Raw genomic sequence first — 57,671 nt, forward strand, 5'->3', positions numbered from 1 at the left:
TTCGCGAATTGCGTTGGCTTGCTATTTCTTGCCCGTGACGGCGCTGTAGCCGATCGAGAGCACGGCCGCCGCGGCGATGCTGATGATCCAGCGGATCCAGTCGATTCCACCCGTGTCGCCCTTGTCCGAGATCGCTCCCCAGACCCAGTACCCGATAAGCGCTCCGGCGATACCCAGCACGACGGTCACGATCATGCCGTACTGCTGCTTACCTGGCAGTACGAGACGAGCCAGGATTCCGATGACTGCGCCGAAAATGATGGTTCCGATAATTTGCCCCATGACAGCCCCTCTCACACGTCGTGCATGCACGCGGACGGAAGATCACCGCTCAGAGAAACAATAACCACAGTCACACACAACTGTCGCTTGTTGACCGAATTGTTGTCCGAGATGCAACCTCGACGCGTTACATCCACGACATTCGCGAGTTATTTTTTCGCAATCAAGCGGACCTACCGTTCCCATCCATGCCAACTTCCGTAAAACTGCCGAACAGCGAGCTCGCGCGACTCGCCAACAAGCCGCCCTGGTACCGATCACTGTTCGTGCAATTGATCGCCGCTATCGTCATCGGTGTTCTCATCGGCTGGTTGTGGCCGGAATTCGGCGCGAACCTCAAGCCCCTCGCCGACGGGTTCATCAAGCTGATCAAAATGCTGATCGCGCCGATCATCTTCTGCACCGTTGTGATCGGGATCGCCCACGTCGGGGATCTGAAGGCCGTGGGGCGTATCGGCGTCAAAGCACTCATCTACTTCGAGGTCGTGACCACCTTCGCCCTGTTGTTCGGGCTGCTCATCGGAAATCTGATGAAGCCGGGTGCGGGATTCGACATCGATCCGGAGACGCTGGCGAACGGTGCGGACGCCGTGGCAGCCAAGACCGGAAGTGGCGAACTTCCCCACACCGTCGAATTCCTGCTCAATATCATTCCGGTGTCGATAGTTTCGGCCTTCGCCGAGAACGCACTCCTCCAAGTCCTCTTCTTCGCCGTACTGTTCGGGCTCGCATTGGCCAAGGCGGGTGAGAGTGGACCACCGATCGTGTTCGAACTCGTCGATCGTCTGAGCCATCTGTTCTTCACGATCATCGGCTGGATCATGAGACTGGCGCCGTTGGGCGCTTTGGGCGCGATGGCGTACATCGTCGGTCAGTACGGGATCGCTTCGCTCGGAAGTTACGGAAAGCTGATCGCCGCATGCTATCTCGCCGCCGTCCTGTTCATCCTCATCCTGGCCGCGATAGTCAGGTACTTCGCGGGCGTGAACCTGTGGAAATTCGTCAAGTACATCAAGGACGAACTCTTCCTCGCTTTGGGAACGGCGTCGACCGAAGTAGTTCTGCCCCGAATCATGGTCAAGCTCACCAACGCCGGATGCTCGCGCACTACAACAGGATTGGTGGTGCCTACCGGCTACTCGTTCAATCTCGACGGCGCAACGCTGTACCTGTCGATCTGCATGCTGTTTCTGGCGCAGGCACTCGGCGTGGACCTGACACTCGGTGAACAGATCACTGCCGTCCTGGTTCTGATGCTCACCTCGAAGGGAATGGCCGGCGTGCCGGGATCGTCATTCCTGGCGCTGTCGGCCACCGTGGCCGCAATCGGTCACGGCGCAATTCCCGTCGCCGCAGTCGCTCTCCTACTGGGCGCCGATCGAATCATGGATTCGATGCGGGTGTCGGTGAACCTGCTCGGGAACTGTGTCGCAACCTTCGTGGTCGCCAATTGGGAGGGGCAGCTCGACAAGGAGCGCATGCGCCGAGTGCTCGACGGAGAAGACGTTCCACCGCTCGAGGAAGTCGATCCGATCACCGGGAAAACTGTTCCGGCACCGGAGGCCGAAGCACTCAAGACAGTTTCAACGCCGTGATGCGGTCTTCACTGGAACGCAACAGCATCTTGTCCCCCGCCCACAGCTCCCGCGGCATCGCCCAAGGCGTGAACTCGTCGTCCCCGTCCTGATCCACCCGAACCTCCCAACTACGTTGGCCCGTACGGACATCCGTTCCGTAGACGTTTCCCTCGTCGATAACGACATCGCCGTGCCAGACAACCTCCCCGGCGCGCTCGGCGTTCGATCGCCACAGGACCTCACCGGTGAAGAGGTCCACGAACTGGACCTCGGGTCCGGAACCGGAACGGGTCACGGCAACCACGTTGCCGATCACCGCCAACGACTGTGCGGTGTCGAAGAGTTCACTGTTGGACCACAATTTCTCGCCGGAAGTCCGGTCGAAACCGCTGTGTCCCAGAATGATCGGAGTCGATCTTCCCGCGGGATCATCTCGGCTGTATCGCCCGCCGTAGTACGAGGACTCCGAGGGCAGTTCGTCCGTCCTGGCGAACTCGCGCCCGTACTGATCGAGTGCGTACTCACTTGTCGGCCGGCCGTTCCCTTCGCAACCGCCGTCCGACACCAATGTCACACCGTCCGACGACGTATGCGCGGTCGAACAGGTGGAGTAACCGTGTACCCACCGCTGTTCGCCGGTCTTCAGGTCGAATCCCAGAGACTCGTCGAGAGCGATCACACCCAGATCGCCGTGCACCGACATCACCGGATCGACGTATCCGGCTTCCCACGATCCACCGACGTCGAACGCTTTGGACCAGTTCGCTTCCGGATCGTCGACGGTTCCGCTGTGCACGCGAACGTCGTTGCTCTCGATATCACCCTCGAGCGCGAGGACCGTATCACCCGAGACAACCGCGATGATCGGTGCCCACGGCGTCTTGACGTCTCGACGCTCTCCTGTCTCGATGTCGAAAAGTGAGTACGAACCACCGGATACGTACGGCCCGGAGAAACACAGCACCGAACTGCCGAGCAGAGTCTCGGAGCAACCACCGACGTCGACCGCCGACGTGCGCCAACGGACAGTGCCGTTGTCGGCATCGAGTGCGACCAATTCCGCGTCGTCCAGCGAGTATGCCTGGCGGTCCGGCATACCGATCATCGTGACCACGAGTGATCCGGCGTCGATGAATCCGCCCATGTCCATGTTGAATTCGGTTCCAACAAGCGGGCTCCGGAAGATCGCGAACTCGCGCCCGAGAATCTCGGAGGCCTCGACGCTCCATAGCTGCGACGAGATCGCTGTCGGGCCAGAACTCGTCGACGTGACCACCGTGGCGATGGCGGCAGTGGCGGTGACTACGGCTGCGGCGGCCGCGATCCGAAGTCGCGATTTCGGGGAGAATCTGGTGCTCATCGAATCTCCAAGCCTTCGGTCGTCGCGAGAAACTCCAACTGCTCGAACGTCATCGGATCGCTCGGGATCGCAGCCGACGACGAAACCGAGACTTGGGTCCCATTCGGGCGGGTGACGACCACCGACCTGCTCGTTTCCTGCGTCGATTCTGCTTTCGAGCCGTCATTTGTCATGGGCACGGTCGCGTAGTTCCGTTCGTCTCGCTCGATCACGGATCCATCCGGTCGCGTCACGACCTCCAAGGGGTGCCCGTCGTAGGAAGGGTCGTATTTGTTGGGCTCCGTAGGGAGTGGTTGTCCGCCGGTAATTGTCATGTTGAGCGTCGACTCGCTGTCTCCCGTCCGGGTGAGAAGTCTCTGACATGCAGTGGACTTGTCATTCTCCGCCACCGTCAGAGTGCCCGGTCCGGTATCAAGAATCGGAAAACCCGGAGATACAGCGCGCCATCTGATCTCGAGTACCGCGTTGAGACGTTCGATCGTCGCGCGATCGAGTTCAGCCACGTCGCTAGAGTCTCGAGGGATCCCGTGGCACCCGGGCGAAAGGGGTGCCGTACCCGGGGGAACTGGAGTAGTGATTCGCAGCTGTGGCATTTCGACAAGGGTTACAAGGTCGTCGAGAGTCAGTGGCACCACGCCGGAACTCTCGGCGTTCCGACCTCCGTCGTTGTTAGTGTCGTTGACATACGCCTGAATACGGGTCCCGTCGACTCCGTACAACATCGCCGACCGACCAAGGGTGCGTACACCATTGGTTTCGCTCCACGTATCCTGCAGATCCACTACCGACTGGTCAGCCAGCACCCGACGTTCGACGAGCGACCCCGCAACACACGATGGGATCGGATCAGAACTCGAGTGCAGCATCAGGCTGAGCGCGCCGATCTTCCCGTCCCGAATCAGCGTCCCGGACGCAGTGGTGGACGCCAACTCCTCGAGCGAGAAACCCTCGGGCAGCCCATCTGTGTTCGAAGGTGCAGAGATCGGCCCGAACTGCAGCGAATTACCCGGGCTGGCGAACTTCAGCTCGACATCTTTCGGGAGCGCCTGCTTGACCGCTTCCGACATCGCGGCGGCCTTGGCACTCGAGAACCACGGAAAGCGTGGATCGTCGTACGTATCAGATCCGTCGAGAATATAGGAGAAGAACGAATCCTCCTCCGGCGCTTCGACGCTTTCACAACCCGGAATCGTTGTCGGGTACACCGCGCTCGGCGTGACGTACGAGAATTCAGGCACGTCTTCCGCCGGAATCTCGTCCGGTGTGGATGTCATGGTGATCGAAGATGACGCAGCTACCGAGATGTCATCGGACGGCGAACTGCTCCACCGATCCACCAGCCCGGCAACCACTGTCCCACCGGCGATCAGGGAGACGACCGTCAGCGCGAAGGTCCACTTCTCGGCCCGCTTCAAATCGGTTTGCTCCTTCGACACGTACCCTCGCAGTCACCGTCACGGCTCGCCCCCGATGCGCGTCGCCTCTGGAATTCCTGTCGCGATCACAGCAATTTCTGTTACCAACCGGATGGTTTCCTATCGCGCGAGCTCCGTATGAACACAGAAGAACGGGGTGCCAGTTGCTGTGCAACTGGCCCCCCGTTCTGACTGCCTGAGTGCTTACACCCTCACAGGCACCTGATTCGGGTCTGGATCGGAATCCGGATCCTGCTCGATCGGAATCCGTCGAATCGCTTCACCCTCGATGTCGACGTTCGGCAGGATCTTGTCGAGCCACGCCGGCAACTTCCATGCCGAATCACCGAGAATCGACATGACCGCAGGGATCACGATCATGCGGATGATGAAGGCGTCGAAGAAGACTGCAGCCGCGAGGCCGAAGCCCATCATCTTGCTTGTCGTCTCCGAGGACAGCATGAATGCGCCGAACACGGAGATCATGATGATGGCCGCCGACGCGACCACGCGAGCACCATGGGTGTAGCCGGAGATGATGGCGTCCTTGGCCGACAATCCGTGCACGTATTCCTCGCGCATTCGCGTCACGAGGAACACTTGATAGTCCATCGCCAACCCGAAGACCACACCGATCATGAAGATCGGCAGGAACGAGATGATGGGTTGTGTGTGCTCGATCAGCCCGAAGTCGCCCTCCTGGAAGATGGCCACCGTGGCGCCGAAGGTCGCACAGACGGAAAACAGGAATCCGAGAGTTGCGGTCAGCGGCACCAGGATCGAGCGGAAGACGACCATCATGATGATGAACGCCAGCCCCACAACCACGATGAGATACGGGATGAGCGCGGAACTGAGCTTCGACGACATGTCGGCAACGATCGCGGTTTGCCCCGCTACACCGAGTTCTGCGCCTTCCGATTTCACCGTCGATCCGTAATCCCGGATCTGATTCATCAGCTCGTGGGTTTCGGGGCCGCTCGGTGACATCTGCGGGGTGACCGCGATCAGCGCAGAGTTGGCGCCCGCCATCGGGTTTGCTGCGTCCGGTCCGTTTCCGACCCACATCAACTGATCCGGAGTTGCGACGTTGTCGAGGCCCTTGATGTGCGCGACAGTGCCTTCGGCAATCGCGGTGATGTCGGTGCCGTCAGGCGCGTCGAGCACGACGAACAATTCGCCATTGACGCCTTCACCGAACCCACGTTGCAGCAGGGCAAGTGCCGGCCGCTCTTCGTCCTGAGTGAACGAGAGTCCGAGTTCGAGCTTCGTCATCGGAATAGCCGCGATCACCAGAAGCACCAGCGCAGCACCCGCGATCGGCCACGGGTACTTGGTGACTATCTTGGCCCAGCGATGTCCGTTGGATTCCATCGTCTCGGGCTCGTCACCGTGGCGCAGCCCGGGGATACGAGGCGAGAACGCGAATCGGCCGAAGATACCCAGAACCGCTGGGATCAATGTGATTGCGCCGAGCACAGCGATGATGACGGCAACCGCTGCCGAGATTCCCATCTGCGTGATCATCGGAACCCCGACCACCGCCAGGGCCGCCAGCGCAACCACCACTGTCAGGCCTGCGAATACGACAGACGAACCGGCAGTACCTACTGCGCGTCCGGCGGCGGCTTCCCTGGTTCCGCCCAGGTTGAGCTCACTGCGGTAGCGCGACACGATGAACAACGCGTAGTCGATCGAGACTGCGATGCCGATCATCGTGACGATTCCCGTGACGCCTTCGTTGATGTCGAAGAAGCCCGAGCCGAGGGTGACAGTCAGAGTGGCCAGCGCAATTCCCAGAATTGCAGTGAACAACGGGATGAACGCCGCGATGAGTGCACCGAACGCCACGATCATCACGATGAACGCCACCGCGAAGCCGAGCATCTCCGACAGACCGCCCGCGGCCTGCACCTGCATCATCGAGCCGGTTCCTTCGACTTGCAAGCCGCCGGTGCGGAACTTTGCCATCAAGTCGAGGAACGCGGTCTTGTTGGCCTGCGTCTGATCCTCGATGCGAATCGACTGATTGAGCTGGATCAGCCCGACCTTGCCGTTGTCGCCGAGAACGGCCGACGCCACCGCTGGATTGGCCTCCGCGAGAGTGACCGGATTGACGATCTTCTCGGGATCGACGATGTCCGGCAACGTCTTCGCCTGCGCGATCAACTGATCGATCTGATCGCTGTGCGCGGCAAGCCCGTCGTCTGCCGCGATGAGAATACTGGTCGACGCCTGAGTTTGCTGCTCCGCTGCAGCTGCAAAGTTCTCGTTCATCAACTCGGTCGCACGCTGTGAATCGGTGCCCGGAAGGTTGAATTCTTTGGAGAACGTCGGATTTGTGGCGCTGATAGCGCCCCCCACCACCGCGATCACGATAATCCACGCGGCCACCACAAGATACTTGTGGCGGAAAGCGAACTTCCCCAACCTGTAAAGATACGTAGCCAACGTAGGCCTCTCTCGCCGTGGACTGGTCTGTCCGAAGAACACGGAGTCTTTCGGTGCCAAGGTCATACGGTACGGACCGACCGGCTCGTTGGCACCTGGTATATCTGCGAAAACGGCATATCCGGCGCGCTCTCCGTCTCCTTTTCAGACCGCTCGGTACCGTGGACACGACACGGGCAGGCGCCTCACCAGAGCAGACGTCGCGTAGTACGAAAGGCAATCCCATGAATCACGGCCAGGCCGTCGATCGCGATCTCCTCCTTGCAGGCCAACAGCGACTCGACGCGCGAGGGCCACGATTGACGGGATCACCTTCACACCACGCGGTGGTGGAGGAAGTCGCGAACGAACTGACCGAACTGGGTCTCGAAGTCCGGCGTGATTCACACACTTTCGAACGCTGGGATCTACCGGCAACGTCTGACGGACTTCGCATCGAATTGCCGACGGGACCGATCAAGGTTTCGTCCGCATTCCCCTACTCGGGATTGACCGGGCCTCAGGGAGTCTCCGCTCCCCTGGTCCACGTCAGCGCGCGACGCCCCAAGTGGTCCTTGGCCAAGGGCGCGATCGCAGTGATCGAGGTCCCGCACATCGATCTTCCCCGCAAACTACTGGTCAGCGAGTGGGGTCCGATCGCCACCGACGAGACTCTTCGAAATCCGGTTCTCTCCGCGACTCTTCTTGGCCCGAAACTCGACAAGGCCCGCAAAGCCGGAGTGCTCGGCGTGATCGCGGTGTGGCGTGACATCGCTCCGGACAACGCGCTGGGACAATATCTTCCGTTCACGCAGCCGTACAACGACATCCCCGCCGTCTGGGTGGCCGGCGACGAGGGCAGGAAGGTTGTCGCTGCAGCTCGTTCGGGCCAGCGGGCCACTCTGGTTCTGGATGCAACTCTGCATCCGGACACCCGGACCGACACGGTGTGGGCGGTATCCCCGGGGACATCACCGGAAGAGACGATTCTGCTCATCACTCACAGCGACGGAACCAACGGCGTCGAGGAGAACGGGCATCTGGGAATGTTGGCCTTGGCGCGGCACGCCGTCGCGCAGCCGCATCGACGGTCGTACGTTTTTGTGCTGACGACCGGCCACCTTCGCATTCCAGCGGTGTCCAAGCACGGACAGGCAACGTCCACCTGGCTCGAAGCACACCCCGAGATGTGGAAGGGCGAAGACGGTCAGGCGCGCGCAGTAGCGGGGATCGCAATCGAACACCTCGGCGCACTGGGTGATACCGAGAACACCTCGATCGGCAGCTATTCGTTGGAGACCACTCCGGAACCGGAACTGCTCTACGCGACGAGTCGGGAAGTACACGACATCGTTGCACCGCTGTGGCGCGACATCGGGGCAGGCGATCGCCGAATCGTGGCGCCAGGACCGGTCATTCATTTCGGCGAGGGTGAACCACTGTTCGAGCGGAAGATCCCGGCAGTCGCCTTGGTGACGGCGCCGCAGTACCTGCTCGCTCTGCGTGACGCCGACACAGTCACGCACGTCGATCTCGACGCGATGGTCAAACAGGTCGAAAGTTTCCGCGATCTGCTCGACGCCTTCGACGCAACCGACACCGCGGCTTTCGGTCCGGTGGTCTCGCGCTCGGTGTTCGCGAAGTTCTCGGCGCTACTTCAGTTGATGCAGATTTTGTCGAAAGCCAAGAAATAGTGCTGTGCGCCTTTATTAACCGCGGGCGGTTAATAAAGGCGCACAGCACTTGGGGTTACTTGTCGTGAATGATCACGCCACGGATGTTCTTGCCGTCACGTAGATCCTGGTAGCCCTTGTTGACGTCTTCGAGGCTGTAGGTGTTGGTGATCAGTTCGTCGAGCTTGAGCTGACCGGCATCGTAGAGACGCAGCAGTCGCACGATGTCGTACTGCGGATTCATGGACCCGAACAACGTGCCCTTGATCGTCTTCTGATTCAGCGTCAGGTCGGTACCCGACACGTGAACGGTCAGCTTGGCGGGGTCGGCGAGTCCCGTGATCACCACGGTGCCACCCTTGCCGATCACTGCCGTCGCTGCACTGACCACGTCCTCGTCGACGGTGCCGACAAGGATGAGCGCAGCGTCGGCACCCTGTCCCCACGTCAGCTCGTTGACCTTGGCAGCAGCGCTCTCGGCGTCTGCAAAGGCATGGGTTGCACCGAACTTCAGTGCGGTCTCACGCTTGAGAGCAACCGGATCGACCACAACGACGTACTTGCAGCCGGCCGAAACGGCGCCCTGGACGGCGTTGATGCCGAGACCACCGATGCCGTAGATCACAGCGGTGTCACCGGCGCGAAGGTTACCGGCATTTACTGCCGTTCCCCAACCCGAAGGCACGCCGCAGCCGACGACCACCGCTGTCTCCAAGGGAAGCCAGTCGTCGATCTTGACTACCGAGTGCTGAGAAATGGTGGCGCGCTCGGAGAACGTTCCCAACATGCACATTCCGCCGAAATCCATTCCGTTGCCGTGGAAACGGAAGGAACCGTCGGGCATCGAGCCTTCGAGGATGGTGGCACCCATGTCGCAGAGGTTCTGGCGACCGGTCGAGCAGTAGCGACAGGTGCCGCAGTTGGGGATGAAGCTACACACGACATGGTCGCCCGGCTTGACCTTCGTGACGCCTGGGCCGACCTCTTCGATGATGCCCGAGCCTTCGTGTCCGCCGACGATCGGGTAACGCGGCGGGAGATCACCGTCGGTCAGGTGCAGATCCGAATGGCACAGTCCGGCAGCGGTGTACTTGATCAGTACCTCACCCACACCCGGGCCGTCGAGGTCGAGTTCCATGATCTCGAAAGGCTTTCCGGGCTCGAGCAGTACAGCAGCTTTGGTCTTCACTGGTGATCTCCTTGATTGTCGGACGAGAGAATGAGCGATGGGGTCGGTCAGAGAGCGATGTTGACGGCCTTGGTCTGGGTGTAGAGATCGATAGCCGAAGCGCCGAGCTCGCGGCCCCAGCCGGACTGCTTGTATCCACCGAAGGGCATTGCAGTGTCGAAGCCGTTGTACTGGTTGATCCACACCGAACCGGCCTTCAAGCGCTTCGCCGTGCGGTGAGCCTTGGAAATGTCCCGGGTCCAGATGCCGGCGGCCAAGCCGTAGATGGAATCGTTTGCGGCAGTGATCGGTCCGTCGTCCGCGTTGAACGGCAGCGCCGCCACGACGGGTCCGAAGATCTCCTCCTGAACGATGGAGAATTCGGGCTTGACGTCAACGAAGACGGTCGGCTCGACGAAGTAGCCCTGATCGCCCCAGCGGTTGCCGCCCGTCAGTGCACGTGCGCCGTCGGCGATTCCCTCACGCAGGTAGCCGGTCACCTTGTCGAACTGCTCCTGCGAGACCAGCGGTCCGAGCTGGGTGGTGGGATCGAGGCCGGGTCCGATCTTGACCTGGCTCGCTGCGTGCGCGACGGCCTCGGTGAACTTCTCGAAGATGGTGTCCTCGACGTACAGACGAGTACCCGCAACGCAGCACTGTCCGTGGTTGAACAGCCACGCGTTGAGCGAACCCTCCACCGCGGAATCGAAATCGGCGTCGGCGAACACGATATTGGGGCTCTTGCCACCGAGCTCGAGCGTAACCTTCTTCAGATTGCCCTTGGCGGCGTCGACGATCTTCTTACCCACCTCGGTGGAACCGGTGAACGCAACCTTGTCCACGTCGTCGTGGCCGGACAGAGCAGCACCTGCATCGCCGAAGCCGGGAACGATGTTGACGACGCCGGGCGGGAAGCCTGCTTCTTCGAAGACCTCCGCGAGAAGCAGTGCGGTGAGCGGGGTCTGCTCAGCGGGCTTGAGGATCACCGTGTTGCCGGCGGCGAGCGCGGGGGCGAGCTTCCACGACGACATCAGCAGCGGGAAGTTCCACGGCACGATCAGTCCACAGACGCCGATTGCCTCACGCAGGGTGTAGGCGTGGAACTCGCCGCCCGGAGAGAAGGGCATCGACACGTTGACAGTGCTGCCTTCGATCTTGGTGGCCCAACCCGCGTAGTAGCGGAAAACGTCTGCGGCCCAAGCCACGTCGACGGCGGTGGCGATGGCAACGGACTTGCCGTTGTCGAGAGCTTCGAGCTGACCGAATTCCTCGGCACGAGCACTGAGAATGTCGCCGACGCGCCAGATCATCCGCTCGCGCTCGTTTGCCTTCATACGTGACCAGGGGCCGTCCTCGAAAGCCGTTCGAGCGGCACGTACCGCGCGGTCGATGTCTTCGGCCTGACCGTGTGCCACGTCTGCGAGCTTCTGTCCGTCAGCCGGGTTGTACGTCGCGAAGGTCTGACCCGAAGCGGCGTCGACGAATTCGCCGCCGATGTAGAGCTTCTTCGGTCCGTTCAGGAAACCCTGTACCGCGGAACTGATGGTGTGTTCGGCTACTGCCGTCATCGGAAACTCCCCTGAAGTAGTGAGGTGCGAATGTGATGCACGCCATACTTCCGCGCTTCCGGGGGTGCTAACTGTCCGAACTTTGTACAACTGAAGTCGGACAGCAAACTACACAGTGATGTCGAGCGCCCGCATCCGTGTATAGAGAGTGCTTCGGCTGATTCCGAGTTGCGCCGACGCGTGAACCTTGTTGCCGCCGCAGTCTTTCAACGCTCCGATGATCGCCTGGCGCTCGGCTTTCTCCCGCCCTGCCAACCGCGACACCTTGGTCGTGGTGCGATAGTCCTCGGGCAGATCAGCGACGTCGATGCGATTGCTCGAGCGTTCATCCGAGGCGCGATTCAACACGACGCGCAATTCGGCCAGGTTGCCCGGCCAGTTGGCCGCCGCGAGTGCTTCGGCAGCGCTGGCGGTCAATCTCAGTTCTGGTGAGATCCCCTCCAACATGACTTGTGCCAACTCGGCGATCTCAGCCTGTCGCTCGCGCAGTGGGGTGATGACAACCCGGGAGGCGCATCGTGAGAGCAGCGCGGCGATGGTCGGCGGAAGATCAACTGCCGCTCCGCTGGTCAGTACGATTTTCGGCCCCTCGGCGCTGGCGTCGATCAGGTCTGCGACCAGCGGCAACACCGAGTCAGGAAGGAGTTGTACCTGTTCGATCACGACCACGCCCGAACGCTTACGGGATGCTCGCACGAGATCGGTGACCCACTGCTCACGGCCGTCGAACGCGATTCGCGTGGCATCGAGCCAACTCGCATCGACACTGCCGACTACGTCCGATGCTGCCGAGGTTCGGCCGGATCCCGCTTCACCCGAGATCGCCACGGCGGCAGAGGTTGCCCGCGCCCGCATCAGGTCGCGCCGCAGTCGTTCGCCGGGAGACGGTGCCCGCTCGTGCGTTCTGCGGATCGGTGCCCGTTCCCGTTGGAGTGGTTCGACCAGGAAGAGCGCACCACCGTCAGCCCCGGAAATCCGGTCGGCTTGAACTCGCGCCAGCGCGCCGGACGCCAATTCGACTGTCACCAATCGTGATTGGTCCGGATTCAGGTCGGCAATCAAGGAACGGAGCGATACATGGTCTGCGGTGTCGAGCAGATCCAAAGCGGTTCGGTTGCTCAGCAGGATGTCGTCGCCGATGGCCGCGACGGCAATGTGGCGCTGATGTGAAACTCGCTGGAATGCGTCGACTAGCCGCTGCTCCGATGCTTTCGAGCCTTCGAGCAGCCGTTTCTCGATGTCCGCTGCAGCACGCGCAAGGAAGGGCGCGAACAGTGGGTTGGCCTGCGAGACAACGCCGGTCATGTCGAGAATGCCTTCGACACGACGTGTGACGGGATGCAGGATCGGCTGTCCGTAGCAGCTCAAACCCTTGAGGCTGTCGAGGAAATGCTCGTCACCGTGGATCACCACGCTTCGTCCGACCTCGAGGGGCGTACCGAGCGCGTTGGTGCCGGCGTGCTCTTCACCGAAGCGTGAACCGTTGACGACACCCAACCGCTCGATCGTTCGCTCGACGCGACTGTCGGAGTACACCGAAGCGACCACGCGGCATTCGCGATCAGCAAGCAGCACGCAGAAACCGGTGCCCGCGATCTGTTGCGAAACTTCGTCGAGCACGGGTGCGGCGGCCCGGAGCAGACGAGACTCACCGTCCTGCTCCTCGGTGTCCACGGCGATGGCCGACGACGGGTCGAGGCCACTGAGTCGAGAACGCTTCCAGGAGAGCGCGATCTCGGGGCGTACCGGCTCACGCTCCCCTGGGTTCGCGGACATACTCTCAGGCCTGACCGATCAATTCGATCGCCTGTTCTCGCATCGCGATCTTGCGGACCTTGCCCGTGACTGTCATCGGGAACTCGTCGACGACATGGACGTACCGCGGAATCTTGTAGTGCGCGAGCTTGCCGGTGCAGAACGCGCGGACCGAATCGGCGTCGAGATCGTCTGCACCTTCGCGCATCTGGACCCACACCATCAATTCCTCGCCGTACTTTGCGTCGGGTACGCCGATGACCTGCGCATCGAGAATGTCGGGGTGGGTGTAGAGAAACTCCTCGATCTCACGCGGATAGACGTTCTCGCCACCGCGGATGACCATGTCCTTGATGCGTCCCGTGATGGCGACGTATCCGGCCTCGTCCATGACTCCGATGTCTCCGGTGTGCATCCACCGGGCAGCGTCGATCGCCTCGGCGGTCTTCTCCGGGTTCTCCCAGTATCCGAGCATGACCGAGTAACCACGCGTGCACAGTTCACCCGGCTCGCCACGGGGCACCGTCAATCCGGTTGCCGGATCGACGATCTTGATCTCGAGATGCGGCCCTACCCGGCCGACCGTTTCGGTGCGCTGCTCGATCGAATCGTCCGAGCGGGTCTGCAACGACACCGGCGAGGTCTCCGTCATGCCGTAGCAGATGGACACCTCCGACATGCCCATGCGATCGATGACCTGCTTCATCACCTCGACCGGGCAGGGCGAGCCCGCCATGATGCCGGTGCGAAGGGACGACAGATCGAAGCTGTCGAAGTCAGGCAACGCCAACTCCGCGATGAACATCGTCGGAACGCCGTAGAGGGACGTGCACTTTTCAGCCTGAACGGCTTCGAGCGAAGCACGCGGATCGAAAGCCGGACCCGGAATGACCATGGCAGCACCGTGACTGGTGCACGCAAGGTTGCCCATCACCATGCCGAAACAGTGGTAGAACGGCACCGGGATGCACACCCGATCGACCTCGCTGTAGTGGCACAACTCGCCGACGAAATAGCCGTTGTTGAGGATGTTGTGGTGACTGAGCGTCGCGCCCTTCGGGAAACCGGTAGTACCCGAGGTGTATTGGATGTTGATCGCGTCGTCGGCCGACAACGCGGCCTGGGCTGCGGCGAGCGGAGCCGGATCGCTTGCCTGCGCCGCCAAGCCGTCTGCAAGCACCGCGTCCCACTCGGGTGAACCGAGCAGGAGCACCGACGTCAGATCCGGGCACTGCGGCCGCACCGTCTCGATCATCGACGCGTAGTCCGAGGTCTTGAAGCTGGCCGCAGACACCAGCGTCGAGATCCCGGCCTGCTCGAGCACGTACTGCAACTCGTGCGAGCGGTACGCCGGATTGATGTTGACCAGGATCGCGCCGACCTTTGCCGTCGCGTATTGCGTGAACGTCCATTCCGGACAGTTGGGAGCCCAGATTCCTACCCGATCGCCCTTCCCCACACCACGGGAAAGTAGTCCGGCAGCGAGCCCGTTCACCTGCTCGGCGAACTCCCGGTACGTCCATCGTCGACCGCTGGCGTGGTCGATCAACGCATCGCGGTCGCCGTGTGCGGCAACCGTGCGATCGAGGTTGTCTCCGATGGTGTCGCCCAGCATCGGACCGTCCCATACTCCGGACGTATAGCTGGGCAGCGGCGTACTCATGTGTTCTGTCCTCTCCGGTTACCTGTTCAGGCACCTATGAGAGGGGCCGCCGCAGCGGACCCTCTCATCTACGAATTTACTCGATTCGGTGTGATGCACGACATACTTCCCGGTGCGGGGTGGCCGTAACTGTTCAGAGTCCGGACACCCCACCCGCCTGCTGTGCGCCTTTATTAACCGCCGGCGGTTAATAAAGGCGCACAGTGGTTACAGCGCGTGGTCCTTGGTCTCGACGAGCGCCCAGGTGCAGACCAGACTCACCACACCGAGGATTGCCAACATGATTCCGATGGCCATACTCCCGTAGGCCGAGGCCAGCGGTGCGGCGATCAGCGGCGGCACTGCGCCGCCGAGCACTCCGGCGAGGTTGTAGCCGAGGCCGGCACCGGTGTAGCGGTAGCGGGTCTGGAACATTTCCGGAAGCAGCGCACCGCAGGGGCCGTACGCGATTCCGAAGATCATCAGCGTGCCGAACATTCCGAGGATGAACGCGATCGGTGTTCCGGTGTCCAGGAGCGGGAACAGAATGAGCGCCCACACCACAGCCAGACCACAAGAGATCATGATGACCTTGCGACGCCCGATGCGGTCCGAGTACAGGGCGGAGACGATGATCGCGGCACCGAAGACGAAGGCGGAAGCGATACCGACCGACAGGACGAACGGGCGGGAGAAGCCGAGGGTCTTGGTTCCGTAGCTCGTGAGGAACGCCGTGCCCATGTAGAAGAACGCGAACAGGCAAGCGAGGGCGCCGGCCGAGAGGAGGATTTCCTTGGTCTGGAACCGCCAGGCATCCAGGAACGGGAGGGTGCGAGGTGCTTCGTTCTTCTGCTCTGCAACGCGCTCTGCCTGCTCCGCCTTGAAGACCGGGGTCTCCTCGATAGCGAGTCGCATGTAGAGGCCGATGCCGACCAACACGATGGAGAACAAGAACGGGATACGCCAGCCGTAGTCGAGGAAGGCCTGATTGGTGTCGCCGAGAACAGCGCCGGTGATGAGGAATGTACTGCTCGAGAGCACGAAGGCGATTGCGGGGCCGAGCTGCGGGAACATCGCATACAGACCACGTTTGCCCGGTGGGGCGTATTCCGCGGTGAGCAGAGTTGCGCCGGCCCATTCACCACCGACCGCGAAGCCTTGGCCGAATCGCAAGAGCACCAGGATGATCGGAGCCGCGACACCGATGGTTGCCGCACCGGGCAGCAAGCCGATCAGGAGCGTCGAGATACCCATGAGCAGGAGCGTCGAGATCAGCGTCTTCTTGCGACCGATGCGATCACCGAAGTGTCCGAACAACATTGCGCCGACGGGCCGGGCAATGAATGCGACTGCGAAAGTCGCAAACGATGCGACAGTTCCCGCAGTGGCACCGAGCGCGGGGAAGAACACCGTCGGAAAGACAAGTGCCGCAGCGGTTCCGTAGATGAAGAAGTCGTAGAACTCGATAGTCGTGCCGATACAACTCGCGATTGCGACGCGCCGCACACTGGTGGTGTTCTGCGGGGGCTGCGTCGCACCTGCGGCACTCGCACCCCCGGCGCCGGCGGCACTGGTGCCGCCTGTGGGAGAGACTGTGGTCACTCGATTCCTCCGTGGTCCCGTGGTGTCGCCCTGTGGGCATCACCGTCGATAGGAGGAAAGGTAGTGATGTGGCTCACCCCCGCACTACCCCCGAAAGGGGGTACGAGTGATCTCGGTCACGACTTGTATGCAATGGTAACGAGTTTCACGCCCCTCGACATGCCGCAGGCCGTCCGATTCGTTCTCACGAATCGGACGGCCCTCGAGAAACGGCGTCACGGTGCAACGCTACGGATCAAGCCTTACCGGCAGCCCCGAACAGTTCCTGACGGATCTCGCCCCACACCGTGGCGTAGGAGTCGATGATCGGTTCGGAAATCCACTTGGACTCCCCCGCTTTCACTTTCGCGAGAGCATCCGAGAAGAGATCCTGGTAACGAGACAACCGCGGAACGAATGCCGACAGATCGTCGAACAGGTTTGCAGCCCGGCGATCCAACTCTGCAAGGGAATCCGCATCTGCGTCGTCGATGAGCGCGGCGAACTCCTCGTCCAAGGGAAGGAACGCCTCGTACACCTCACCGATGGAGTCCTCGTCGATCGAGACGCGCTCGGCGTCCAACTGATCTTCGAGTTCTGCCAAACCTTTCTCGGTCAGGCTGATGGCGTTTTCCGCTTCGACCGCTTTGCCCTGCGCGACAAGTGCGTCGTACGCAGCTTGACCGGAAGCCGAGCTGACGCCCAGGTGCTCGGCCAGGACGACCGCTCCGACCCGCTCCTTGAGACGTACTGCCTGGAGCAGTGCCAACTCGTCCACATTGCCAGCGAAGGCCATCGATTTCTCCTACTCACGTGCCGCCTCTGCGGCTCCAGCATCACAGCGGACACCCGTGGGTTTCCGCAGCCCGACAAAGGGCTCGACAGAATCAGATCACACCCCGATCGATCGTTGTGAAGTCACCGCGGCAAGTCGACCGTCACGCGACGGAATCGGCCTGATCGGGGATCACGCTGCCGTCCGCACGAGTCACGGCGCCTTTCTCCCCGACCGCGTCGGTGTAAGCATCGGTCGAGCAGCGATAGGGAGCATCCGCCTGTGCTTTCGGTTCGATGAACATGGGGTTGACCAGCCATTTCCCGTCACTGTTGTCGTAGGCATTGCACATCAGTTCGGGATTGTTGCGGTTGATCACCAGGCGCGCACCGGTCGCATCTCCGAGGAACGTCACGTCGGTGACAGAATCACCGGCAGCAAATACCTGACGTCGATCGGCGGCCAACTGCTCGAACGCCGTAGGCCCTTGAACCCCGTAGACAACCTCGTTGACCTGGCACCGCTTGCCGTCGATGTACGGAATGACCGAGTCGTCGCCGTCCGCAACGCCACCACACCCACGCAGGCGCCCGGTGAGAACCCCGCCCTCGACGATGGGCCGAACTCCCATCACATGATCGGCGTCCAATCCCAGTTGTTCCGCCCAGACTCGAACGACCGGTTCGGCCGACGCGGAGATGATTCGCACGTCGAATCCATGAGCGCCGAGGGATTTCACCAAATCTTCGATTTGCGCGTAGTACCGCACCGAGCCGTCGACTTCCGTCGTACCGACGGTCTGATCGGATCCTTCTGCAGCAGCGAGATTCTCGGCACGCGCTGCGCGGGCGTACTCGGTGATCTCGTCCTCGGTGTGCCCTGCCATCAACTGCACGGCCCACGCGTATGCGGCTTTTGTCCGGCGGTGATCGTAACCGTCGAATGCGGCCTGGCCGTCGCGAGTCTTCTCTTCGAGTACCGCAACGATCTCGTCCGCGCAGTCCAAGTCGGTGCTGGTTGCCAACGGTTGCCCCGGCGCGGTCTCGGAGCCGCACGCGGCGGAAAGTGCGGCAGCGCCGGCTGGCGTCATGAAGCGGCTGGTGGTTGCCCAGTCCCCTCCGGCAGGCTGTAACACCTTGTTGTTCTTGATCATCCAGAATGCGGTGGCGCTTCCGATGTCGTTCTTGACAACTGTGTTGTCCCAGTCGAAGAGCGCCAACGGAGCTCCGTCATCGACATCACCTGCAGCTCCACACGTTCCGAACTCCGTCATCATGGCATCCAACGTCACACGGTTGTCGCCGTACCACGCAAGACTGGGATCCAACGCAGCACAGGATGAACCACTCTGCGCCACATCTTCTTTCGGGGCACTCTCGGCCGAACTACATGCAGTTGCACTCAACAGGACACTACCTACCGCCAACGCACACAGGGCGCGGGCATGCAGCGAACGGAACATCGATTCCCTCGTTTTCGTCGTGATTCGGGTACGACGGCATACCCGAGTGTCGATCGACCCGGGTATGCCGTGCAGTTGTCAATTAATCGAGCGTCAGCACTTCTCCCGACGCAACGGCGTCGGCGCGAGAGGTGTCCTTGAGGTCGACGCCGGAGCGGCCCAACTGGCGCGCTCCCGTCACCAATCCCAGGACGACACGAGCAGCCTGCTCGTATCCGAGGCCCTCGGGTGGGTGGACATTGGAAATGCAGTTTCGATCCGCGTCGGTACGACCGACGCACGGAAGGTGAGTCAGATAAATCCCGACGCTGTCCGCGACGGAGAGCCCTGGACGTTCGCCGATCAGGACGATCGCCGTCTGCACTCCCATCGCGGCAGCGATGTGATCACCCAGTGCCACACGGGCATTCGTGGCGATCACGGGCGGCGCGATCGAGTACCGCTCCCCCAACACCGTGACCAACGCGGACAGCAATTGCTCACCGTGGTCCATCAGTGCTCGCGGCGAGAGTCCGTCGGCGAGGATGAACCCGATTTCCTTGTCGGAACTCGAGATCGCACCCAGGTCAGCCGGCTGGCGCCCCAGGTCGGGTCTCCGGAGATACTCGCTGCGGGTGGAGACGCTGCTCGCGACCACCACCGGCGCCCCGATGCCCACCCCTTCGACCCGACTGGCAAGCGTCTCGGAGTCGAGTGGCTCGTGGACCGCGTCGCGAGCTGCAGCGTGCGCTGCCTTGAATTCGAGAACCCGCTTGGTGGGCAACGAATCACCGGCGCGGCCCAACCCGATACGCGATTGTGTGGTCTTGCGCAGTGGACCCCAGAAATCGAGGATCGGTGCCTGATCTTCGGTCATGAGTTCACCGTCAAAGCCCGCAGCGGCGACATTTCGGCATCGATCGGAAGAACCCGACCGTTAGCGTCGGTCATCCCCAAGTTGTGGAGCCAGGTCTCGAACTCCGGGGCGGGCTGCAAACCGAGGACCTTACGCACATACAGCGCGTCGTGGAACGCCAGACTTTGATAGCCGAGCATCACGTCGTCGGCGCCAGGAACCGCGATCACGAACGCCGCGCCGGCGACGCCCAGCAAGGTGAGCAGGTTGTCCATGTCGTCTTGATCGGCTTCGGCGTGGTTGGTGTAGCAAACGTCCACTCCCATCGGCAGCCCGAGGAGTTTTCCGCAGAAGTGATCCTCCAAGCCCGCGCGAATGATCTGCTTGCCGTCGTAGAGATACTCGGGACCGATGAAGCCGACCACGGTGTTGACCAGCAGCGGTTCGAGATCACGTGCCACTGCGTATGCCCTGGTCTCGAGTGTCTGCTGATCGACCGGGGCTCCGCCGGTGCCGTAGTGGGCACCTGAGCTGAGGGCGGACCCCTGCCCCGTCTCCAGGTACATGACGTTGTTGCCGACCGTTCCGCGGGTCAAGGAGCGCCCGGCCTCGTTGCCCTCACGCAGGAGCGGAATGTTCACTCCGAAACCGGAATTGGCGCCTTCGGTACCGGCAATCGATTGGAAGACAAGATCGACCGGCACCCCCGATTCGATCAGTCCGATCGTGGTGGTCACGTGCGAGAGCACGCACGACTGAGTCGGGATCTCGAATCGCTGACGGATGTCGTCGAGCAGGTGGAGCAGATCCGAGGTGGCCTGGGGTGAGTCCGTCGCGGGGTTGATACCGATGACGGCGTCGCCACATCCCATCAGGAGACCGTCCAATGTGGCCGCCGCGATGCCGCGTGGATCGTCTGTCGGGTGGTTTGGTTGGAGTCGGGTGCTCAGCCGGCCGGGCAGTCCGATGGTAGTGCGGAACCCCGCGGTGACCGTGATGGCCTTCGCGACGGCGATCAGGTCCTGATTGCGCATGATCTTGCTGACCGCCGCAACCATCTCGGGGGTGAGCCCGGGACTTGCGGCGGACAACCGTGCGGAAGCTTCCGGCGCCGACGCGGTCTCGAGCAACCAGTCTCGTAGTCCGCCGACAGTCAGGTGCGCCACCGGCGCAAAGGCCAGGCGATCGTGGCTGTCGATGATGAGCCTGGTTACCTCGTCGTCCTCGTACGGAACCAACAGATCTTCGAGGAACACCGTCAACGGAAGATCAGCCAGAACCCATTGAGCAGCAGCACGTTCGGCGTCGGAGCTTGCCGCGCAACCGGCTAGTTCGTCACCCGACCGCAGTGGTGTCGCTTTTGCCATCAGATCGACGAGACCGTCGAACGAGTAGTTGGTTCCGGATACCTGCTGGTGATACTTGGCCATCCCGCGACTCATCCCAATTCTTCTTCCGCCTGTGCAAGTACAGCAAACTCCTCGTCCGGCGAGTTGGCAACAAGGTGGTGACGACTGTAGAGACCGAAGTACGCCATCAGAACTCCGAAGGCAACCAACGTCAGCAATGCCGCAACGGGATCGACCAGGAAGGTGGCCACCACCGACACTGCCGCGATCACGAGCGCAAACGAGGTGGTGGCGATACCGCCGGGCGTGCGGTACGGGCGCGGCATGTTCGGCTCACGCTTACGAAGAACGATGTGACTCACCATCATCAGGACGTAGCTTACTGCCGCGCCGAACACTGCCATGTTGAGCAACATTGCACCTTCACCGGTGAGTGAGAGCGCGAAGCCGATGATTCCGGGTACGACGAGCGCGAGAGTGGGGGCCTTGCGCTTGTTGGTCACCGACAGGTTCTTCGGCAGATAGCCGGCGCGGGAGAGCGCAAACGTCTGGCGTGAGTAGGCGTACATGATCGAGAAGAAGCTCGCGACCAGACCGGCAAGTCCGATGTAGTTGACGGCCTTTGCCGCTCCGCTGTCCCCCAGAGCCTCGACGAGCGGATTTCCGGAGGTGGACAGGGCGTCTGCGCCGAGCGCACCGGTGGCGAGGAAGAGAACCGTTGCGCCTGTGACGATCAGGATCAACATGCTGATGATGATGCCGCGGGGGACGTTCTTCTCCGGCTCACGTGCTTCCTCGGCGGCCAGCGGTACACCTTCGACCGCAAGGAAGAACCAGATCGCGAAGGGCACGGCGGCCCAGATTCCGAGCAGACCGAATGGCAGGAACGACGACGATCCGACTGCGCTGGTGTCGACGGCGATATCGGTGAGGTTGGACGAATCGAAAAGGCCGACAGCCGAAACCGCGAACACGACCAGGCCGACGAGTGCAATGGCGGTGATGATGAACATCGCCTTGAGTGCCTCACCGGCGCCGGTGAGGTGAATGCCGATGAAGATCGCGTACACCGCGAGGTACACCCACCAGCCGTCGGTGATCCCGAACAGGTTCAGGGACTCGACGTACGCACCGATGAAGGTCGCGATCGCTGCGGGTGCTATCGAGTACTCGATGAGAATTGCTGTGCCGGTGGCAAATCCGCCCCAGGGCCCCATGGCCCGTCTGGCAAACGTGTATCCACCACCAGCGGCAGGAAGTGCCGAAGACATCTCGGCCATACCGAGCACCATCGCCAGGTACATACCCGCGATGACAACCGCCGCGATGAGAAGGCCACCGAAACCACCTTCGGCCAGACCGTTGTTCCAGCCGGCGTAGTCACCGGAAATCACATAGCTGACACCCAACCCCGCAAGCAGCACCCACCCTGCTGTTCCCTTTCGGAGTGTTCGTTTCTCCAGATACGAATTGTCTTCCGCATGGAAGTCTGCGCCGTCGTGGTGTGCACCCGCGGCACCGGCGTTTTTGCCGGTTGCGTGGTCGGAAAGAGACATGTCCATCCTCTGAATCGGTCAAGAATGAGACGACGCACGGTGGATGCGTCGCGTGAAATGAACGGTATGTGGGCGATGTACGGAGAAGGTCGCCTGGAGATGACCGTGCTGTTAACTGGCTGTCATGTGAGCGGTCCCGAGTCTGTTCAGATCTTCTTCAGGCTGCCGTTCTCAGGATCGGGCGGCCGCGCCCGGCACCGGGCAGGCGTCGACGGCCTCGGCGACCACCTGGGGAACCGTCGGGGGCAAAGGACGCACGCCCGCTTCCCAATCAGCGCCCACGAGAATGCTCGACGCGCCGAGTGCTTCGTTTTCGTCCGGTGTGAATGCCCTTGCTCGACTGAGGAATCTGAATCCTTCAGGAGACTCCAGGCTGAATCCACTGCCGCGGCCGGGCACGACGTCCAGCACCAACTGGGTGTGCTTCCAGGCTTCGAACTGTGATCCGGAAATCCAGACCTGTACAGCGTCGGTTCCGGTGGGAAGGTCTTCGGGAGTCTCACCGACAGCAAGTCGGAGATCGACGATTCCGAGTAGTACGTCACGGTCCCCGACGATGAATTCGCCTGAGGGATAACACATCGGGGCCGAGCCGTCGCAGCATCCGCCGGATTGATGCATCATCAGTTCGCCGTGAGTCCCGCTGAGGCGGCGCAGGAGGTCAGCCGCCCCAGCGGTGGTCACCAACCGGGGTGGAACGGCGCCGGTATCGGGTGTGTCCGTGGCGCTCATTCCAACCTCCGTGTGTTTGTGCAGGTTTCGCGTGTTGCAGTCTTGCTCACCGGCACCCGCAGCGAGGGGCTCACGGGTGCCGGTGGGTAGATCAGAAGAAGCCCTGAGCCTTCTGGGCGTAGCTGACCAGGAGGTTCTTGGTCTGCTGGTAGTGCGAGAGCATCATCAGGTGGTTCTCGCGGCCGATGCCGGACTGCTTGTATCCACCGAAAGCGGCGTGTGCCGGGTACTGGTGGTACGTGTTGGTCCAGACGCGACCGGCTTGGATGTCGCGGCCTGCGCGGTAAGCAACTCCGCCGTCGCGGGACCAGACACCGGCGCCCAAACCGTAGAGCGTGTCGTTGGCGATTTCGATGGCCTCGTCGTAGTCCTTGAACGAGGTGACCGAGACGACGGGTCCGAAGATCTCTTCCTGGAAGATGCGCATCTTGTTGTTGCCGGTGAACACCGTCGGCTGGACGTAGTAACCGCCGGACAGGTCTCCGCCGAGTTCGGCTCGCTCACCACCGGTGATGACCTTGGCGCCTTCGGCCTTGCCGATCTCGATGTACGAGAGGATCTTCTCGAGCTGATCGTTGCTGGCCTGGGCACCGATCATGGTGTCGGTGTCGAGCGGATCCCCTTGGCGCACAGCCTTGGTGCGGATGGCTGCCATCGCCAGGAACTCGTCGAAGATGTCTTCCTGGATCAGCGAACGTGACGGGCAGGTGCAGACCTCGCCCTGGTTGAGGGCGAACATCGTGAAGCCCTCGAGTGCCTTGTCCTGGTAGTCGTCGTTTGAGGCGAGAACGTCGGAGAAGAAGATGTTGGGGCTCTTGCCACCGAGTTCGAGGGTGACGGGGATAAGGTTCTGCGACGCGTACTGCATGATCAGGCGACCGGTGGTGGTCTCACCGGTGAACGCGATCTTCTTGATACGCGGGCTGGACGCGAGCGGCTTTCCGGCCTCGACGCCGAAGCCGTTGACGATGTTGAGAACACCGGCAGGCAGCAGGTCACCGATGATGCCGATGAGGTGCAGGATCGAGACTGGCGTCTGCTCGGCAGGCTTGAGCACGATGGCATTGCCGGCAGCGAGGGCGGGGGCAAGCTTCCACACGGCCATGAGGATCGGGAAGTTCCACGGAATGATCTGGCCGACTACGCCGAGCGGCTCGTGGAAGTGGTACGCCACGGTGTCGGAGTTGATCTCCGAGAGCGAACCTTCCTGTGCGCGAATAGCTCCCGCGAAGTATCGGAAGTGATCGATGGCGAGCGGAATGTCGGCGTTGAGGGTCTCGCGGATCGGCTTGCCGTTGTCCCACGACTCGGCGAGTGCGATGGATTCGAGGTTCTCCTCCATACGATCAGCGATCTTGTTCAAGATGATCGCGCGCTCGGCGACCGAGGTCTTGCCCCAGGCCGGAGCTGCTGCGTGCGCTGCGTCGAGAGCGAGTTCGATGTCTTCTGCGGTGGAACGAGCCACATCACAGAAATTCTGTCCGGTCACCGGTGTCGGGTTCTCGAAGTACTGACCCTTGACCGGAGCAACCCATTCGTTGCCGATCCAGTTGTCGTATCGAGACTGGAAGGACATGATCGCGTCGGCGGTACCTGGGCGGGCGTACACGGTCATTGCAAGCTCCTATGTAAACGTGTTCTTCCTGGGCGCACCCACCAAATCGGTGACTGCAATCCCACCCCCCGGCGGGGTGTGATTCACAACACTAGGAGTTGCAACGTTGCAAGTACGTTGCGTGCGAGAAACGCGGATGATTCTCAGATGCCCAATTGGCGGTCGAGGAGATCAATTCTTGCCTGGACCTGCGAATACAACGGAGATTGAGGATCCAACGTGGACAGGTAGGCCTCCCACACGACTGAGTCTTCGCGGCCGTGTACCGACGTGGTCCACCGGGCCAGAAGGTTGGCGTCACCTCCACGCAGCAGAGCTGCCTGGACCCTGGTGCGTAGTTCTTCCCGCACCTCTTCGATGCCGGGAGACGCCGAGCCCGCCAGCACCGGGCCCGAATACAGTTTCATCGCCGTCGCTGCGTCGCCTCGATCCAACGCTGCCCGCACCTCGCCGACATCTGTCGTGAACTCCGTGATGATCCGATAGGGGCGCGAAGCCAGCCGGTCGGCACCGAAAACCTTACGAAGCCGCGACATTTCCGCGCGAATGGTCACTGCGTCGAGCTCCCCCTCGTCGAGCAGGACCGCAAGGTGGTCGGAGCTGAGACCCTCCGGGTGTTCGGAAAGCAGAAGGAGAATCTCGGCGTGACGCTGCGAAATCGGGATGCGGTCACCGCCGCGAACCAGCATCGGCCGGCCGGCACCGAATGTTTCGAGGCGCGGAGCCGTGGCACTGAGCGGGATGGGCGAGTTCAAGAGATGGAATCGCAATTCCGATTCGGCGGCCGCGACAGTTGCACGGATCAGTGACAGCACTTCGGGAACCGCAACCCTGGGACCACCGGTGATGTCGATGGCACCAAGGATTTGACCAGTGGTGGGATCGTGGACGGGTGCGGCCGAACAACTCCAGTCGTGCACGGTTCGGTTGAAATGCTCGGATCCGAAAATCTGTACGGAGTGATCGAGAGCAAGCGCCGTTCCCGGCGCATTGGTGCCGACACGATCTTCGCTCCAGTCGGCGCCCTCGACGAAGTTCATGGACAACGCCTTGTCCTTGGCCGAGTTGTCACCCTCCACCCAGAGCAATCGACCGTGTGCGTCACTGATCGCGATCAGTAGTCCGGTCTCGGCAGCATCTTCCACCAGGAGTTTCCGAATCACCGGACGGATCAGTGACATGGGATGCGCGGAGCGATACTTTTCGAGCTCCAACCCTTCGAGCATCTCAGGGTTGCCGACCACATCGGGATTTACCCCCTTGTTGCGGCTCCGCATCCAGGACTCGAGTACGACCGAGCGGACATGGGAGTCGTCGGTCAGCCCCTGGCCGGGCACGCCGCGAGCATCGATGAACGACTGATGGGCAGACGAAAGTCGCCGCGCGAGTAACGCGACGTCATCGCCTGGCCTGACCGCCACCCACGGGTTGCCGGGCACAGCCTGTTCACGTGCCATATTTTGCGTTCCTCCGCTCCGTGGACCACTGTAACGCCGATCACAACCCATAGGCGAGAACGACCATTCGGTATGACTGCCGACCCAGCCTGCTGCCCCTCGCGGTCACTCGTCGCCGAGCAGAATGGCGCTTGCTCGTTCCGCGACCATCACCGCGGTCGCATGCGGGCCGCGGGTCGGGATCGTCGGCAGGATTGACGTGTCAACAATACTGAGTCCTTGCGCGCCGATCACACGGCACCGACCGTCGACGACTGCGAACGGGTCCGCCTCGGCACCCATCACGCAACTACCGGACATATGCAGCGACGTTCCCAGGCGGGATTCGACCCACTCATCGATGTACTCCACGACGGGGCGATCGATCAACCCCGTCTCGGCGATCGACTCGAGAAGATTCTCGGCGATCCGCATCCCTTCCCGAATGGCAGCTCGATCGTGCGCCGACGCGACGTAGTTGTACCGAATACGCGGCGCCCCAGCGGGATCCCCCGATGCCAGCTCGATGCTTCCCCGGCTGTGCGGCGCCATGAGGACCACTCCGACGCCGTGGTCCATGCGAGGCACACCGGGAACCAGGTCTGTGAAAGATGCGGTGTACGGACGGATTTCGATCTCAGCGAGGTTGAGGGCTGTCTCCAGCACCGGAGTCTGCGATCGAATCGTGCGGGGCTTCGAAAAATGGTACGGCAGCAGCACTTCCGGGTGGTCGACGAAGTTCTGTCCGACGCCCGGTCGATCGAGAACGACGGAAACTCCTTGCTCTACAAGTTGTTCCGCTGGACCAACACCGGAATTGAGGAGAATGTGCGGTGTCGCCACCGCACCCGAACACACGACCACATGGTCGGCACGAATGCGTCGGACATTGCCGTCGTCGAGAACGTCGACGCCGATCGCACGGGTACCCGAGAACGCGATGCGAATGACGTTCACTCCGGATTCCACCCGCAGATTCGGCCGGTGCAACGCCGGCATCAGATACCCGATCGCCGTACTGATCCGACGATGATCCGACACGTTCAGTGGCACTCGGCCCACCCCGAACGAGTCCGGCGCATTCTTGTCGACGTCGTCGGGAAAGCCTGCTCCGAGCGCTGCCGCATGAAACTCGCCGCTCAGTGGATGTAGTTGGTCCCACGCTCGACGCTCGACCGGGATCGGTCCGGCGGTCCCGTGGAACTCGCCCTCGAAATCACGATCCGTTTCGGACTTCTTGAAGTACGGCAAGACGTCGTCGTATCGCCATGAACTCGGCCAATTCTCGAAATCAGCACGGGTCGCGCGGGTGAAGTACGCACCGTTGACGGCTCCGGATCCACCGAGTGTCCGCCCCCGCGCAATTGTGGACGCCCGACGCGGCGTCAGTTCGACCGGATAGGTCCACGTGTATTCGCTCGCAGGTCCGACCGGCAGTCGGTACGGATCACCCAGGACGTCCGGGAGTTCGAGCGCCGATCGATATCCGCTTCCCGATTCGAGGAGCATCACCGTGGCGGATGGATCTTCACTGAGCCTGGCTGCGACCACGCAACCACACGTGCCACCACCGACAACCAGGAAATCTGCGTAGTCGGCTTCTGTCACTTGGTGATTCGAGGTTTCAGCGCCGCCCAGTCGCGGGCGTCGAATGCGCCACGCCAGAGTCCGGCTCCATACGCGATGTCGTCGGCTCGTTTGAAGAAGACGTACCGAACCGGTCCCAGCCCGCCTGGCTCACGGTGGCGATACCAGTCCACCAAACCTTCGGTGACTGCTGCAGCGACGGCCAGCCGCCGAATTCGCCTGGAGGCGATCACCGCCAGGAGCGTCACGGGCCAGTAGTGACGACACATTGCCGAGGCGAGTTGCCAGAATCCGCCGACAACTCCCTGCGCGGTGAGGATCGCCGCGATCCGGGTGGGTTGACTCAGGCCGGTGAACATCTTTCGCAGCCGGTAAACGGTAAACAGCAAGGCGCCGAGTGCGCCGGCAAGACCGGAACGGGTCAGTGTTGCAGCGGCGATACACGCGAAGAGCGTCGAGAACGACATCGCCATCGGCGGAACCGAACCCTCGTGTCTTGCAGCCAACGGCGCCGCACCCGTGCCGTAGAACGCTCTCCTGGCGAACCACTTGTCGAACTGAACTCGATGATCGTGGGCGACATGCGCAACCGGTTCGTACCTCAGTCGCCAACCCGCAGCCTGCAGTCGCCAGCAGAAATCGACGTCCTCGGCTACTTCGAGACTCTCGTCGAAACCGTTGCATTCGAGTGCCACGTCGCGCCGGACGATCACGGCGGCGCTGGGGACATAGGCGACCGGACTGCCCGACTTCACCGCAGCTTCCTTGCGTCCGAGGTCGAGAGACGATCGCATGTTCTCGTACCGCGCCAGCGCCGTCCCGTACGGATCGAGGGCGACGATGCGGGGTGCAACAAGGGCAACCCCCGGATCGCTGAAGTGGCCCAACATCAACTCGAGCCAACCGGCACGCGGTATGACGTCGGAGTCCAGAAAAGCTACGAAACGTGTTTGGGCCGAACGCAATCCCGAGTTTCTCGCTGCCGAGGGTCCGCGGGCACTCTCGTGCCGGACCACTGTGATGGTGCCGGTGCCCGGGCAGGCGCGACGGGGCTCCACCGGCACTTCCGAACCGTCGTCGACAACGATGACGGTCAGATCCTTGAGGACGGGCAATAGGCGTTCGACGCCGGCCTGGTTGTCCTTGACCGGAATCACGACCGTGACATCGGCAGCGGACGGCGTCGACATCGGACGAGGATTCGCGACACCTGAATCGAGAAGGTGTCGCGCAACCGCAGCGCTCTGCTGATCGACCACCTCGAGGAAGCCGTCACCGATCATCGCCGCAGCCGTCGGCGCCAGCTTGAGCATCCGCGTCGGAGATCCGCCGATGAGTACCCGGCCACCCGAGTACGTGCGCACCTTGGGGTCCAACCGAATGCCGAAGCCGTCGGGGAGTCTTGCTGGTCGCATCAGATGATCGTAAGGGACGTAGCCCGTCGTGCTGCAACTCGTCGCAGCCTCGAAAGCCGTCGCAGGTGGACCGTCCGCCCCCACTCGGTCGTGGTCGTCACCGAAGCCTCCCATCTGGACCAGGCTCCCACCGGGCCAGTCCATCCGTCACGCGTCCTACCAACTCACCGAAGATGTATGCGCCGTCTTCGGCGGTAGCCCCGACTGGATTGCCGAGAACGCCGTTTTGCGACACAGCGACCATACCGCCCGAACGCATTCCTGGCATCAGGTCCGCGATAGGAGACAAATTTCCTGTCTCAGCAAGGCTCATGTGCACCAAATCGGGCGAAAGGTGCAGCAATAGGCTCGTTTCAGTGTGTCCGGCATGCGCGTCGGCACCCGGAACAGCGCACGGCGCCCAAGCAGCATCACGCCCCTCATACCGCAGAAGTGCCACCGCTTTGGCCAATGCGGGACCATTTCCGCCGTGGCCGTTGACGAACAGCACCCGCTTCGTCCATCTGAACGCCGACCTTCCGTATTCGACGACGACGGTTTCCATAGCCTCGGCACCGATCGAAATCGTGCCGGCAAACCCTTCGTGTTCGCCGCTCGCCCCGTATTCGATGGCCGGGGCCACGACGACGTCGGGCAGAGCCTGTGCGACTGCTCTCGCGATCCGAGTGTCGGTATCGAGAGGCAGGTGCGGTCCGTGTTGTTCGAAAGAACCGACCGGGACCACGACGGTGAGCGCAGTGCCCTCGAGCGCAGGACTCGGGATGGCAGCAAGGTCACGCGGAGAACTCATCCCCCGATCGTATTGGTGCGGGCCCCTCCCACCGCAACACTGCATGCGGATACACCGGGGGATTGTTGTGCCCCGGCGTATTCGTCAGTTGTCGCGGTTCACGCCGCTGTCGGTGGGCTGTTCCCACCGATCGGCTGCTGATACGGATCAACGGACATCGGTGGGTAGAACACCGATTTGCGATCCGGCCCGATCTCCACCCGCCACTCCGTGTGATGCAGCGTCCGGTGATGATGACCGGACAACAAGATCAGATTGTCGAGATCCGTTGGGCCACCATCGTTCCAGTGAACAATATGGTGGGCATCGCACCACCCCGATGGTGTTCCGCACCCCGGAAACGCGCACCCACCATCGCGAACCGCCAACGCCCGCCGCTGCGGAACTGTCGCCGTTCGCGCTTCCTTGCCGCAGTCGGGCGGAACACCATTCTCGTCCAACAAAATCCGCGTCACGGTGCAGTCGCAGGCGAGCATCCGTGCGGTGTCGATGCTGATCGGGCCCACCCAATCCGTCCACGCGAACCCGAGTTCCTGAGTGGACGGCAGCAAGTCCTTCAAGGACTGCAGATCTGTCATGTCTTTCGCGGACGCGGTCACCGTGATGTGCGGTTTCACTCCGCCTTCGATCGGACCCAACCCCGCCCGCTCGTACCGCCGCAGTAGTTCGCAGAACCCGTCCGCGCGCCGCAGCGCAGGCGTGCGGATGTCCTTGACCCCGTCCTTCTCCGGCGTCGGCGCAGACAGGCTCGACAACAACGTGATCAACCGTGCCCCGTTCACCGCATCCAGATCACCCTTCACCGACACGCGCCCGTACAAACCTTTCGACGCGTAGAACTCGTTACGCTCGGAATCCTCACCGACCGGAACCCCGTCCTCACGCTTGCCGTACTGCTTCTCGATCCGCCGAATCGCTGCCCGCACCGCATCACAATCGGCGATGTTCTTCGACGCCAACCCCAACAAGATCCCGCGGGCCTTGTCCACATCCGCCGAGGTCATGTTCTTCGGCGGATGCTGACAAAACGACGCCACCTGCCGCGCCTTCAACGCATCCACGTCACCACGATGAAACGCATCCGCGACAACAGGTTCGAGCATCAACAACCGCGCCAACCCGACCAGCAGACTGCACTCACCGATCTCCAGATTCGTCGAACCATGCAACCACTGCGCGATCGCCCGAAAACCCTTCCCGCCGAGAACCTCACGGGAAAACATCTCCACGATCAACAACACCATCCGCGACTGCAACTCGTGCCGGGCGCGCACCAGATCGAGAACCTCGCTCTTGAGGCCCACGCCATCCAGTTGCCACGCTTCCCGACTGTCCATGCTCAAAACATACTTTCGAGAACCAGAGACAAAACGGACGACTTATATCGCCAACGCGGCCCGATGCCCCTCGATGACGGCCGCGTGCGAACGCCTCGGAGACAAGGCGTCACCGATGCGAAATTTCTCGAAACAGCTTCCCTGCAAGGTGTTCCACAACTCGTCGACAGGTTCCTGCTGTGTCGCGAAGACCACCCAGTCGACTGCAACTTCCTCGGTCACACCCGTCGGAAGGTGAACCAAGCTCACGAGCGGCGAGGCCCCAGCGCTCACCGAAGTCACCATCAGATCTGTCCGTTGACCGATCGACTTCTCGAACGCTCGGCGGTTCCACCCCTCGAAATCCAGGGTGATGCTCAGGTCCTGCGCGACCACCATGCCGTTGGTCGCGATCGTGACGGCACAGCCTCGATCAGCGAGGAACTCCGCCACCGACGTACCTTGATGGAATCCCAGTTCGTCGTAGACGAGCACCGTTCCACTCGGCAGAATCTTGCCGTCGAGAACGTCTCGAACACCCACCACACGCTCTGATCCACCCGCCCACGCCGGTCGCACAGGCCGCGCTCCGGTTGCAATCACGACCACCTCGGGCGCGCGCTCCTCCACGATCGCGAGATCAGCTCCAGCATCCAACTCGATCGTCACACCGCTTCGGCGACACTCAGATTCGAGATTCCGGACGAGGTCGACGAGCTCACGGCGAGCCGGTACCACCGAGGCGGTAAGAATCTGTCCCCCAAGTCTTCGTTCACGCTCGAACAGCGTCACCGCATGACCTCGCTGGGCCGCTGTAGCCGCAGCTTGCAGGCCGGCCGGGCCACCACCGACCACCACCACCGTGCGGCCCCGTCGCCGCGGCATCGGCAGCGGTACCGATTCCCGACCGGCGCGCGGATTTTCGGTGCACCCCAACCAACGTCCCAGACCCATCCGCCCGACGCATTCCTGGTTGCAGGACAGGCAGGTTCGCACCTGTACCGATTGACCAGCACGCGCCTTGTTCACAAAATCCGGATCGGCGATCTGCCCGCGAACTACTCCCACCAGATCGCATACACCGTCCTCGAGTGCGGCTTCGGCTTGCTCCGGCGTCTTGAAACGGCCGACTCCGACGACTGGAAGATCGACGACCTCCCTGATCGCAGACGGGACGAAGTTGGCGTAGCCGGTGGGTACAGCCATCGATGCTTCGACCAGATGCAGTGTTTCCGTGGCCATTCCGACGGTGGTGTTGATGTAGTCGACGTAACCGTCAGCTTCGATGAGTTGAGCGGTGGCTACTGCGTCGGACAGTTCGATGCCACCCCGCGTACCTTCGTATCCACTCAGGCGCACACCGAGGACACGATCCGGGCCGATGGCCTTACGCAGTACCCCGAGCACTTCGAGAAGGAACCGTGCACGATGTGCCACGCCCCCGCCGTAGCGATCAGTGCGCAGGTTGGTCGAGGGTGCGAGAAACGCGCGCACGATGGACGACTGCGACGCCTGCAATTCCACCCCGTCGAAGCCACCGGCAACGCAGTTGCGCGCAACAAGGGCGAACCCTGCGAGAATCTCGGCGATGTCCGCGTCGTCGACAGCCTTGGGCACCTCGCGGAACAACGGATCCGCAACGGCGCTCGGCGCCAACAGCGGCGATCGCGAATAGGTTCCAGCGCCCTGGCCCCCATTGTGGTTGATCTGCGCGAGAATCGACGAACCATGTGCATGAACGGCGTCGGTGATCCGCCGGTATCCCTCGATCGCTTCGGGCCGATAGCCCGCAATCATCTTCTCGTACGGTCGATCCGAAGGATGCGTCGAGTGTTCCTCGGTGATGATCAGACCCGCACCGCCGCGGGCCCGCGCCTCGTAGTAGCTCGCGTGCTGCTCCGTCGGCAACCCGTTCTCCGCGTAATTGGTCAGGTGTGCGGAGAACACGACCCGATTGCGGAGTGTCAGGTTGCCCAGGCGCAGTGGCGCGAAGAGGCGCGGGTACGGCGTCATCAGACCTTGGAGTTTCCTTGATCGAGCGCGATATGACTTGCCGTGACGGTGCGGGAACCGTCACCGGCGAGCCACAGGACGGTATCGGCGATCTCGTCAGGTTCGGCGAAAGCGATGTCCGAGAGGATCGGAGTGAAGTTGGGAAGGTACTGCGGAAACTTTGCAAATACCTCGAGAGCGCCCTGGTCGACCCCCATCGGCGTATTCACTCCGTAAGGATGGATCGAGTTGACCCTGATCTTGTACTCCCCCAGTTCCTTTGCTGCGGCCTGCGTCAGACCGACGAGACCGAACTTGGCGCTCGCGTAGTGCGCCTGTCCGGGCAGCGCCTTGAGTCCGGCCACCGAACTGACCACGATGATCGATCCACCGCGCCCACCCTCGATGATCGCCGGCACCGAGGCCTTGAGGGTTTTCCAGACTCCGGTCAGGTTGATGTCGATCAGAGTTTCCCACTGTTCGTCCGACATTTCCCAGAATCGATTCCAGTTGCAGACCCCGGCGTTGGCGACCACGATGTCGAGACGTCCGAACTGTTCGACGCCGTCCTTGACCACCGCGGTGAGCGCTGCGCCGTCACGGACATCGACCTCGCGGGCGAGGATCTTCCCGCCCTCCGCTTCCACCAGACGTATCGTCTCGGCAAAGTCCTCGGAAGTTGCTGCGTCGTAGGAATTGTCCGACGCCACCGACGCGCATACGTCGACCGCGATGATCGCTGCTCCCTCGCGCGCCATCTTGACCGCGTGCGCACGTCCTTGACCGCGCGCTGCGCCGGTGATGAAAGCAACGCGACCTTCGAGCGAACGAACTGAACCCTGTGTCATGAGATAGCCCTCTCTGCAGAATTGAAACTCGTTCTAGTAGTAAACCCTGCAAAGCGCCCTTCGCGGATGGATTCGAGAACAGTTCTCGGGGCAACCGAGTCGCCCACCTGAATGTCGGCCTCTTCCTTCAGCGTTTCGTTCGGCAGACGAGGCGAGCAGTCGATCACCACCTCGCACTCGAGCTGTGACCGCTCGCCGGTATGGACGTGTTCGACGCAGACGGCCCCTCGAGCGATTTCGGTGACACGTGACGCGAGCACCCTGGTGATCCCGGCCTGCTGGATGCGCGTGTTGGCGCCGACCAGATCCCCACTCGCGCCGAGCCTCGAACCGACGATGCTGTCGGGAGTCACAATCGAGACGGAGATGCCATGGGCCGCGAGTGCTTCTGCGAGCGCCACCGCGATCGGTCCACCGAGGGGATCGATCAGCGCGACCGGACCCGGCCCCACGGTGCTCAACTTCTCGAAGGCTTCCGACGCATCCAACCACCGAACCGAATCGTCGACCGGATACGTCGGCGGCCTCGCAGCACTACCGGTGGCAACGACAACAAACTCGCCCCGGCTGCGTGCGTCACCCAGGTCTTGGGCGTCGAGCGCCGCCCCGGTCCGCATCGTCACGCCGCTACGACGGCATTCGTCCTCCAACCACTGCGCGAGGAGTGCGAACCGGCTACGGCCGTCACCTCGCGCAAAAGTTCGGATCATGCCGCCGAACTGCGATGAACTCTCGACGAGTGTGACCGAGTGCCCCGCCACCGCCGAGATCCGTGCGGCTTCCATCCCAGCGGGGCCACCCCCCACGACCAGCACGGCTCCCGGTGTCGAAATCTGCTCTCGCTCATCGGGGTCCACCGTCTCGAAACCCGCGCTCGGATTCCCGACGCACGTCACGACAGGATTGCGAGGATCAGGCACGAGGCACGTCTGATTGCAGAGCACACACGGCCGGGGACGATCGCCGCGCGCGGCTTTCACAACCAGGTCCGGGTCTGCGATCTGGGCCCGGGTCATCTCGACGAACTCACCTACTTCCAGCGCCGCGTGAGCGTCGGCGATGTCCACGACGCTCCCCTGCACGACAACAGGAATCGACAGAGCGGCCTTGACCTCACGGCACAGATCGAGGTTGAAGTTCGGCGGGCAGTGAAAATCGGGGCGGTACCGGTCAGACGAATAGAGTCCGCCACGAACGACGACAAGGAGATCGAGGAACGGAGACACTTCACGCGCGATACCGATGGCAAGATCGGGCGTCAGGCCCGCCCATGGAGCTTCCTCGTCACAGGACAACCGCAGGGAGACAACGTGATCCGACCCGACTTCCTCGCGCACTGCCGAGATGACCTCGCGAACAAGAGCAACGCGATCGCTACCGTATCGGTCTTGCCGAGTGTTGGTCAGACCCGAAAGGAATTGTCGCAGAATGCTTCGAGGACCGGCATCGAGTTCCACTCCGTCCATTCCCGAAGCGACGGCCAGCGCCGACGCCTCACGGAAGCCGACTATCAGCTGGTCGATTTCCGGCTGCCCCATTGCCATCGGCAACTCACGCGTCGCCGGGTCGGCCACTCTTGACGGTCCCCACAGCACCGACTGGGAGTATGCGCTCGATCCCTGCATGCCGGTATGACCGAGCCCGGCCAGAACCAGCGTTCCGTACGGAGCACATGCAGCCGCGATCGACTGCCACCCCGGGCCACATTGCGACGCCAACGGCGCCCGCTCGTACGGCCAGTCGTTCTCCGATACCGAGGCCACTTCGGTGACGACGATCCCGGTTCCGCCCTCGGCGCGGCGCTGGTAGTACGCACGGTGCCGATCGGAAAGCGAGCGTCCCACAGCAAGATTGGTCTCGTGCGGACCGAAAACAACCCTGGACCGGACGAGGCGTCCGGCCAGGGTCGTGTGTTCGTCGAGTGTCAACTCACAGCTCTATCGGAGCCGTAATCTCAGCTGGCACCCAATGTGCGTGTGAAGCCTTCCGGAATCACCAGGTCCGCCGGGCTCAGTTCGGTGATGGACGAGTGGCCGAGGCCCATCAGCCCCGAGTCGATGCCCATCCGCATGAGGTCGAGCACGTTCTCGACACCGGCCTGGCCGTTGGCCGAGAGGCCCCACAGGTAGGCGCGCCCGAGCATGACGGCCTTGGCTCCGAGTGCGAGCGCCTTGACGACGTCGCCGCCGCGTCGAATGCCGCCGTCGAGAACAACTTCCACCTGATCGCCCACGGCCTCGGCAATGCCCGGGAGCACACGGATCGGCGCCGGGGTGCCGTCGAGGTTGTTACCACCGTGGTTGGAGACCGAGATAGCGGAGACACCGGCGTCGACAGCTCGCTTGGCGTCGTCGATGCGCATGATGCCCTTGAGCATGAACGGTCCACCCCACTGCTCACGAAGCCAGGCGATGTCTTCCCACGTCGGAAGCGGAGTCTGCATCCACTCGCCGTATGCGCCGAAGAACGTCGGTGCAGGCTGGCCGGGAGCCGCGAGGTTGGGGGTGGTCAGGTCCGGGATCTTGCCGGTCTTGGCGAACTCGAGCAACCACTTCGGGCGCATGATTCCCTCGGGTGCGAACTGGAACATCGCCTTGAGGTCCATCTTTTCGGGGATGGACGGGCTGCCCCAGTCGCGACCGTACGAGAAGGACCAGTCGGTGGTGATGATCAGGCCCTTGGCACCGGCAGCGCGAGCGCGCTCCATACGCTGCAGGAGCACGTCGCGGCTGCCGACCCAATACATCTGGAAGAAGACCTGCGGGTTGGCCGCGGCAACTTCTTCGATGGACTTGCTGGCAAAAGAACTCAGTCCGATGGCTGTTCCCCGTGCTGCAGCCGCACGGGCTACCGCTACTTCACCGTCGGGGTGCACTGCCTGCACACCGGTCGGTGAAATCATGACGGGCAACGAAATGTCCTGACCCATAATGGTGGTGGACATCTCGCGCTTGTCCGACAGCCCGGCAGCGTGGGGAGCGAAACCCAATTCGCTGAATGCCGCGACGTTGTCGTCGACCGTCAGCCCTTTCTCGGATCCCGCTACCAACGCCGCGTACACGGACTTGGGCAACCTCTTCTTCGCACGGCGCTGTGCTTCTGCCACCGTCTCGAAGAAAGCATTCTTAGCCATTGAACTGACCTCTCTGGGGTGCAGCTTTCGCCGCACTGTCGGTATCGCGCAGTAGTTACTGCATTCCCGCAAGCGGGTTTTCGTCACAAATCTTGGCGGGCGGACGCATCATCAGTGTCAGTGGCACCGATGCACGTGGGGTCTTACGTTGACCGGAACGGGAGTGGTCGACACTGGACTTCGGGACCTCTCCCGCCGACGCCAGTGCCATTTCACCGTTGCCGATGACGCACTCGGGGTCAGGTCCGTCCATCGGCAGTCCGGTGAAGAACTTGGCCGCCATGCAGCCTCCGCGGCAGGAGTCGTAGTGGTTGCACTTGCTGCAGGCGCCACCGGTTTGGGGCGAGCGCAGCTCCTCGAACAGGTCCGAGTGCTGCCAGACTTCCTGGAATCCACCGTCTTTCACGATGTTTCCGGCGAGGAACTGCTCGTGAATCGCGAAGGGGCATGCGTACACGTCACCGACCGGGTCGATCAGGCACACGACGCGGCCCGCGCCACAGAGATTGAGACCGGGCAGTGCATCGCCGAAGGCGGAGAGGTGGAAGAACGAGTCGCCCGTCAGGACGCCTTCGCCATTGGCGACCAGCCAGTTGTAGAGCTCACGCTGCTGCTCCGGACGCGGGTGCAGGTCGTCCCACACGTCGGCGCCGCGGCCCGAAGGACGCAGTCGAGTGATGCGCAGGGTCGCGTCGTACTTGTCCGCGAGAGCCTTGAACTCGTCGAGCTGACTGACGTTGTGCCGCGTGACGACCACCGAAATCTTGGCGTCCTTGAAGCCGGCTTCCTTCAGGTTCGCGAGAGCGCGCTCGGCCATCGCGAACGAACCAGGCCCGCGCACAGCGTCATTGACCTCAGCGGTGGCACCGTCGATGGAAATCTGCACGTCGACGTAGTCACTGGCTGCGAGGCGCGCCGCGACCTTCTTGTCGATCTTCACGCCGTTGGTGGAGAACTTCACACCAACCTGGTGGTCGGTCGCGTAGTCGACGAGCTCCCAGAAGTCGGAGCGTACCGTCGGCTCGCCGCCACCGATGTTGACGTAGAAAACCTGCATACGCTGCAGCTCGTCGATGATGGACTTGCACTGTTCGGTGCTCAGCTCGTTGGGGTCACGACGACCCGACGACGAAAGGCAGTGCACGCAGGACAGGTTGCAGGCGTAGGTGAGTTCCCACGTCAGGCAGATGGGGGCGTCGAGTCCGAGTTCGAACTGATCGACGAGGCGACCCACCTTGGCGGGCGGGGAGGGCTGTTCAAGAACTGAGGTCATGGCTGTGTCCTCGCGAAGAAATGAAGCGGGCGAACGTGCGGAAGGGCTGTTCCGCACGTGGGGGCGAGCGTCTGGCTCAGACAGGCACGATCATGTGCGAGTCGGCGAGAGTGCTCAGCGCGCGGGCATATTGGGGAGCCGCGTCATCTTCGATGCCTTGCGCACGTAGTGCGGACCGGACATCAGGATGGTCTGGCAACGCCTTGACCACCGCAACGATGGTCGTGTTCTTCAGGAACGACAGCTTGCGTGTTCCGAAGTGGTAGAGCAACGCCCCGAAAGGTTCGGGGCGAAGCGCTACCTGCGGGTGGAGTTTCCACCCCGCATCGAGATCCAAAGCAGACACGGTCAGTACACGCCGCACATGCCGTCGATGGAAACTTCCTCCACGAGGGACTCCTCGACGAGGTCGTTCTCGAGCGCCTTGTTGTCACGATCTGACATGGATTCCTCCTGCGGTCGCACTCCGTCTGGAAGTCTGTAGATCAGACTTCCAACCTGGGAGTTGGTGGTCACTAGTGGGACTTCACTGTGACTCGGTTCACCACTGTAATGGCATCGAGTGCAGAATGACACACATGGAGCGAAAAAAGTATGCGTAGCCGCAAGAAACCGTCCGCTCGGATAGGTCGTCGCCCCTCCACAACGAAGGAGGGAATCAGCACGATCGGGATCGAACTGTTCTCGACAGTCGGCTTCAACGAGGTGAGCGTCGACCAGATAGCCGATGCCGCCGGCATCGCGCGTCGGACCTTCTTTCGCTACTTCCCGTCCAAGAACGCCGTCCCCTGGGGAGACTTCGACGGACATCTCGACGAGATGCGCGAGCACCTGGATTCACTGCCCGCTGATATTCCGTTGGTCGACGCACTCGAATCCGCATTGTTGACGTTCAACACCTTCCCACCGGAAGAGACTGCGGTACATCGCAAACGGATGGAATTGATCCTCGAAGTTCCGACGCTTCAGGCATACTCTGTGGTGATGTACGAAGGTTGGCGGCAGGTGGTCGCCGACTACGTCGCACGCCGAATGAATCTCGAGCCGACCGATCACGGCCCACGCACGGTCGGCTATCTTCTGCTCGGGGTCGCGATGTCGGCGTACGAGCAGTGGCTCACCGACGATTCACTCGAGCTACCGGAACTCTTGAAAACAGGTACGCAGTCCCTGCGGACCGGTATCAGCACCTGAGAAAGCATCACCACCTGAGAAAGGCGATCATGTCCACCATCACGAACGAACCCGTCCTGGATTCGCTGGCACCGTCGACGCCGGGCTTGTGGTCGTTCGGGCATGTCACCGTCGAACGTGTCGATTCCGGTCCGATCTCGCTCGATCGTCGAGGCGGCCGACTCCACGTCAGGCACTCCCTCACTCCCGCCGATCTGAGCGAGCGACTCGTAGCCGGAGTCACCTCGTCGATCCAGGACGCGGAGTTCGGTCAGGACGAATTCGAGTTGACGATGGTCGGACTGGTTCGGTCCACCGTGGACGGCGCTCTCGAATCCTGGACCACCTACTACCGGAACTCCCTTGCCGAACTATTGGACGGCACTGCAGATTTCGCGCCGATTCACGACAAAGCCGAAGAACTGGTTCGCGGTTCCGTACTCGATCTGGGTTCCTGCTTCGGTTTCCTGCCCCTGCGGCTCGCGCGCGCCGGAATGGACGTGACCGCCACGGACATCCTGCCCGGAACGATGATCCTGCTCGACGCGGTCGCCCCCGAACTCGGCATCACGATCGACACGGTGATCTGCGACGCGGGTGAAGTACCGGCACCGGACAACAGCGCCGACACCGTCACCGCGATTCATCTCCTCGAACACGTCGACGACGCAGTCGGCGAGGCCGTGATCGCGCAAGCACTCCGGATCGCGCGTCAACGGGTCGTCATTGCAGTCCCCTTCGAAGACGAAGCCACCGCGTGCCACGGCCACATCCGCACTTTCGATCTCGAGTCACTGCGTGCGGTCGGCCGGCAGAGCCGTGTGCCGTTCGAGGTATTCGAGCATCACGGCGGCTGGTTGGTGCTGGACGCATCGGCCGCCTGAAAAGAACTAGCCTTCTTTCAGCGTATGGGCGACAAGCGCATTCGCGTGCCCATGACCCATACCGTGCTCCGACTTCAACCAGTTGACCAATTCCATGTGCTTCGTGAGGTCTGAGCTTCTGATCAGCTCTTGCCATTCACCGATCGGCCGACCGTACTTCTTCTCGATCGACGGAAAATACGACGCCGGGCCTTTCACGGGTTCAGTCATGACCGGAATCTACCTCCACCGCCCGACAATATTCGCGCACCGGCGGCGCCCGCATGTCCGCACCTGCGGAATCGCTGGGTAGATACGCGACCATCGCATTATGGTCGAAGAACACCCACCCGAGAGCACAGGAGTTCAGCGATGCGACTGTCCACACGAAATCAACTCACCGGCACCATAACCGAGGTCAACCTCGGCACCGTCATGGCGACGGTCAAGGTGAAGTTGGACGGCGGGAATCAGATTGTGACCTCGTCGATCACCCGCGATGCCGCACTGGATCTCGATCTTGAACCAGGCCAAGCCGCAACGGTATTCGTGAAGTCCACCGAGGTGACGATCGGCGTCGAGTAACTGGCGAGCGATGTGATCAGGACCGGGTGAGATGCGTGGTCATCGTGTAGTCCTTGCTCGGCCCCGTCACGGTCCAGACGACAGTCCAGGTCGATCGATCTCCGGCAGTGACGTCGATTCGCCCGCGGTAGGTATCCGCACCGCACAGGTGCTCGACTTCCTCCCCCGGCGCCCAGTCGTGGAACTCTCTGCCGTCTTCGAATGTCACGGCCCACTCGAGGCCGCGCTCGGCAACGAACAGAGTTCGGAACACGGGTAATTCCAGGTCGCCGTCACGCAGCGTGCCGCTCTCGTACCAGCGCATCCGACCGTCACCGGCGTCGGAGATAGTGGTCTCGCCGAATACATGCTTGGTGGAACCAGAAAGGCGGTCGACGATGTCCCGCTCGAAGTGCCACTTTCCTACCAGCGCCCTCGGCTCGATTTTCGCGTCGTCGACCATGTGGCGATTCTAGTGACCCTGCATTGCCCGACGACACCGGAGACCGACTCGAACACACTGCGAGAGTATGTTCCGAGTACACCCGGAACACGCAGGAGATTTTCACAACCATGAACGATTCGGCCGCCCTTCACAAACGCGCAGTGTTCGCCGAGGATCTCGAGATCGGCCAAGTGATCCCATTGGGTTCGTATTCGGTGACCGAAGAGGAAATCGTCGAGTTCGCAACTCAGTGGGATCCCCAGTGGTTTCACGTCGACAAGGAAGCCGCCGAGTCCGGCGTCTTCGGCGGGTTGATCGCCAGCGGGCTGCACACCCTGTCGATCTGCCAGAAGTTGGTGGTCGCCAGTCTCTACGACCAGTGGAACGTGATCGCCGGGAAAACCATGCGCGACGTGAGCTTCCTCCGTCCGCTTCGCCCCGGTGACACCCTGAGCGGAAAGGTCACCGTCGACAACGTCGTGTTCGACAATCGCGCGCGAGGATTGGTGACCATCACAGCGAAATTGGTCGATGCACACGGCAATCGCGTTCTCGACGTGGTCACTGACGCCTACCTGCACTGCCGCTCGACTCGCGGACAGTGAATTATCGGTAAATTTCGCACCACACTGTTCGAATTGCCGTACTTTCAGTGACGTTGCGACGCAACAATACCCATCCCTGCAATCAGGAGTTCCTCACACATGAGCAGCCTCGGCGAGATCAATCCTCTCGGCATTCTTCAGATCCTCATCTACATGCTCTTCGGTGGGTCGTCCAGCACTCCCGAATAGACCCTAGCTTGCCATAGCCATAGTCAGCATCTAGGGTGCTGACTATGGCAATTACTAGTCAGGCATCAGTGGCGGCCGCGCCGTCGACCGACGCAGCGCGTCATCACACCGAATTCGACTCCAGTTGGCGGAGTTTCGACGGCATCCAGGGCGGACTCGCAATTGCACGGATGCTGCGGGTGGCGGCCGACGCGTCCGGAGCCGAACCGCTGGCAGTCACGGCGCATCTGGACCGCCCCGTTCCTCCTGGGCCGGCCGAGTTGACTGTCGGCGAGATGCGGGGCGGGCGGACCGTCAGTTGCCACGTCACGCTGACCGGTTCGGGATCCGCTCTCGTTCGGTTGGCCCGCGACATAGGAGCTACAACAATGTCCGCCCCTGTCGCCGAACCGGCTCCGGCCGACCCGTCAACCCTGCCGCCGCTGGAGATCCCGGTGGATTTTGTGCCGTTCGCCCAGCACCTCGACATCCGGCCGATCAATTCCGCGAGGCCGTTCGCCGGTGGCGACTCCCCTGAATTCGACGTCTGGATCCGCCTGCTCACAGACCTCGATTTCACGGCCCAAGAGCGCGCCGCGGTCCTTCTCGACGCGCTTCCGCCCGGACTGTTCGCGACACTGACGATGCCCGTGGCCATACCGACCATCGAGTTCACCGCGCATTTCACCCCGGAGCACCTCACGGCAGATCCCCGAACGCTGTCACCGTGGTATCGCCTACGCCACGGGACTGCCTGGGCGACGGACACTCTCTGTGTTGACGAATCCGAACTATTCGACTCGACCGGACGACTTGCTGCTCGGGCTCGCCAGCTTCGTCGAATTCTGAGTTGAGTTTCAGCTCTCCTACACCTGGAGGTCGCGACGACGGAACGCAACAAGCGATGCTGTCGAAAGCACCACTGCCACAACGATCATTGCCAGCAGTGGCAGAACTGTCACCGGCTCGGCAGGGGCACCCGGCACGTGAGTGTAGGGCGACAGATCCAGCACTACCTGCGGAAGCTTCAGCAACGTGCCGAGTTGCCCGAGCACGATGCATGCCGCCAAGATTCCCCAGGAGAGCGCCGACGCGTACGTCGGAAACAGTCCGAAAGCCAACGACACCAACCCCACGACTACGAGCACCGCAGGCAGATAGGCCAACGCGGCGCCAGTCATGCGAAGTGTGTTGCCGCCGATGTCGTCCGTGACGAGCCCGAAGGCAAATCCGGTGAAGGCACCCATCAAGACGTGCGCGAGGATCACGCCGCCCACAACCACACCCAGGTGGGAAAGCATCCACCTCCACCGCGACAAAGACGTTGCCAGCAACGGTTCGAGCCGTCCCGAAGTTTCCTCGCCCCGCATCCGGAGAAGACTCTGGACCGAATACGCCGCGATGACTATCGACGTGAGCCCCAGAGCAGTGGCCAAGTAGGAATCCACCAGATCCGATCCGCCGCCGCCAAGTTTCTCGAACATCTCCGCGGTCTGCTGCGACGATCCCACCATCGCGTCGATCTCGTTGCCCACAGCGCCGTACGCGAACCCGAGTATGACAACGGCAAAGATCCACCAGAACATCGTCATTCGCTGCATGCGCCACGCCAGGCCCCAAGCCGACGGTAGCCACGATGCCGCGACTGGCGGGCCGGGTCGGGGCTGAACGAGTCCCGCTCCCTGATCGCGATGGCCGATGAGAACAAAAGCCACCACCACGTGCACAGCCGCGAATCCGATCAGCAACAACAGGATCCACCAGGCGTCGTCGTCGAAAGGTCTGATCTGTTGTGCCCATCCGATCGGCGAGAGCCACGACCACCAGCCACTGACCACGCGAGTTCCGTCGTCGACGACCGTACTGTTCACGTCGCCGATCGCGCGCAGCATGAACGCAACGCCGATCGCGGCACCCGCCAGGCCGTTGGCCGTACGAGCACCGTCGGTGATCTGCGCCGTCACGGCTGCCACTCCGGCAAACGCGATTCCGGTCCCACCTATCGAGGCGCCCAACGCGAACGAACCGACGACAGGCAAACCGACGGCGATCGATCCCAGTGCAATTCCCAGTGCAAGAACGACGTTCGCACCGACCGTTACGATCAGTGCGGAGGTCAGGAGCGCTCGTCGACCTACCACCGCTGCACCGATCATCTCGGCTCGGCCGGTCTCCTCGTTCTGTCGCGTATGGCGAACCACCGCAAGGGTGCTCATCAATGCGGCCACCAACGCGAACACGAGCACCGACTGACTGGCGACTATCGCGCCCTGCGAATCACCGGACACGATCCCGTTGGTCGCCAGCGCGACCGGCGATACCGCGGAACTGACTGCGATGTTTCGTAATTCCTCGGGTGTCGAGTACAGCCCGGTCACACTGGCGACAACCAGCAGCATGAACAAGACGATGGAGATAACCCACACGGAGAGCTGAATTCGGTCCCGCCGCAAAGCCAGCCGAACCAGTCGGCGTGTGCCGGTGAATTGACTTGCCGAGGCCGGTACCGGTGGAGCGGCCTCGACAACAACGGTCACGGCCGTACTCCGGTCTCGGCTCGCAGGTGTACCGAAGTCTCCCTGGCCCGTTCGTCACCGTAATGCCGCAAGAAAAGTTCTTCGAGAGTCGGCGGAGTGGAAGTGAGCGCCACGATTCCGAATCCGACCAAGTACGTCATGAGTGGTCCGAGTTGCGCGCTGTCGACTTCGCAGGTGACGTGGTTACCGTCGATCACCGCGTCGTGGACACCGCCGAGTCCGTCGAGTCCACCGATCGGACGCTGCGTCTCCGCCGCGACGGACGTGCGCGTGAGATGCCTGAGTTCGGACAGTGTTCCCTCTTCCACCGTCCGCCCGTCGCGGATGATGCTCACACGATCGCACAGCGCTTCGACCTCGGCGAGGATATGGCTCGACAGCAGTACCGTCTTTCCGGCGTGAGCCACCTCCTCGACGCAGTCCTGGAATACCGCCTCCATCAACGGGTCGAGCCCCGATGTGGGTTCGTCGAGGACGTAAAGGTCGACGTCGGACGAGAACGCGGCCACGAGTGCAACCTTCTGCCGGTTACCTTTCGAGTACGTGCGCGCCTTCTTGGTCGGGTCCAATTCGAACCGATCGAGCAACTCGCTGCGGCGTTTTCGGTCCAGGCCACCGCGCAGGCCCGCCAACAGATCGATAGCCTCACCGCCGGTGAGGTTGGGCCACAGATTCACGTCGCCAGGCACATAGGCGAGACGTCGATGCAAAGTGACAGCGTCTCGCCACGGATCGCCGCCGAGAACGGTTGCGTCTCCGGAGTCCGAGCGGAGCAGGCCGAGGAGCACCCGAATAGTGGTGGACTTTCCGGAACCGTTCGGCCCCAGGAATCCGTGCACTTCACCCGTCGAGACGTCGAGGTCGAGGCCGTCCAGCGCGCGGGTGGTACCGAAGGTCTTGACGAGGCTTTTCACTGAAATTGCCGCACCCATGAATTTGACCGTACGCCGATTTCACAAATGTGTGAAGATAGAAAAGACGGAAAGATCGAAGGGTTCCGATGACCGACACCAGCCACACCGTTGCACCGGACGAGAGCCGACACTATGTCGAGCGACTCTCACTCGTACTGAGCAACATGGGTTTTCCGCCGATGCCCGCCCGCGTCTGGGCCGCGTTGATGACCAGCGAGGCACCCTCGTCCACGCCAGGAGATCTCGGATCTCGGTTGGGAGTGAGCCCCGCCGCCATTTCCGGAGCCGTCAGATACCTCCAGCAAGTCGGATTGATCGAGCGTGTGGCCGTCCCCGGATCGCGGCGTCAGCACTACTGCGTCAGCGTCGACATGTGGGCCGACGCGTTTGTCACGAAACAGTCCTCGCTCTACCAGGTCTCGGCAGTTGCGGACGAGGGCATACGAGTCCTCGGTGAAGGAACAACAGCCGGCGATCGAATGGCAGATCTGCGCGACTTCTTCGACTTCATGGCCGCGGAAATGCCGCGAATGCTCGCGGACTGGCGCTCCCGGCGAAAAGACCGGACACCTGGCAGGTAACTTCAGGTTTACCCGCAATTTCGGCGGGGTACCTCAATTCTCGTTCCAGCATGGTCAGGTGCGGTGTAATCGAGGAGTTGCTGATGAAGCTGTCGATCAGGGGCGCGAACACTTCACCGACTCCACCCTTCGCGCGTACCGCTTCACCCGAAACCTGTGAACGATCGATTTCCCTGAATCGCACCGCCGCCGAGGCATTCGCCGGTGATCACCATGCATTGTCGAAACTACTGGCCCGGTTGCACCCTCGCGTCGTTCTCTACTATCGCGCCAGACTCCTCGGGACGCCCGTCGCGACGTTCGCCGACGATCTCGCCCACCAATGCACCCTGGACGTCGTCACACGAATGTCCGACACGATCTCGGCCGACACACGCATCGAGACCTTCGCGTACGAGTTGGCCTCTCGACGAATTGCGTCAATTCCCCAGTCACGCAACATCGACGGACAATTCAAACGCCCGCGCCGCCTGACCGACGACCAACGTGAGGTTCTGGTACTACGAATCGCAGTGGGTCTGACTGCCGAGATGACCGCATCGACTCTGCGCACAACTCGTTCGAGCGTGCTCCTCCTACAGCATCAAGCGCTGCGCGCCTGGACGGTCTCCGAGCAGAGCTAGATCAGACCTTGCTTACTCGCGGCGTAGACGGCCTCTGCTCGACGGCTCACCTCGAGTTTGCGCATGATGTTGCTGACGTGAAACTTGACGGTGGTCGGTGAGATGAACAATCTCTCACCGATTTTGATGTTGGACAAGCCGTTTGCGAGGAGTCTGAGCACTTCGAGTTCGCGATCGGTCAATCGTTCTTTCGACGACGACTGCCCGTTGAGCGATCGCACGACAGCTGACGCGCTGCGCGAATCGAACGCACTCTCACCCCGCGAGACCGCCCTGATCGCACGCACCAATTCGGTGGTGTCGACGTCTTTGACGACATAGCCGCGAGCACCCGCGTGCACCGCTCGCACCACCAGTTGATCGTCGAGAAACGTGGTGAGAACCAACAGTCCGAGGCCGGGATGCGCCGAGGACAGCTGGCCACACAGGGTCAGTCCCTCGTAGTCGGAACTGGCGGAGAGTTTGAGATCCATCAGGACGATGTCCGGGCCGACCTTGTCGACCACGGCGAGTGCCTCGGCGAGGGACGAAGCCTCCCCCACGATCTCGAGATCGCTTTCGCGCTCGAGAACCGAGCGGAGCCCTTGCCGCAGAATTGCATGGTCGTCGACCAGGACGATTCGAACCAATCCCTGAACCGGCGATGCTCCGCGGGTGATGACGGGACGCGCAGTGGTCATGATTCCTCGCTCTCGATTTCAGTTGTGGAGCAAAGGTTTTCCATGCCCGAGTCGAACGGCAGTGGTAGTCGCACGAGAATCTGAATCCCACCGATCCGCGCGCGCCGTACTTCGAGCGCACCACCCAACTCGAGTGTTCGCGCCTGCATGTTCGCGAGACCGCGATGGCGGCCGTCGACGTCGTTGGTGGCTGCGAGTTTGAGGATCAGACGCATTCGCGCAGGGTCGCCGTCACCGTCGTCGGAGACCGACAGCAACACGGAGTCCGCCCGATAGGTCAGACGTAGCACCGCCCGATTCGCGTGAGCATGGACCGCTGCATTGAAGAGAGCTTCCCCCGCGATCCGGAGAAGAGCGTGTTCGGCATCGCCCGGAAGTTCGGTCGGGGTACCGTCGACGCGAACGCTCACCGCCAACTCGTCCGGCATGTGAACCACGCCGAGTTGCTCGAGCATCTCGGGCAACGACGTCCGGTCCGCGTCCGACGAATGATTGAGCGCGTAGATCGCCGAACGAAGCTGCTCGACCGCCCTCCTGGTCAAATCCTTTGCCAAGTCCAGTCTTTCACTGCGTTCAGCCTCCGGGATGTCACTCCGGCAGACCTCGATCTGCATGCCGGCCGACAACACCGCCTGTGTCACACTGTCGTGCAGTTCGCGGGCGATCCGGTGACGTTCGTCGTCGACCACTTGGTGCCGGTGCGCCACTCCGAGTTGACGCTGGGTGGACTCCAATTCGCTGTTGCGCACCGCAAGGTCGGCTGCAGTACGATTGGCCTCCGCATACGCATCTTCGGCACGCTCGAGCAGCAGTTGTCCGCGCTGATAGAGCGCCGAATTCTGCAGAGCCACAGCAGTCTGGCTGGCCAGAATGCTGAGCACGGCTCCGTCCGTCGTGTCGAGGGTTCGGTTGGCCGGCGTCCAGGCTGCAAAGGCACCTACCACGCCGCCACCGAGCACGATCGGCACAAACGCGTAGTGCGCGTCGATCACCGAGTTGGATTCGATTCTTCCGTACCGGATGTCGTCGAGGCATTCGACGACATCCTCCGGAAGTGGCGGCCCCTCCACATTGTCGACCAGAAAAGGGGTGGCGTCCGGGCCGAGAACCAGTCGCCGTGGTCCGGCGTCGGGCAAAGTTCCGTCAGCCAAGGCGAAGACTATCCAGTTGGCACTCAGATGCGCACGGGCAGCTTCCGCGACCGCGCAGACGAGGGTTTCCGGCCCCTCGACGGTGCGCACCAAAGCCCGCGAGATCAACTCCAAGGCATGCACGACGCGTTCGAGGCGCTCGGCCGCACCGCGATACTGCGGGTAGAACGAACTCTTACCCGATCGTAATCCGGTGAGCCGGGACAGGTCCGCGGTCATCGCCTGCACCAATTCACAGCGGCCCTCTTCACAGCGTCCATCTTCACAGCGTCCATCTTCACAAGGCACCTCGGAACAACGCCACCATCTGTTCCTGCGTCGCTTCCCTGGGATTGGTGGACATGCAGGCGTCGAGCAACGCGAAGCTGGCGAGCCTACTCAGGTCTTCCTCGCGAACACCCAACTCCCCCAGCCCCTTCGGCACACCGACCTCCCGGGCGAGACGTTCGACACGGTCGGCCACCGCCAGCGCTGCTTCCTCCGGGGTGCCGCGCTGCTCGGGAAGACTCAGTGCCGCAGCGATGGCGACAAAGGGGGCGGCGTCCGTGGTGGAATTGAACCGGATGACGTGGGGCAAGAGAATTCCGTTGATGACGCCGTGCGGAAGGTCGAGCATGCCGCCCACCTGATGGCTCATGGCGTGCGCGGCTCCGAGTATCGCGTTGGTGAACGCTAACCCGGCCTCGAGGCTCGCCTGCGCCATCACCGATCGAGCTTCCATCTCCATCGGGTCCTGGATCGTGTGCACCAGATTCTCGGTCACGAGGCCGACAGCGCGGAGCGCGTGATGATCGGTCAACGGATTGTGCGCCAGTGAGACGAAGGCTTCGATTCCGTGCGTCAGTGCGTCCAATCCTGTTGCCGCATTGAGCCACTCGGGCATCGTCGTGAGCAACCGCGGATCGATGACCGTCACATCGGGAACCAGCGCCCGGCCGATGATGGTGATCTTGGTGCCGCGGGTCGTGTCCGTGACGATGCAGAACTGCGACACGTCCGCGCCCGTGCCGGACGTGGTGGGAACCATCACCAACGGCGGGATCGGTTTGGTCGCCTGATCTACCCCCTCGTAGTCGAGTATGTTGCCACCGTTGGCAGCGAGGACGGCTACACCTTTAGCCGCGTCGATGACCGAACCGCCGCCGAGCGCGATGATGACGTCACACTCGCCTTCCTGGTACACCTCGAAACCGGCCGCGATCTCGAAGTCCTTGGGATTGGGCGTCAGCCCTGACCACACCGTCGCCGTCAATCCCTGCTCCGTGAGATGGTCTTCGAGTTCGCCGACCCATCCCGCGTCGATCAGACCGGGATCGGTGACCAGGAATGGTCGGAACCCGCCGAACCTCAGAGTCGCGTGTGCTGCCTCGACCAGGGAACCGATACCGAAGACGATCTCGGGGGCGTGAAATTTGACCAGTCGAGCAGCAGTGCCGCGGCGATGAACACCGTGGTTCACAGCATCCGGGTATGCCACGGACACGACCCCACTCTCCTCTCGCTGCTCTGAGATCTCCGGTCGGGATTTCGCATCCGTCGCTCTCAGCGCATCAACTCCCACGTGCACAAACTGGTGTGATCCACCTTACAATCGCTGGCCCCGAGCCTACGCGGACAGCAGTCGGGGCACACCCACCGAAGGAGAGGCGCTTACCTACCCGTTCGGGCAGGTAAGGCGTCTCGGGAAAATGAATGGCGCGGCGAGAAGGTCCCGCTGTACTTTCGGTTGCGGCCAGAGTGGCCCGTAGAACCGATTCAGAAGGTGTTTATGACCCAGCCCGCGCCGAGCGCGCCTCTCGCCCCTGCACTGCCGGCAACCTCGAGGGTCACATGCTGATCCTCGAAACGTCGGACTGACAGCCGCGAGGCCCCCTCGGCCTGCTCCTACTGCTTTGTTCACTCAGCTAGGAGTTCTCCAGTGCCTCAATCACACAATTCCATCTCGAAAACCGACACCTTCTCTTGCATTCAGTGCGGACTCACAGTCATGACGTACGGCCCCGATGGTGATCGCCGAAACCACTGCCCCAGTTGCCTGCATTCCCGACACCTGTTCGACCAGGTGGAAGGTGGACCGTCGGACTGCGGAATGCGGATGGCTCCCATTTCGATCGCAGTACTGCGCAGTGGCGATTGGATGATCATCCACCGCTGCGCACAGTGCCTCGAGCTCACCTCCAACCCCGTCAGCCGAGACGACAACCAGTTGTTGTTGATGAGAATGGCAGTGCGGCCGCTCGCGCAACCGCCCTTCCCGCTCGAAGCCTTCGGCGACTTGTGAGGAGGAATCAGATGCCACGTAGGAATCCCAGCACCCGCCCGCGGCGGGCACCGCAACGGGCCAAGCACGTACTGCACGGAATCGGTGGAGAACAAGGATCGAGCTTCCGTTGTCTCACATGCCGTTTGGACATCTCCACTGCGGCGCCGGGTACCGCTCATCGGAACCACTGCCCGAACTGTCTGGCCAGCCGCCACGTGGACGGTCGCGTTCCGGGCGACCGAGCACAACAGTGCCGAGGTGCCATGGCGGCGCTCTGCCTGTCGGTCCGTCAAGACGGTGAATGGATGCTCGTTCACCAGTGTGTCGAGTGCAATACGTTGAAAGTCAACAGGATTGCCGGCGACGACAACGTCTTGGTCCTGCTGCGCTTGGCGCTACGTCCGTTGGCAGACCCTCGCCTGCGCTCGCGCGCGTTGCTAGCGCTCTGATGATTCGTCCGGTGTACTCGCGCGGCTCTGCGCACGATTACACCGGACGAAGACCACGAACACGATCCCGGCGAGCAAGCCCACCGCCGTCGGTCCGAGGACCAGTCCCGAGTACAACCACGGGGCAGGTTCTGCCGGAAAGAGGTCCATGAATATGGGTCCGGTGTATGTCGGTTCGGAAAACGGCTCCCGATAGGATCCTCCGGTGAGAATGTGCGGTGACGCCAACGACTTCCACCACCACTGAAACACGCCGAGCGCCACAACCCCACACACGGCGCCGAGCACTGTCAGCGCCGCGATCGGTCGCCAGATCGATCCCCTGATTTCGGACACGAGATCAAACTAGTTCACGACAGATCGCGCAGTGACATCGGTGAAGTGCACTGACATCAGCGAAGTGCGTGCCCCAGCTCGGCGGCCTTTGCCATCAGTTGCGCGGCATCTCGGGCAACAACAACCTCGTCGCAGATCTCCGAATACTCCGGCATCGCGCACGATGCCTGGTTCCAGTAACGCTGTGGTTCAGGCGTGATCCAGGCCAGACGGTGGACCTTTCGGCGGAGTTCCTCGAGCTTGTCCACCTGCGGGGGCAACCCGTTGCACCGACCGTCGCCCACGATGATGACAGACGTCCGTGAGTTCAAGGTGTTTCCGTGCTCGTCCAACAATTCTGTGAGCACCCGCCCGTAATCGCTGCTGGCTTCCAGATCCAGACCCGGGTGCGCGAGTACCGCGGCCAGTGCGCCGTCACCACTACTGGCGAGAAGGGTGTCGGTCACGTCGACCGGACGATCGACGAAGGCGAGGACTTCACAACGATCTGCTCGGCGATGCATTGCCTGAGCCAAGCGCAGAGTGAACGCGGTGATGGGGCGCACGGACAGCGACACGTCGGCGATGAGAAGTAGTCGAACACGATCGGGGCGAGGAGCTTTCACGACGAGATGGAAGGGTATCCCGTCGGTGCGCAGGCTCGAACGCACCGTGCGCCGCATGTCGAGATGCCCACGAGAGCGCTCACGGGGCCGAGGTCTGGACGGTCCTCTCATCCGCCGAAGCACTTCGTGGCACGCGAGTTCGATGTCGTTGTGCGTTGCGCCCGCGGCAGATTCACTGTCGGGCGCATCGGGAGCGGTTTCGGCGAGTGCAGCTGCCGAGAGTGCTTGCACGAACGCTTCGACCGCCTCGACGAGCCGGTTCAATTGTGCTTGCGTCAACGGCCCGTCGTCGGAGACATCTGCATACGCTTTGCTCGGGTCGTAGGCATCCAACCAGGCGAGGATCGACGTCGGATCGTCCCAGGACAGCGAGCCGACCACTGCTGCAGCAACACTGGTGCTCAGGTCACCGACCACCGCCGATGCTGCACGGTCCACGTCGACCGTGTAACTGACTCCGCGTCGACCGGTCTCCGAACCGGTATCGACCGACAGTTCGGCATCGCTCGACGTCATCGACACATCGTCGTCGTCCTTGTGCGGGTTGAAGCCCTTCTCCGCTTCCGGAGTGTCGAAGTAGTCGCCGACCTCGGCTGCACGCTCGTTGTACTCGGCGTACCGACCAACTTCTTGATCCTCGTCGATCCCCAGCGCGGTGGGCAGACCGTCCGCCACCTCGGCGCGCGACCCCATCCGCTCGCCGTGCGCTTTGCCTGCGGCCGGCCGGAACAGCGCGTCGAATGCCCGATCGAAACCGGCCTGCTCGTGAGAGTACTTGGCGCACACTGCCCGAAGACATGCTCGCAACGTCTCACGATCCGAAGCGCCGACCATCGCGAGAACACGCCGAACCTCGATGACCTCGGCCGGTGACGCGGAAACTCCGGCCGCCCTCAGCAATCGGCCGAAACTCGCGGACACCACGTCGAGAACAAACGACGGTTGCCACACGGCAAGGCCACCGAGCGTCGTCATCGCGTCGAACGGATTCCGCTGCCGCCGCGGATTCCCTGTTGATGAGGGTCACGTCCACCCGTGCCCCGGAACACGGCCGTCGTCGTGTTGGCGGGTTTGCTTGCCACCGTGGCCCGCTCGATCGGCTCGCCACCGTCACGCGACGATGATTCGAAACGCTTTCCGTCGAATCGTTCCTTGGCCAGCGTCACATCGGACGAGTACTTGAGCAACGCCGTGAGCAGGATGTCGCGCACCTTGGCGTCGGAAGCGGTGTCGAATCCGCCGGCCGCGAGCACTGTTGCCGCTCTGGCCGCGTCGATGACCTCCGAGATGGACGGGCTCTTGCGCAGCGGGAGATCACGCAAGATGCGAGCCAATTCGACGACCTCGGTGGCCGTAGCCGTATCCACCTCAGGCGCTCGGGCCGTGACGATCTCGCGTTCACGCTCCGATGTCGGATAGCCGAGATGGTAATGCAGACAACGACGCTTGAGCGCGGGTGAGAGCTCGCGGGTGTCGTTGGACGTCAGGATGACCCAGGGCTGCGAGCGGGCAACGAACGTACCGACCTCGGGAATGGTGATCTGCTGTTCGGCGAGAATCTCGAGGAGCAGTGCTTCCATCGATTCCTCGGTGCGATCTACCTCGTCGACCAGAAGCACTACCGGATCGGGTGAGAGGATTGCTTCGAGCAGCGGTCGTACGGACAGGAAGTTCTCGGAGTACAAACCGAAATCCTGATCGGCCAGAAACTTGGACGCTTCGGCGACGCTGTCGAATTCGGAAACCTGATCGCTGATCCGGTCGCGGAGCATCTGCACGTGCAGGAGTTGCTTCGCGTAGTCCCATTCGTACAGGGCGCGATTGTCGTCCAGCCCTTCGTAGCACTGCAATCGCACCAGTTTGCGGCCCCCGATCGCAGCCAGAGACTTAGCCAGTTCCGTCTTGCCGACACCGGCCGGCCCTTCGAGCAGGAGCGGACGCCCCAGCGCCGTCGCCAGATGAACGACTACCGCGAACTCGTCATCGGCAATGTAGTCCTGCTCTCGCAGAGCATCTTTCACTTCGATTCCGCTGGAGAAACTGCGACCGGGCATGGAACACCTTTCATGGGGGGGCAAGCCCCTGTGCGCCTTTTTGGTAGTGCGGGCTACCAAAAAGGCGCACGGGGCCGAAGGCCCTGCTAGAAGTACGACTTGTTGATCGCGTGATCGACAACCGGGATCATCGACTCCACGGTGACCTCACGGGGATTGCCCGGGGTGCACCAGTCGTCCTGAATGTGCTCGGAGATGGCGCGCACAGTCTTCTCGTCACCCTTGATGACATCACCACGGCCCTCGTACTTCTTGGTGTTCATCTGGTTCTTCGCGTACGAGTCGGTGCGAACCTGACCGAAGTTGTCGGGGATACCGACGTCCTTGGCCAGACGGATGGCAGCCTCGACGGCAGCATCTGCGGCCTGAACCGTGGTGAGGTTGCGAGTGTCGACACCGAGTGCGCCGGCCAACTGGGCGTAGCGCTCGTAGCGCGAAGGCAGGTTGTACTCCCACACACGCGGCAACGCGATGGCGTTGTTCAGACCGTGGTGGCTGTCGAAGAAGGCACTGACCGCGTGCGAGATCGAGTGAACGATGCCGAGGCCACCGGAGTTGAAGGCCTGCCCGGCAATGTACTGCGCGTTCATCATTCCCTCGCGGGCCTTGAGGTTGCGCGGCTCGAAGACGGCCTCGCGCAGGTTCTTCGCGACCAACTCGACCGAGTAGATCGCGTTACCGAGCGAAGGCGCGAAATCGAGACGAGACACGAAAGGCTCACTGCCGTGCGCGAGTACGTCGAAGCCGCAGTACGCGGTGAAATGCTGAGGGCAGGTGTAGTAGAGCAGCGGATCGTCGATCGCCAGGGTGACGATGGTCGCCTCGTCGAAGCCCACCCACTTGTGCGGGTTGTTCATGTCCGACGTGTCGGTGATGACGTACGCCCACGACGTCTCGGAACCCGTTCCGGCCGTGGTGGATACGGCGATATGGGGCGGGTTCTCCTTGTTGGTGGACTTGGCGAAGCCCTCGAACTCGTTGATGTTGCGACCGTCGTGTGCGATCACGACGCGAGCGCCCTTGGCGGCGTCGTGGCTCGAACCACCGCCGATCGAGATGATCGAGTCGCACTTCTCCTTCTGGTAGAGAGCCGCGGCCTCCATGACGTTGTAGTCCTTGGGATTCGACTCGACCTTGTCGTAGAGCACGACCTCGACACCCTGGTACTCGATCTTGCCGACGAGTTCCTCGATGATGCCCGAACCGCGCAGACCGGTCGTCATCAGAAGGGTGCGCTTGAAGCCGAGGTTCTTGGCCTCCACCCCGATGATGTCGTGAGCGCCCACACCCATCAGGGCGCGAGGGAAGGGGTGGAACTCCTTGATGGGAAAGTCCCAGATCTGGTTGAGCTCGATAGCCATCGGTATCTCCTCAGGGATGTGCACGAATGTGACTGCGGGAGGGATTCGAGCCGAATCTTTGTGACCGGCGTCTCACCTGGTTCCCACTGTGTACCGACAAACAGCCCGTGCACAGACTTCGGCAGCTCAACCGCCCGGACGCCGCTCACGAACCGCCCGTTCGGGCAGGTCGACGCCACCCCGGACTGCCAGGACGGCTGGATCAGACCGCCATGGTTCCCGCTGATCGGGAACGTGTTGCTCGGCGACTACGATCCCCAGTAGCTTTTCATCACTGCTAACATTGAACTAGAACACGTTCTAGATGTTGCACTTCACTGACCTGCGCTTTACCCAGCTTCACGAGAGGACTAGCTTCGCGATGACGACAGTCGAGGTACCGCACAGCTCGCGATCGGCGGTACTCACCGTGTCCGGAGTCATCGAAGAGACTTCCGACGCCCGGTCGCTGGTGTTCGAGATTCCCGCAGAACTGAAGGACAAGTTCGACTACAAGCCAGGTCAATTCCTGACCCTGCGCATCCCGAGTGATCAGACCGGCTCGGTCGCACGCTGCTACTCGCTGGCCAGTTCACCCTTCACCGACGACGCCCCCAAGGTGACCGTCAAGCGAACCGTCGACGGCTACGGCTCCAACTGGTTGTGCGACAAGCTCCAGGTCGGCGACACCATCGAAGTGCTGCCGCCGTCAGGTGTCTTCACGCCCAAGTCGCTCGATCACGACTTCCTGCTCTTCGGTGCAGGCAGCGGAATCACTCCGGTGATCTCGATCCTCAAGTCCGCCCTCACGCAGGGCAGCGGCAACGTCGTGCTGATCTACGCGAACCGCGACGAGAAGTCCGTCATCTTCGGCGCCGAACTTCGCGAATTGGCAGCGCAACACCCCGGCCGCCTCACCGTTGTCCACTGGATCGAAACCGTGCAGGGACTCCCCGCCGTCTCACAGTTGGCGACACTGGCCAAGCCATTTGTCGCGTACGAGGCCTTCATGTGCGGTCCAGGCCCCTTCATGGACGCCGTCCACAAGGCACTGGCAGAGGCCGGCATGCCCCGCACGCAGGTTCACGCCGAGGTCTTCAATTCACTCGCGGGTGACCCGTTCCGTGACGTCGAGGTAGCCGAGGTCTCCGACGAGGAAGCAGCCGACGCCGCAACCGTCGAGGTCGAACTGGACGGTGAAACCCACACCCTCGTCTGGCCGCGCAAGCAGACGCTCGTCGACATCATGCTCGCCAAGGGCCTCGACGTGCCGTACTCCTGCCAGGAAGGCGAGTGCGGGTCGTGTGCCTGCACCGTCACCGAAGGCGAAGTTCAGATGGACAACTCCGAAATCCTCGACGCCGAGGACGTGGCGAACGGCTACATCCTCGGTTGCCAGGCGAAGCCGATCACCGATCACCTGAAGATCGAGTTCTGAACCCTGCCTCGATGCATGACGGCCCCTGATTCCCTGCGGAATCGGGGGCTTTGTCATGTTCGGAGTCTCCCGAGTCATCTTCCGAGTCCCGCCGCGAAACCCACGCAGGCTCCGTTGTGGGCAACCTCCACAGCGCAAGAATCAGTGCGAGGGTCACGATCAGGAAACCCTCACGAAGGACCAACCCGAACGGCAGCAGGAGCGGTGACGTCTCGATGAACTGCTGTCCCATACTCGGCCCGCAGTAGACGATGGCCAACCCCAGAGCGGCCGCACCGAACTGCAGCGGCGATCGAAGCCGAAAAAGAACCGTGACG

The 57,671-nt window shown here is 62.1% G+C and carries 52 protein-coding genes (1 of these 52 running past the window's edge); 12 read left to right on the forward strand and 40 right to left on the reverse strand.

Annotated features, from left to right (window positions below; genetic code table 11):
• Window positions 1-21 precede the first annotated feature (21 nt).
• A complete protein-coding gene (locus tag ACN50D_RS14890) occupies window positions 22-282 on the reverse strand; it encodes a GlsB/YeaQ/YmgE family stress response membrane protein (protein ID WP_003942027.1) in 261 nt (86 codons plus the stop codon).
• 188 nt (window positions 283-470) lie between these two features.
• Between ACN50D_RS14890 and dctA the strand changes: the two genes are divergently transcribed.
• Window positions 471-1,877, forward strand: a complete 1,407-nt coding sequence (gene dctA / locus ACN50D_RS14895; RefSeq protein ID WP_064443341.1) for a C4-dicarboxylate transporter DctA — start codon at window positions 471-473, stop codon at window positions 1,875-1,877.
• Here dctA and ACN50D_RS14900 read toward each other — a convergent pair.
• The 3 genes from ACN50D_RS14900 to ACN50D_RS14910 all read right to left on the reverse strand — a co-directional run bounded on the left by ACN50D_RS14900 (window position 1,855) and on the right by ACN50D_RS14910 (window position 7,085).
• The gene (locus ACN50D_RS14900; protein ID WP_118606285.1) at window positions 1,855-3,219 is read right to left on the reverse strand and encodes a PQQ-binding-like beta-propeller repeat protein; all 1,365 of its coding nucleotides are present in this window, start codon (window positions 3,217-3,219) and stop codon (window positions 1,855-1,857) included. The two genes, dctA and ACN50D_RS14900, sit on opposite strands and share 23 nt — an antisense overlap.
• A complete protein-coding gene (locus ACN50D_RS14905; RefSeq protein WP_064443339.1) occupies window positions 3,216-4,655 on the reverse strand; it encodes a hypothetical protein in 1,440 nt (479 codons plus the stop codon). Before ACN50D_RS14905 ends, ACN50D_RS14900 begins: the two co-directional genes overlap by 4 nt.
• Before the next feature lie 183 nt (window positions 4,656-4,838).
• Window positions 4,839-7,085: an MMPL family transporter gene (locus ACN50D_RS14910; protein ID WP_047268953.1), complete on the reverse strand. Its 2,247-nt coding sequence runs from the start codon at window positions 7,083-7,085 to the stop codon at window positions 4,839-4,841.
• Between the two features lie 224 nt (window positions 7,086-7,309).
• On the opposite strand from ACN50D_RS14910, the gene ACN50D_RS14915 reads away from it, so the two are divergent.
• Complete coding sequence (locus tag ACN50D_RS14915; RefSeq protein WP_064443338.1) at window positions 7,310-8,758, forward strand: hypothetical protein; 1,449 nt, start codon at window positions 7,310-7,312, stop codon at window positions 8,756-8,758.
• A gap of 55 nt (window positions 8,759-8,813) precedes the next feature.
• On the opposite strand, the gene ACN50D_RS14920 is transcribed toward ACN50D_RS14915, so the two are convergent.
• The 24 genes from ACN50D_RS14920 to mftA all read right to left on the reverse strand — a co-directional run bounded on the left by ACN50D_RS14920 (window position 8,814) and on the right by mftA (window position 39,009).
• The gene (locus tag ACN50D_RS14920) at window positions 8,814-9,926 is read right to left on the reverse strand and encodes an NDMA-dependent alcohol dehydrogenase (RefSeq protein ID WP_003942086.1); all 1,113 of its coding nucleotides are present in this window, start codon (window positions 9,924-9,926) and stop codon (window positions 8,814-8,816) included.
• A gap of 47 nt (window positions 9,927-9,973) precedes the next feature.
• A complete protein-coding gene (locus tag ACN50D_RS14925; protein WP_019744236.1) occupies window positions 9,974-11,473 on the reverse strand; it encodes an aldehyde dehydrogenase family protein in 1,500 nt (499 codons plus the stop codon).
• Window positions 11,474-11,581: 108 nt separating this feature from the next.
• Window positions 11,582-13,249: a sigma-54-dependent Fis family transcriptional regulator gene (locus tag ACN50D_RS14930; RefSeq protein ID WP_058038111.1), complete on the reverse strand. Its 1,668-nt coding sequence runs from the start codon at window positions 13,247-13,249 to the stop codon at window positions 11,582-11,584.
• 4 nt (window positions 13,250-13,253) lie between these two features.
• Complete coding sequence (locus tag ACN50D_RS14935) at window positions 13,254-14,891, reverse strand: AMP-binding protein (RefSeq protein ID WP_039973143.1); 1,638 nt, start codon at window positions 14,889-14,891, stop codon at window positions 13,254-13,256.
• 207 nt (window positions 14,892-15,098) lie between these two features.
• Window positions 15,099-16,376, reverse strand: a complete 1,278-nt coding sequence (locus ACN50D_RS14940; protein ID WP_020906868.1) for an MFS transporter — start codon at window positions 16,374-16,376, stop codon at window positions 15,099-15,101.
• 331 nt (window positions 16,377-16,707) lie between these two features.
• The gene (locus tag ACN50D_RS14945; RefSeq protein WP_075832704.1) at window positions 16,708-17,247 is read right to left on the reverse strand and encodes a hypothetical protein; all 540 of its coding nucleotides are present in this window, start codon (window positions 17,245-17,247) and stop codon (window positions 16,708-16,710) included.
• A 142-nt stretch (window positions 17,248-17,389) separates the two neighbouring features.
• The gene (locus tag ACN50D_RS14950; RefSeq protein ID WP_212633880.1) at window positions 17,390-18,688 is read right to left on the reverse strand and encodes an HAD family hydrolase; all 1,299 of its coding nucleotides are present in this window, start codon (window positions 18,686-18,688) and stop codon (window positions 17,390-17,392) included.
• Between the two features lie 82 nt (window positions 18,689-18,770).
• Window positions 18,771-19,544, reverse strand: a complete 774-nt coding sequence (gene eutC, locus ACN50D_RS14955) for an ethanolamine ammonia-lyase subunit EutC (protein ID WP_212633881.1) — start codon at window positions 19,542-19,544, stop codon at window positions 18,771-18,773.
• Entirely contained in the window at window positions 19,541-20,965 is a 1,425-nt protein-coding gene (locus ACN50D_RS14960) for an ethanolamine ammonia-lyase subunit EutB (RefSeq protein ID WP_212633882.1), read from the reverse strand. Before ACN50D_RS14960 ends, eutC begins: the two co-directional genes overlap by 4 nt.
• Window positions 20,962-22,434 carry an ethanolamine permease gene (gene eat / locus ACN50D_RS14965; protein WP_003941913.1) on the reverse strand — a complete coding sequence of 491 codons (1,473 nt, stop codon included), beginning with the start codon at window positions 22,432-22,434 and terminating at the stop codon, window positions 20,962-20,964. Before eat ends, ACN50D_RS14960 begins: the two co-directional genes overlap by 4 nt.
• A gap of 165 nt (window positions 22,435-22,599) precedes the next feature.
• A complete protein-coding gene (locus ACN50D_RS14970) occupies window positions 22,600-23,160 on the reverse strand; it encodes a DUF779 domain-containing protein (RefSeq protein WP_003942021.1) in 561 nt (186 codons plus the stop codon).
• 91 nt (window positions 23,161-23,251) lie between these two features.
• Complete coding sequence (gene adh / locus ACN50D_RS14975) at window positions 23,252-24,775, reverse strand: aldehyde dehydrogenase (RefSeq protein WP_007730158.1); 1,524 nt, start codon at window positions 24,773-24,775, stop codon at window positions 23,252-23,254.
• 143 nt (window positions 24,776-24,918) lie between these two features.
• Complete coding sequence (locus tag ACN50D_RS14980; RefSeq protein ID WP_212633883.1) at window positions 24,919-26,232, reverse strand: helix-turn-helix domain-containing protein; 1,314 nt, start codon at window positions 26,230-26,232, stop codon at window positions 24,919-24,921.
• A 105-nt stretch (window positions 26,233-26,337) separates the two neighbouring features.
• Complete coding sequence (mftG, locus tag ACN50D_RS14985) at window positions 26,338-27,819, reverse strand: mycofactocin system GMC family oxidoreductase MftG (RefSeq protein ID WP_212633884.1); 1,482 nt, start codon at window positions 27,817-27,819, stop codon at window positions 26,338-26,340.
• Entirely contained in the window at window positions 27,816-29,213 is a 1,398-nt protein-coding gene (mftF, locus tag ACN50D_RS14990; RefSeq protein ID WP_007730153.1) for a mycofactocin biosynthesis glycosyltransferase MftF, read from the reverse strand. The genes mftG and mftF overlap by 4 nt, the downstream gene beginning before the upstream one ends.
• 97 nt (window positions 29,214-29,310) lie before the next feature.
• Window positions 29,311-30,003 carry a mycofactocin biosynthesis peptidyl-dipeptidase MftE gene (gene mftE / locus ACN50D_RS14995; RefSeq protein WP_054186896.1) on the reverse strand — a complete coding sequence of 231 codons (693 nt, stop codon included), beginning with the start codon at window positions 30,001-30,003 and terminating at the stop codon, window positions 29,311-29,313.
• Between the two features lie 98 nt (window positions 30,004-30,101).
• On the reverse strand, window positions 30,102-31,340 hold the full coding sequence (locus ACN50D_RS15000) for an HNH endonuclease signature motif containing protein (RefSeq protein WP_212633885.1): 1,239 nt from the start codon (window positions 31,338-31,340) through the stop codon (window positions 30,102-30,104).
• Window positions 31,341-31,382: 42 nt separating this feature from the next.
• A complete protein-coding gene (locus ACN50D_RS15005) occupies window positions 31,383-33,332 on the reverse strand; it encodes a mycofactocin system FadH/OYE family oxidoreductase 2 (RefSeq protein WP_212633886.1) in 1,950 nt (649 codons plus the stop codon).
• Entirely contained in the window at window positions 33,332-34,159 is an 828-nt protein-coding gene (locus ACN50D_RS15010) for a mycofactocin-coupled SDR family oxidoreductase (protein ID WP_003941966.1), read from the reverse strand. Before ACN50D_RS15010 ends, ACN50D_RS15005 begins: the two co-directional genes overlap by 1 nt.
• Complete coding sequence (locus ACN50D_RS15015; RefSeq protein ID WP_054187799.1) at window positions 34,156-36,087, reverse strand: mycofactocin system FadH/OYE family oxidoreductase 1; 1,932 nt, start codon at window positions 36,085-36,087, stop codon at window positions 34,156-34,158. The genes ACN50D_RS15010 and ACN50D_RS15015 overlap by 4 nt, the downstream gene beginning before the upstream one ends.
• 26 nt (window positions 36,088-36,113) lie before the next feature.
• Window positions 36,114-37,292, reverse strand: a complete 1,179-nt coding sequence (gene mftD / locus ACN50D_RS15020) for a pre-mycofactocin synthase MftD (RefSeq protein WP_003942047.1) — start codon at window positions 37,290-37,292, stop codon at window positions 36,114-36,116.
• Window positions 37,293-37,347: 55 nt separating this feature from the next.
• Window positions 37,348-38,565, reverse strand: coding sequence for a mycofactocin radical SAM maturase (gene mftC, locus ACN50D_RS15025; protein WP_003942089.1), 1,218 nt, complete (start codon window positions 38,563-38,565; stop codon window positions 37,348-37,350).
• Between the two features lie 76 nt (window positions 38,566-38,641).
• Complete coding sequence (gene mftB / locus ACN50D_RS15030; protein ID WP_007728309.1) at window positions 38,642-38,929, reverse strand: mycofactocin biosynthesis chaperone MftB; 288 nt, start codon at window positions 38,927-38,929, stop codon at window positions 38,642-38,644.
• Window positions 38,914-39,009 carry a mycofactocin precursor MftA gene (gene mftA, locus ACN50D_RS15035; protein WP_063836238.1) on the reverse strand — a complete coding sequence of 32 codons (96 nt, stop codon included), beginning with the start codon at window positions 39,007-39,009 and terminating at the stop codon, window positions 38,914-38,916. Before mftA ends, mftB begins: the two co-directional genes overlap by 16 nt.
• Window positions 39,010-39,159: 150 nt before the next feature.
• Between mftA and mftR the strand changes: the two genes are divergently transcribed.
• Together mftR and mftM are read left to right on the forward strand one after the other, a co-directional pair.
• Complete coding sequence (gene mftR, locus ACN50D_RS15040) at window positions 39,160-39,759, forward strand: mycofactocin system transcriptional regulator (RefSeq protein ID WP_007728311.1); 600 nt, start codon at window positions 39,160-39,162, stop codon at window positions 39,757-39,759.
• A gap of 29 nt (window positions 39,760-39,788) precedes the next feature.
• Window positions 39,789-40,622: a mycofactocin oligosaccharide methyltransferase MftM gene (gene mftM / locus ACN50D_RS15045; RefSeq protein ID WP_050656074.1), complete on the forward strand. Its 834-nt coding sequence runs from the start codon at window positions 39,789-39,791 to the stop codon at window positions 40,620-40,622.
• 6 nt (window positions 40,623-40,628) lie between these two features.
• Here mftM and ACN50D_RS15050 read toward each other — a convergent pair whose 3' ends face one another.
• A complete protein-coding gene (locus tag ACN50D_RS15050; protein WP_007728313.1) occupies window positions 40,629-40,832 on the reverse strand; it encodes a DUF4287 domain-containing protein in 204 nt (67 codons plus the stop codon).
• Between the two features lie 141 nt (window positions 40,833-40,973).
• Here ACN50D_RS15050 and ACN50D_RS15055 point away from each other — a divergent pair, with 141 nt between their 5' ends.
• Window positions 40,974-41,186: a TOBE domain-containing protein gene (locus ACN50D_RS15055; protein ID WP_003942061.1), complete on the forward strand. Its 213-nt coding sequence runs from the start codon at window positions 40,974-40,976 to the stop codon at window positions 41,184-41,186.
• Window positions 41,187-41,202: 16 nt separating this feature from the next.
• Here ACN50D_RS15055 and ACN50D_RS15060 read toward each other — a convergent pair whose 3' ends face one another.
• Window positions 41,203-41,628: a DUF6314 family protein gene (locus ACN50D_RS15060; RefSeq protein WP_212633887.1), complete on the reverse strand. Its 426-nt coding sequence runs from the start codon at window positions 41,626-41,628 to the stop codon at window positions 41,203-41,205.
• A 110-nt stretch (window positions 41,629-41,738) separates the two neighbouring features.
• Between ACN50D_RS15060 and ACN50D_RS15065 the strand changes: the two genes are divergently transcribed.
• A complete protein-coding gene (locus ACN50D_RS15065; protein WP_007728315.1) occupies window positions 41,739-42,215 on the forward strand; it encodes a MaoC/PaaZ C-terminal domain-containing protein in 477 nt (158 codons plus the stop codon).
• Between the two features lie 233 nt (window positions 42,216-42,448).
• Entirely contained in the window at window positions 42,449-43,237 is a 789-nt protein-coding gene (locus ACN50D_RS15070; RefSeq protein ID WP_042920993.1) for a thioesterase family protein, read from the forward strand.
• 12 nt (window positions 43,238-43,249) lie between these two features.
• Here ACN50D_RS15070 and ACN50D_RS15075 read toward each other — a convergent pair whose 3' ends face one another.
• Together ACN50D_RS15075 and ACN50D_RS15080 are read right to left on the reverse strand one after the other, a co-directional pair.
• Window positions 43,250-44,920 (reverse strand): ABC transporter permease, encoded by a 1,671-nt coding sequence (locus tag ACN50D_RS15075; protein WP_212633888.1) that lies wholly within the window; start codon window positions 44,918-44,920, stop codon window positions 43,250-43,252.
• Window positions 44,917-45,852: an ABC transporter ATP-binding protein gene (locus ACN50D_RS15080; RefSeq protein ID WP_003942009.1), complete on the reverse strand. Its 936-nt coding sequence runs from the start codon at window positions 45,850-45,852 to the stop codon at window positions 44,917-44,919. The genes ACN50D_RS15075 and ACN50D_RS15080 overlap by 4 nt, the downstream gene beginning before the upstream one ends.
• 68 nt (window positions 45,853-45,920) lie before the next feature.
• Between ACN50D_RS15080 and ACN50D_RS15085 the strand changes: the two genes are divergently transcribed.
• Both ACN50D_RS15085 and ACN50D_RS15090 read left to right on the forward strand, forming a co-directional pair.
• Window positions 45,921-46,415, forward strand: a complete 495-nt coding sequence (locus ACN50D_RS15085; protein WP_047268922.1) for a GbsR/MarR family transcriptional regulator — start codon at window positions 45,921-45,923, stop codon at window positions 46,413-46,415.
• An 83-nt stretch (window positions 46,416-46,498) separates the two neighbouring features.
• Window positions 46,499-47,038, forward strand: coding sequence for a hypothetical protein (locus ACN50D_RS15090; RefSeq protein WP_007728324.1), 540 nt, complete (start codon window positions 46,499-46,501; stop codon window positions 47,036-47,038).
• Here ACN50D_RS15090 and ACN50D_RS15095 read toward each other — a convergent pair.
• From ACN50D_RS15095 to ACN50D_RS15105, 3 genes are read right to left on the reverse strand one after another with little or no spacing between them, the layout of a single operon-like run.
• Window positions 47,035-47,718 (reverse strand): MadR family response regulator transcription factor, encoded by a 684-nt coding sequence (locus ACN50D_RS15095; protein ID WP_003942005.1) that lies wholly within the window; start codon window positions 47,716-47,718, stop codon window positions 47,035-47,037. The genes ACN50D_RS15090 and ACN50D_RS15095 overlap by 4 nt on opposite strands.
• Window positions 47,715-49,088 (reverse strand): MadS family sensor histidine kinase, encoded by a 1,374-nt coding sequence (locus ACN50D_RS15100; protein ID WP_419970233.1) that lies wholly within the window; start codon window positions 49,086-49,088, stop codon window positions 47,715-47,717. Before ACN50D_RS15100 ends, ACN50D_RS15095 begins: the two co-directional genes overlap by 4 nt.
• A 58-nt stretch (window positions 49,089-49,146) precedes the next feature.
• Window positions 49,147-50,352 carry an iron-containing alcohol dehydrogenase gene (locus ACN50D_RS15105; RefSeq protein WP_212633889.1) on the reverse strand — a complete coding sequence of 402 codons (1,206 nt, stop codon included), beginning with the start codon at window positions 50,350-50,352 and terminating at the stop codon, window positions 49,147-49,149.
• Window positions 50,353-50,787: 435 nt separating this feature from the next.
• On the opposite strand from ACN50D_RS15105, the gene ACN50D_RS15110 reads away from it, so the two are divergent.
• Together ACN50D_RS15110 and ACN50D_RS15115 are read left to right on the forward strand one after the other, a co-directional pair.
• Window positions 50,788-51,150: an RNHCP domain-containing protein gene (locus ACN50D_RS15110; RefSeq protein WP_003941922.1), complete on the forward strand. Its 363-nt coding sequence runs from the start codon at window positions 50,788-50,790 to the stop codon at window positions 51,148-51,150.
• 11 nt (window positions 51,151-51,161) lie between these two features.
• On the forward strand, window positions 51,162-51,581 hold the full coding sequence (locus tag ACN50D_RS15115; protein ID WP_037129880.1) for an RNHCP domain-containing protein: 420 nt from the start codon (window positions 51,162-51,164) through the stop codon (window positions 51,579-51,581).
• Here ACN50D_RS15115 and ACN50D_RS15120 read toward each other — a convergent pair.
• The 4 genes from ACN50D_RS15120 to mdo all read right to left on the reverse strand — a co-directional run bounded on the left by ACN50D_RS15120 (window position 51,570) and on the right by mdo (window position 55,937).
• Window positions 51,570-51,917: a hypothetical protein gene (locus ACN50D_RS15120; RefSeq protein WP_064443330.1), complete on the reverse strand. Its 348-nt coding sequence runs from the start codon at window positions 51,915-51,917 to the stop codon at window positions 51,570-51,572. The two genes, ACN50D_RS15115 and ACN50D_RS15120, sit on opposite strands and share 12 nt — an antisense overlap.
• Window positions 51,918-51,973: 56 nt before the next feature.
• Window positions 51,974-53,497, reverse strand: coding sequence for a MadC family VWA domain-containing protein (gene madC / locus ACN50D_RS15125; RefSeq protein ID WP_064443329.1), 1,524 nt, complete (start codon window positions 53,495-53,497; stop codon window positions 51,974-51,976).
• A complete protein-coding gene (locus ACN50D_RS15130) occupies window positions 53,494-54,576 on the reverse strand; it encodes a MadB family AAA-type ATPase (RefSeq protein ID WP_065352147.1) in 1,083 nt (360 codons plus the stop codon). Before ACN50D_RS15130 ends, madC begins: the two co-directional genes overlap by 4 nt.
• A gap of 86 nt (window positions 54,577-54,662) precedes the next feature.
• Entirely contained in the window at window positions 54,663-55,937 is a 1,275-nt protein-coding gene (gene mdo, locus ACN50D_RS15135; protein WP_003942095.1) for an NDMA-dependent methanol dehydrogenase, read from the reverse strand.
• Window positions 55,938-56,298: 361 nt separating this feature from the next.
• Between mdo and ACN50D_RS15140 the strand changes: the two genes are divergently transcribed.
• A complete protein-coding gene (locus ACN50D_RS15140; protein WP_003941851.1) occupies window positions 56,299-57,354 on the forward strand; it encodes a ferredoxin--NADP reductase in 1,056 nt (351 codons plus the stop codon).
• On the opposite strand, the gene ACN50D_RS15145 is transcribed toward ACN50D_RS15140, so the two are convergent.
• Window positions 57,326-57,671, reverse strand: partial view of a glycosyltransferase 87 family protein gene (locus ACN50D_RS15145; RefSeq protein ID WP_212633890.1) — the end only. It continues 971 nt past the right edge of the window; the window shows 346 of its 1,317 coding nt (coding positions 972-1,317); its start codon lies beyond the right edge, outside the window — the gene reads right to left on this strand; the stop codon is at window positions 57,326-57,328. The two genes, ACN50D_RS15140 and ACN50D_RS15145, sit on opposite strands and share 29 nt — an antisense overlap.

The organism is Rhodococcus sp. SB1D (assembly GCF_048573875.1).
GTDB lineage: Bacteria > Actinomycetota > Actinomycetes > Mycobacteriales > Mycobacteriaceae > Rhodococcus_F > Rhodococcus_F qingshengii.

Bases quoted from the DNA above. Each gene is read 5' to 3' on its own strand.
- ACN50D_RS14890 (WP_003942027.1), bottom strand. From the start codon at position 282: ATGGGGCAAATTATCGGAACCATCATTTTCGGCGCAGTCATCGGAATC.
- ACN50D_RS15050 (WP_007728313.1), bottom strand. From the start codon at position 40,832: ATGACTGAACCCGTGAAAGGCCCGGCGTCGTATTTTCCGTCGATCGAG.
- ACN50D_RS14950 (WP_212633880.1), bottom strand. From the start codon at position 18,688: ATGTTCCGTTCGCTGCATGCCCGCGCCCTGTGTGCGTTGGCGGTAGGT.
- mftC (WP_003942089.1), bottom strand. From the start codon at position 38,565: ATGACCTCAGTTCTTGAACAGCCCTCCCCGCCCGCCAAGGTGGGTCGC.
- ACN50D_RS15010 (WP_003941966.1), bottom strand. From the start codon at position 34,159: ATGACACAGGGTTCAGTTCGTTCGCTCGAAGGTCGCGTTGCTTTCATC.
- ACN50D_RS15095 (WP_003942005.1), bottom strand. From the start codon at position 47,718: ATGACCACTGCGCGTCCCGTCATCACCCGCGGAGCATCGCCGGTTCAG.
- ACN50D_RS15130 (WP_065352147.1), bottom strand. From the start codon at position 54,576: ATGCCCGGTCGCAGTTTCTCCAGCGGAATCGAAGTGAAAGATGCTCTG.
- ACN50D_RS14935 (WP_039973143.1), bottom strand. From the start codon at position 14,891: ATGAGTACGCCGCTGCCCAGCTATACGTCCGGAGTATGGGACGGTCCG.
- ACN50D_RS14925 (WP_019744236.1), bottom strand. From the start codon at position 11,473: ATGACGGCAGTAGCCGAACACACCATCAGTTCCGCGGTACAGGGTTTC.
- ACN50D_RS14945 (WP_075832704.1), bottom strand. From the start codon at position 17,247: ATGGCCTTCGCTGGCAATGTGGACGAGTTGGCACTGCTCCAGGCAGTA.
- eat (WP_003941913.1), bottom strand. From the start codon at position 22,434: ATGGACATGTCTCTTTCCGACCACGCAACCGGCAAAAACGCCGGTGCC.
- mftR (WP_007728311.1), top strand. From the start codon at position 39,160: ATGCGTAGCCGCAAGAAACCGTCCGCTCGGATAGGTCGTCGCCCCTCC.
- mdo (WP_003942095.1), bottom strand. From the start codon at position 55,937: ATGGCTATCGAGCTCAACCAGATCTGGGACTTTCCCATCAAGGAGTTC.
- madC (WP_064443329.1), bottom strand. From the start codon at position 53,497: ATGACGACGCTCGGTGGCCTTGCCGTGTGGCAACCGTCGTTTGTTCTC.
- ACN50D_RS15070 (WP_042920993.1), top strand. From the start codon at position 42,449: ATGGCAATTACTAGTCAGGCATCAGTGGCGGCCGCGCCGTCGACCGAC.
- ACN50D_RS15085 (WP_047268922.1), top strand. From the start codon at position 45,921: ATGACCGACACCAGCCACACCGTTGCACCGGACGAGAGCCGACACTAT.
- ACN50D_RS14900 (WP_118606285.1), bottom strand. From the start codon at position 3,219: ATGAGCACCAGATTCTCCCCGAAATCGCGACTTCGGATCGCGGCCGCC.
- ACN50D_RS15065 (WP_007728315.1), top strand. From the start codon at position 41,739: ATGAACGATTCGGCCGCCCTTCACAAACGCGCAGTGTTCGCCGAGGAT.
- dctA (WP_064443341.1), top strand. From the start codon at position 471: ATGCCAACTTCCGTAAAACTGCCGAACAGCGAGCTCGCGCGACTCGCC.
- ACN50D_RS15000 (WP_212633885.1), bottom strand. From the start codon at position 31,340: ATGGACAGTCGGGAAGCGTGGCAACTGGATGGCGTGGGCCTCAAGAGC.
- adh (WP_007730158.1), bottom strand. From the start codon at position 24,775: ATGACCGTGTACGCCCGCCCAGGTACCGCCGACGCGATCATGTCCTTC.
- ACN50D_RS15005 (WP_212633886.1), bottom strand. From the start codon at position 33,332: ATGACGCCGTACCCGCGCCTCTTCGCGCCACTGCGCCTGGGCAACCTG.
- ACN50D_RS14970 (WP_003942021.1), bottom strand. From the start codon at position 23,160: ATGAGCGCCACGGACACACCCGATACCGGCGCCGTTCCACCCCGGTTG.
- mftE (WP_054186896.1), bottom strand. From the start codon at position 30,003: ATGAGTTCTCCGCGTGACCTTGCTGCCATCCCGAGTCCTGCGCTCGAG.
- ACN50D_RS15140 (WP_003941851.1), top strand. From the start codon at position 56,299: ATGACGACAGTCGAGGTACCGCACAGCTCGCGATCGGCGGTACTCACC.
- mftA (WP_063836238.1), bottom strand. From the start codon at position 39,009: ATGTCAGATCGTGACAACAAGGCGCTCGAGAACGACCTCGTCGAGGAG.
- ACN50D_RS15090 (WP_007728324.1), top strand. From the start codon at position 46,499: ATGAAGCTGTCGATCAGGGGCGCGAACACTTCACCGACTCCACCCTTC.
- ACN50D_RS15115 (WP_037129880.1), top strand. From the start codon at position 51,162: ATGCCACGTAGGAATCCCAGCACCCGCCCGCGGCGGGCACCGCAACGG.
- ACN50D_RS15060 (WP_212633887.1), bottom strand. From the start codon at position 41,628: ATGGTCGACGACGCGAAAATCGAGCCGAGGGCGCTGGTAGGAAAGTGG.
- ACN50D_RS14960 (WP_212633882.1), bottom strand. From the start codon at position 20,965: ATGAGTCGCGGGATGGCCAAGTATCACCAGCAGGTATCCGGAACCAAC.
- ACN50D_RS15055 (WP_003942061.1), top strand. From the start codon at position 40,974: ATGCGACTGTCCACACGAAATCAACTCACCGGCACCATAACCGAGGTC.
- ACN50D_RS14915 (WP_064443338.1), top strand. From the start codon at position 7,310: ATGAATCACGGCCAGGCCGTCGATCGCGATCTCCTCCTTGCAGGCCAA.
- eutC (WP_212633881.1), bottom strand. From the start codon at position 19,544: ATGACCGAAGATCAGGCACCGATCCTCGATTTCTGGGGTCCACTGCGC.
- ACN50D_RS15080 (WP_003942009.1), bottom strand. From the start codon at position 45,852: ATGGGTGCGGCAATTTCAGTGAAAAGCCTCGTCAAGACCTTCGGTACC.
- mftF (WP_007730153.1), bottom strand. From the start codon at position 29,213: ATGCGACCAGCAAGACTCCCCGACGGCTTCGGCATTCGGTTGGACCCC.
- ACN50D_RS14980 (WP_212633883.1), bottom strand. From the start codon at position 26,232: ATGGCACGTGAACAGGCTGTGCCCGGCAACCCGTGGGTGGCGGTCAGG.
- mftD (WP_003942047.1), bottom strand. From the start codon at position 37,292: ATGGCTAAGAATGCTTTCTTCGAGACGGTGGCAGAAGCACAGCGCCGT.
- ACN50D_RS15100 (WP_419970233.1), bottom strand. From the start codon at position 49,088: ATGACCGCGGACCTGTCCCGGCTCACCGGATTACGATCGGGTAAGAGT.
- ACN50D_RS14930 (WP_058038111.1), bottom strand. From the start codon at position 13,249: ATGTCCGCGAACCCAGGGGAGCGTGAGCCGGTACGCCCCGAGATCGCG.
- mftM (WP_050656074.1), top strand. From the start codon at position 39,789: ATGTCCACCATCACGAACGAACCCGTCCTGGATTCGCTGGCACCGTCG.